Genomic DNA, 54008 nt, shown 5'->3' with positions numbered 1-54008 from the left:
GCGTTCCTGTCCGCGCTGGGCATCGCCATCGGCATCGGCGCGATGGTCTCCGTCGTGGGCATCTCGTCCTCCTCCCGCGCCGAACTCGACCGGGCCTTGGCGGCGCTGGGCACCAACCTGCTCACCGTCTCACCCGGCACGACCCTGACCGGCGACCAGGCCCGGCTGCCCGCCGAGGCCGAGGCGATGGTGGGCCGGATCGGGCCGGTGCGGTCGGTGTCGGCCGTCGGGCGCATCGCGGACGCGAAGGTCTACCGCACCGGCAAGATCCCGGCGGCGCAGACCAACGGGATCGCGGCCTACGCCGCCCGCACCGACCTGCGCACGGCGGTCGGCGCGCGGGTCCGCAGCGGCACCTGGCTCAACGCCGCCACCGGCGGCCACCCGGCGACGGTGCTCGGTGCGACCGCCGCACAGCGGCTCGGGATCGGCCGCGCCGGGCCCGGCGTCCAGGTGCTCGTCGGCGGCGAGTGGTTCACCGTGGTCGGCATCCTCGCCCCCGCGGAACTGGCCCCCGAACTGGACGGCGCGGCGCTGGTCGGCTGGCCGGTCGCCCAGGCCCGGCTGGGTTTCGACGGGCACCCGACCACCGTCTACACCCGTTCGGAGGACGCCCGCGTCGAGCAGGTCAGCGCCGTGCTGGGCGCCACCGCGAACCCGGAGGCACCCAACGAGGTCGAGGTCTCCCGCCCCTCCGACGCGCTGGCGGCCCGGCAGGCCGCGGGGGAGGCGTTCACCGGGCTGCTCCTCGGCCTGGGCGCGGTGGCGTTGCTGGTCGGCGGGGTCGGCGTGGCCAACACCATGGTCATCTCGGTGCTGGAGCGGCGCGCCGAGATCGGGCTGCGCCGCTCGCTGGGCGCCACCCGGCGGCAGATCCGCGGCCAGTTCCTGGCCGAGTCCCTGCTGCTGTCGGCGCTCGGCGGGGCGGGCGGGGCGCTGCTGGGCGCGGCGGTCACCTTCGGCTACGCCCTCTCCCAGGGATGGCCGGCCGTCGTACCGGCCTGGGCGGTGGCGGGCGGGATCGGCGCGACCCTCGTCATCGGCGCGCTGGCCGGGCTCTACCCGGCGATCCGCGCCGCCCGCCTTTCCCCCACCGAGGCGCTGGCCACGCCGTAGAACCTCCGGTGGGCCGGGCCGTCTGGCGGCCCGGCCCACCGGAGGCCGACCAGCACCTCCCGCAGCCGACCAGCACCTCCCGCAGCCGGGCGGCGGCGTCGCGGTCGAGCGCGTAGCCGGCGGCGTCCCCTCACCGGTGGGCGTGCCGAGGACGGAACCGGCCCGCGCCCGAACTAGCGACATCACGCTGAGTTGTCAAATTAGGACAGATAGTGGCCCGACCTGGCCATCCGCTTGCCCCCTCACGCATCGTCACCGAAGGTTCTCCATACGTACGCGCCGCCACCACGCCGGGTGGGCCTGGCGACGGCGTCCCCCCGGACCGGAGGTTGACCATGACCAGTCCTTTCGTCCGCCGCAGGCGGCTGGGAATCGAGCTGCGGACCATCCGTGAAGAGCGCGGCCTGACCGCCGACCAGCTCGCCAAGCTCATCCACTACTCGCGCATGCAGGTCAGCAGGCTGGAGAACGGCCTGGTCCGCCCGGACGTCGCCGAACTCATCAAGATCCTCAAGATTCTCGGTCTCCCCGACGAGGAACGGGCCCGGCTGGTCGACATCGCCTGCGACGGGGCCGAGCGCGGCTGGTGGGACAGGTACGGCAACGCCATGGGCGCCCGGCAACGGCTGTACGCCAACATCGAGTACGGCGCCGCCACGATCCGCGAGTACAACCAGACCGCCATGCCGGGCATCTTCCAGACCCGGGAGTTCACCGAGTCACTGATCGAGCTGACCGAAGCCGAGGACGCCCTGGACTTCCATCCGCAGAAGATGATCGACGCCAGGCTGGAGCGCCGGCACGCCATGCTGCGCCCCGACGGCCCCGCCTACGAGGTCGTCCTGGACGAGATCGTCATCCGGCGGCTCCCCGTGCCGCCCGAGATCATGGCCGCGCAGCTCCGTCAGATCGACGCCATGCTGGAGGAGCACCCGTCGCTCAGCGTCCGCGTCCTGCCCGTCGGCACCCGCCTCACCGGCACGCTGCTGCCGAGGGCCACGTTCACGCTCTACACCTTCCCCGACCCGGCGGACCCGCCCATGGCGGTGGTCGACACCATCAACACCGACAACGTCCACATCGAGCCACGCGAAGTGCAGCGCTATGCGCGAAGATATGAGCACCTGAGCCGGGCCGCGCTGCCTCCCGGGGACAGCAGGATCTTCCTGACCGAGGCCGCCGACCGGGCCATCGAGGAGACGGGACGCCCATGACCGCGCAGTACACCGGCTGGCGCAAATCCAGCCACAGCGAACCCAACGGCACCTGCGTCGAACTCGCCCGCGGCGACCAGGGCACCATCGGCGTCCGGGACTCCACGACCGGAGACGACGGCACCGTCCTGGAGTTCTCCCCCACCGAATGGGCCGCCTTCATCCACACCCTCCGCCGAACCTGACCCCCCAAAAACCCATGCACGACGCCATCGACCCGACGGCCGAGCTGCCGGTGGCGGTCCGGCGGCGGGCCGCGCATCTCGGCGAGCAGGGCGCGCGATGGCTGGCGGAACTACCGGACCGCGTCGCCGAACTCCGCCGGCAGTGGTCGATCGAGGTCGTCGGCGCGCCACTGCCGGGCGGGACCGCGGCCTACGTGGCCCGCGCCCGGACCCGCGACGGCCGGGACGCCATCCTCAAGATCGCCCTGCCCGCTCCGGAGAACGCCGGCCAGATCCGGGTGCTCGCCGCCGCCCGGGGCCGCGGATACGTCCGCCTCCTCGCCCACGACGCCGGGCGGCACGCCATGCTCCAGGAGGCGCTCGGCCCGTCGATGGAGGACCTCGCGCCTGCCCCCGAGCAGGCGATCACGGCGCTGTGCGCGACGCTCGCCCAGGCGTGGACGCTGCCGCCGGACCCGGCCGCCCCGCCGGCACAGGACACCGAGGGCGTGGAGGACAAGGCCGAGCAGCTCGCCCGGCTGGTCCACCGGCTCTGGCACGGGCTCGGCCGCCCGTGCCCGGAACGGGTCGTCGCCCGGGCCCTGCGGTTCGCCGAGCGGCGGGCCGCCGCCGCCGACCCGGCCCGGTGCGTCGTGGTCCACGGCGACCCCCACCCCGGCAACGCCCTGCGCGTGCCGGCCCCCCGGGCCGGGGCGGAGTCGGGATTCGTCTTCGTCGACCCCGACGGGTTCCGGGCCGACCCCGCCTACGACCTCGGCGTCGTCCTGCGTGACTGGTGCCCCGAACTGCTCGCCGCCACCGACCCGCCCGCCCTGGCCCGCCGCTACTGCCGCCTGCTGGCGGACTCCAGCGGCCTGCCCGAGGACGCGGTCTGGGAGTGGGGCTACCTCGAACGTGTCTCCTCCGGCCTGCACTGCCTGGACCTGGGGCTCACCGACCTGGCCCGCCCCTTCCTGGCCACCGCGGAACGCCTGGCCACGAGCTGACCGCGGCCCCACCACGCCGCGGCGGTGATACCGACGTCGGTGAACCCGGTCACGGCGAGGAGCCCGACTCGCACCGGGCGTTACGCTGCGGGGCCGATCACGGCAGCATGGCATGTGCTTCCATCATCAGCTGGAGGCCGGACCTGTAGTCGCCGTTGTCGGGACCGGTGACGATGCGGTCGGCGCCGGCGGCTTCGTAAGCGGCGAAGACCTCGGCGAGCTCTGCCGGCGTCGATGCGGTCATGGGGACCTTCGCCGCCGTCTCAGGCGGCATCGCGTGATCCTGGACAAGGCTGCGTACCAAAGCGTCCTTGGCGGAGCGCGCTGATTCATCGGCTCCTACGATGAGGTGCCCGCCCACGGTGACACCTGGGGCCGGAACGCCGCGCTCCTCCGCCAGGTTCCGGAGTGTCGCGACTGCCGGAGCGAGGTCGTCGGGGGAGATGAGGGAGGGGAACCAGCCGCCGAACTCCACCGCACGGAGCATCGCGGTGCGCGAGTTGCCCCCGACCAGAACCGGCGGCATCGGCGCTGCGGGGGCCAGGGTCACCGGTGATGTCCGCGGGGCCAGTTCGGTCGGCTCTCCAGCCAGTAGCTGGGGCAGCGCCCGGAGCGTGGCGTTCGTCCTGGCACCCCGTTCGCTGCTGGACGCGCCCACGGCCTGCCAGAACGGCGAGTCGGGAAACCCTCCTGAGCCGACCCCCAGCAGTACCCGATCATTCGACAGCTGCTGCAGCGTCGCGATCTGTACGGCGACCCAGGCGGCTGGGCGAAGGGGGAGGGTGAGAACGCTGAACCCGATGCGGATTCTTTCCGTGACCGCTGCGGCGGCCGCCAGCGTGAGGGCGGCCTCCAACGCGGGCGTCCCGTCCCCAATGATCAGGTCGGGGACCCAGAGAGACTCGAACCCCAGCTCTTCGATGTACCGCGCGGCGGTGGGAACCGACGGGCTGCCCGGGGCATTGAGCTCGTCCAGGGCCATGGGGACGACCGTGCCGACCTTGATAGGAGCCATCCGACCAGGCTGCAACCTCGACCAGGGTTGAGGTCAACCGCTTCGGTGCCGCGTGCAGGTCATCAGGAGGTCGGCAGGTGACGGCACCTCAACGCCCTGCCGCCGATTTCTGCACCCATCCTCCTCGCGGCCCGACCCGCCGGGTATGCGGACGAGAACGGTTTGCTGGTAGGCATGTGCGCGAGAGACGAAGTGTTCCCGTCAGTGAGGAAGGTCCCCATGACCTACGGTCCGCCGCCGGACGCGAACGCGCCGGGCTCTCGGCCCGGCGCGGCGGTCCCCGGCCCGGAGGCCGCGTACCCCGCGTCGGCCCCGCCGTACTCGCAGCCGCACCAGCCCTGGGGCAACCCCCACAGCCCCGGGCGGCCTGGCGGAGCACCTCCGCTGGACCACCCCAAAGGGTTCGGGCTGGCCGTGGCCGCAGTGGTTTTGGGTCTGGTCGGGTGCGCGCTGCCGCTGCTTCCGATCAACCTGGACCTCGTACGGGCCTACACCCCTTTCCCGTTCGGGCTGGCCGGGATCGCCCTCGGGGTCATCGGCTGCGTCGGGCCCCGCCGCGGCAAGCCACTGGCCGCGGCCGGCGCGATCCTGTCCGTCCTCGCGCTGGCCCTCGGCGTGATCATGATCGGTGGCCGCGCCCTCCAGGCGTTCTCGGGCTGAAGAGTGCCGCGGCCGGTTCCGGCAGTGCGCGCAGGCCGGGCGCCAGGACCCCGGTGACCGCGAGGGACGCCGCCGCCAGCACCGCCATTGCCGTTCCGGGCGCGGTGAGCTGGGCGACGCCGCCCGCGAGAGCCGCCCCCACCCCTTGCATGGCGAGCATGCCGGAGGAGTGCAGCCCGAGGGCGTGCCCGCTCAGCTCGTCCGGTGTCAGGCGCATCAACCGATCCTGGTACAGCAGACTCGCCCCGTACCCGACCGAGGCGAGCGCCACCACCACCAACGCCAGGGGCGGGGCCGGACGCAGCGCGAAGATCAGGTAGGGGGCAGCCAGCAGCAGGTGCAGCGGGGTGCCGAGCCGGTCCCGCCACCGCCGGGGGGCGAACCGTCCGGTCAGCGTGTCACCGGCCAGCATCCCGAACGCTGCACCGGCGAAGAGGAGCCCGGCGTGCCGGGGCGCGTAGGAGATGTAGAGGGACTCACAGCCGACGATCAGCCCGTTGGGCACCCACAGGGCGAGATAGACCCGGCGGCGGGACCGGGAGGACCACAGCCGGGCGTTGTCTCGCCAGGTCTCGGTGGCCGAGGGTCGCCCGGTGGCGCGCGGCGGCCGCCGCGCGAGCCCGCATCGGGCGACGGCCGCGGTGGCGAAGTACAGGGCGGCACCGGTGAGCAGCGCGCCCCGCGGCGACAGGACGACCAAGAGCACACCGCCGGCCGCGAACCCGCAGATCTGCATGGCACCCGCCAGCATGTTGAGCACCGAACGGCCCAGCAGGTACCCCTGCCGCGCGAGGATCTCGTTGAGCAGCCCGTAGCGCACCCCGCCGCCCAGCGAAGCGACCGTCCCCTGGACCAGGAGGACGGCGAAGGCGGCCCACACGGGCAACCCCGGAACGGCCTGGACGGCGGTGCCGAGCCCGAAGAGCACCGCCAGCCCGGTCAGCGCGGCGCGCGGCGGGATGCGGTCGGCCGCCGACAGCAGCGTCGCCGCCCCGATCAGCTGGGCCAGGGAGGGACCGAACATGGCCAGGGCCGACAGCAGCGGCGAGCCGGTCGCCGTGTAGACCAGCGTGCCCAGCGCCAGGCCGCTCACCGTCTGGGCCGCCACCTGCCCGGCGGACACCAGGAAGAGCGGGGTGAACTCCGGTGTCCGGAAAAGCTCGCGATAGGTGCGCATGAGGCCGGAGTCTCCGGAGGTCCGACCGCGCGGCGGTAATGTTTCGCGAGGGGGCGAAACCATGGGGTGGTGGCAGGTCAGCGCGGACACGCTCGCGGGAAGCCGGTTCGTCGTCTCCCCGCTGGCCGAGACCATCGCCGCCCTGCAGACCCTGGACGCCGGGACCGCCGCCCACCCGGGCGAACGCGCCTGGCTCGACGCCCACCTGCCCGCCTACCGCAGGCGGTGCGGGGACGACCCGGTCACCGCGCTGCTCGTCCGGATCGGGCTGGGCGGAAGCTGGAACGCCGACTTCCTCACCCCCACCCCGACGGGGGAGGAGCAGCGGTTCGCGACCGAGGTGGCGCGGATCCGCCGGACGCCGGCCGCGGCCGCCCGCGCGGACCTGGCCGTGTCGGCGGGCGGGCCGCTCCCCGCCGAGCTGCACCGGCCGGACCTGCCCGGCCGCGCCGCCGACCTGCTGGAGTGGGTGTGGGCGCGGACGGTACTGCCTTCCTGGCCGCGGCGCCGGCAGATCATCGAGGCCGACGTCGTCGCGCGGACCCGGCGGCTGGGCCAGGGCGGCTGGGCCGCGGCACTGGGCGACATGCGGCCGGGGATGCGCTGGCTCGGTGAGGGACGGTTGCAGATCAACACCCGCGACTACCCGCCCCGCGAGACCTCCGGCGCGCGGTTGCTGTTCGTGCCGGTCACCCCGCGCCGGGGCTGGGTCTCCTGGGAGGCCCGGCACCGGTACGCCGTGGTGTATCCGTGCTCGGGCGTGCTGGCCGAGGCCGGCCGGGCCCCGGTGCCCGAGGCGCTGGGCCGGCTGCTGGGACCCGCGCGGGCGGGCGTCCTCGTCCTCCTCGACGCACCCAAGAGCACGACCCAGCTGGTGGCCCTCACCGGGCAGGGTCTGGGCTCGGTGGGCCGGCACCTGCGGGTCCTGCTCGACGCCCGCCTGGTCCAGCGCCGGCGCACGGGGCGGTCGGTGCTCTACTACCGGACGGACGCGGGGGAGGTCCTGCTCCGGGCCCAGCACGACGGGTGAGGGCGGCAAATCCGGCGTTCTTCGGGCATGAAAGCCGGCAAGTGAGATTACAGTGCGGCATCTTCGCCGGTTTTTACCAGGATGGGATGTGATGGTGTGGCGACGTTCCGGATCAGTGAGGCCGCCGAGCTGCTGGGGGTGAGCCCGGACACGGTGCGGCGCTGGGTCGACGCCGGACGGCTGGCGGCGGACCGGGACACCCAGGGGCATCGGGTGATCTCCGGTACCGACCTGGCGGCCTTCGCCCGCGACCGGGTGGAGGCCGAGGACGGCACCGGGGTGTCGTCGGCGCGGAACCGCTTCCGGGGGATCGTGACCGAGGTGGTGCGTGACGCGGTGATGGCGCAGGTCGAGATCGCCGCGGGGCCGTTCCGGGTGGTGTCGCTGATGAGCCGGCAGGCGGCCGACGAGCTGGGCCTGGAGGTCGGGGTGGTCGCCTGGGCGGTGATCAAGTCGACCAACGTCGTCGTGGAGATCAAGGACCCCGTGTCCCGGTGAACCCGGGCTCAGCGGGTGGAGCGGCCGAACAGCTTCTCGATGCTCCGGCGCTCGCGCTTGCTGGGCCGGCCCGCACCGCGGTCGCGGACGGCGACCTGCACGGACTCCTCGCGCGGCGGGGGAGGCGGGCTGTTGTCGACATAGCACTCGGCGGCCACCGGTGCGCCGACGCGCTTGGTGATGATCCGGGACACCACCACGATGCGCTCGCGCCCGTCATGGCGGAGCCGCACCTGGTCACCCACGCGGACCGGCTGGGCGGGCTTGGCCCGCACCCCGTTCACCCGGACGTGCCCGGCCTTGCAGACGGCGGCGGCCAGGGAACGGGTCTTGACCAGCCGCACCGACCAGATCCAGCTGTCCACCCGCGCGCTCGCCTGATCACCGGCCATCCCCCCACTGTAGAGGGGTTCGGGTGCCGCCCGCGGGCGGCACCCGAACCCCTCTCATCCGGCGCGGCCGACGTACCGGCGCAGGTGCTCGGCGGTGAGGGACGTGCCGGTGTCGACGAGGTCGGTGGGGGTGCCGGTGAAGACGACCTGGCCGCCGTCGTGGCCGGCCCCCGGGCCGAGGTCGATAATCCAGTCGGCGTGGGCCATCACGGCCTGGTGGTGCTCGATGACGATGACCGTGTTGCCGTCGTCGACCAGGCGGTCGAGCAGCGCCAGCAGCTGGTCCACGTCGGCCAGGTGCAGGCCGGTGGTCGGCTCGTCCAGGACGTAGGTCGTGCCGTTCTTGGCCATGTGGATGGCGAGCTTGAGCCGCTGCCGCTCGCCGCCCGACAAGGTGGTGAGCGGCTGGCCGAGCGCGAGGTAGCCCAGCCCCACCGCCACCAGGCGATCGAGGATCGCCCGGGCCTGGCCGGTGGTGAAGAACTCGTGCGCCTCGGCCACCGACATGCCGAGCACCTCGCTGATGTTCTTGCCGCGCAGCTCGTAGGACAGCACCTCCGGGGTGAACCTCCTGCCCTCGCACTCCTCGCACACCGACGCCACCTCGGCCATCATGGCCAGGTCGGTGTAGATCAGGCCGATGCCCTTGCAGGCGGGGCAGGCGCCGGTGGAGTTGGCGCTGAACAGGCCGGGCTTGACGCCGTTGGCCTTGGCGAACGCCGACCGGATCGGGTCGAGCACCCCGGTGTAGGTGGCCGGGTTGCTGCGGCGGGAACCGCGGATCGGCGACTGGTCGGCGACGACCACGCCGTCCTGCCCGGCGACGTACCCGTGGATCAGGGAGCTCTTACCGGACCCGGCGACGCCGGTGACGACGGTGAGCACGCCGAGGGGGATGTCGACGTCCACGTCCCGCAGGTTGTGCAGGGAGGCGCCCTTGACCGTCAGCTGCCCGCGGGGCTGGCGTGCCTTCTCGCGCAGCTCCACGCGGTGGTCGAAGTAGCGGCCGGTCAGGGTGCCGGAGGCGCGCAGCCCGTCCAGGTCGCCGGCGAAGCAGAGCTGCCCGCCGGCCGCGCCGGCGCCGGGGCCGAGGTCCACCACGTGGTCGGCGATCGCGATCGTCTCCGGTTTGTGCTCCACGACGAGCACCGTGTTGCCCTTGTCGCGCAACCGCAGCAGCAGGTCGTTCATCCGCTGGATGTCATGCGGGTGCAGGCCGGCGGTGGGCTCGTCGAAGACGTAGGTGACGTCGGTCAGGCTCGACCCCAGATGCCGGACCATCTTCACCCGCTGCGACTCGCCGCCGGACAGGGTGCCGGACTCCCGGTCGAGGCTGAGGTAGCCCAGGCCGATCTCCACCAGCGAGTCCAGCGTGTCGCGGAGGGTCTCCAGGATCGGGCCGACCGCGGGGGCCCGAAGGTCGCGGACGAACCCGGCCAGATCGCTGATCTGCAGGGACGAGCACTCCGTGATGGTGCGGCCGTCGACCTTCGCGGACCGGGCGGCCTCGTTCAGCCGGGTGCCGCCGCAGGCCGGGCAGCCGGTGAGCTTGAGCGCCCGGTCGGCGAACGCGCGCGCCGGCGACTGCATCGACTCGCGGTCCTTGCCCAGGTACTGCCGCCGGACCTTGGTGACGAGCCCCTCGTAGGTGAAGTTGCTGGTGCCGACCTTCACCTTGACGCTGTCCTTGTAGAGGAAGTCCTCCCACTGCCGGGCGGTGTAGTCCTTCAGCTTGGCGTCGGGGTCGAAGAAACCGGAGCTCGCCATGATCTGCCAGTACCAGGTGCCCACCGCGAACCCGGGGGCCTTGATCGCGCCCTCGTTCAGCGACAGTTCGGTGTCGACCAGTTCGGCGAGGTCGATCTCGGAGACCCTGCCGAGCCCCTCGCACTCGGGGCACATGCCCTCGGCCGTGTTGAAGCTGAAGGCCGAGGCCGAACCGATGTGCGGGGTGCCGATCCGGCTGAAGATGATCCGCAGCATGGTGTGGGCGTCGGTGGCGGTGCCCACGGTGGAACGGGAGTTGGCGCCCATCCGCTCCTGGTCGACGATGATCGCGGCACTCAGGTTGCGCAGCGAGTCGACGTCCGGGCGGCCCATGCTCGGCATGAAACTCTGCAGGAACGCCGTGTAAGTCTCGTTGATCATCCGCCGCGATTCGGCGGCGATCGTGTCGAAGACGAGTGAGGACTTGCCGGAGCCGGAAACCCCGGTGAAGACGCTGAGCCGCCGCTTGGGGATGTCCACGGAGACACCGGCCAGGTTGTTCTCCCTGGCGCCACGGACCTGGATGAGGTCGTGGCTGTCCGCGGCGGTGTGATCCGATCTGCGAAGGCCGTCATGGGGTCGGGCGTCGTTTGCCTGGGGGCTGGAGGTCACGGAGTTCTTCCATCCTCAGCTGGTCGGTGGGTTGCGCGGGAAATCCTGGACGGGCGCACAGCGGTACCCCGGTACAGGAGCGTCGTCCTGCTGCCGCCGACATCCATGCCTTCAAGTGTTCCATTGATTAACTACTAGAGGGTTTGCCGGCTATTCGGCCGCCGATATTGGGGATCAGCACCCTCAACCCTCAACGTGCTGTTGAAACCCTTGACGGGAAGGCGGGGCGCTGCGCACCGCGCCGGCAGCCGTCCGCCCCGGTGCGGGACGCGGTGACCGCAGGCATTGCCGCGTTCCAGGCCGGACAAATCTCCCGCGACATTTTCGTTGATCAGATCACCTGTCACCGTGGCCGCACCCTGGCACCGTTGTACTGGAGCACACTCCGGCGGCATCGCCCGGCGGGGGCGTATCCGGGGATGAGAAGGGTCGTTGATGAAAGACGGGATGCAGGCGGGCGCCTCGGTCACCGGGCTCGGCGCCACCACGCCGCTGGGCGGGGACGCGGACACGACGTGGGCCGGCATGCTGGAGGGACGATCAGGCATCACCCTGATCGAGGAGGACTGGGCCGAGGGCCTGCCCGTGCGGATCGCCGGGCGGATGCAGGTGGACCCCGCCGAGGTGCTGGGCCGGGTGCCGGCCCGCCGGCTGGACCGCTGCCAGCAGGCCGCCCTCGTCGCGGCCCGGGAGGCGTGGGCGAACGCCGGAGCCCCCGAGGTCGAACCCGAGCGCCTGGCGGTGGTCATCGGCACCGGCGTCGGCGGGGCCCGGACCACACTCGCCCAGGACGACGTGCTGGAGCAGGCCGGGGCATGGAAGGTCTCGCCCTACACGGTCCCCATGCTGATGCCCAACGGGCCCGCGGCCACGGTCAGCATCGAGTTCGGCGCCCGGGGCGGCGCCCACACGCCGGTGAGCGCCTGCGCCTCCGGCTCCGAGGCGATCGCGATGGGCCTGGACCTCATCCGGCTCGGCCGCGCCGACGTGGTGATCGCCGGCGGTGCCGAAGCGTGCGTGCACCCCCTCACCCTCGCCGGGTTCGCCCAGGCCCGGGCCCTGTCCAAGCGCAACGACACCCCGCAGGAGGCGTCCCGGCCCTTCGACACCGGGCGCGACGGTTTCGTCCTCGGTGAGGGGGCCGCCCTGGTCGTCCTGGAACGCGAGGAGTTCGCCGCGGCCCGCGGCGCCCGGGTGCACGCCACGCTGGCCGGCGCGGGAACCACCTCCGACGCCCACCACATCACCTCCGCCGACTCGGCCGGTCAGGTGCGCGCGATGCGGATGGCCCTGTCCTCGGCCGGGCTCGACCCGCTGGACGTCGGGCACGTGAACGCGCACGCCACCGCCACCCCGACCGGCGACCTGACGGAGGCCCGCTCGATCGCCGAGGCGCTGGGGACGCACCCCGCGATCACCGCCGTCAAGTCGATGACCGGGCACCTGTGCGGGGCCGCCGGGGCGGTGGGCGCGCTGGCCACGATCCTCGCCCTGCGGGACGGGGCGATCCCCGCCGTCCGGAACCTGGAGGACCTGGACCCCGAGGTCAAGCTCGACATCGTCACCGGACGGCCCCGCCGGGGCCGGTGGGCGGCGGCGATGACCAACTCCTTCGGCTTCGGCGGCCACAACGCCTCCCTGGCCTTCACCGCCGCGCCCTGAACCGGGCCGGGATCGTCCATGCTGGGGGCATGCACTGGGTTGAGGTGGCCGTCCCCGCGGCCTTCGTACTGACAGGCGCATTGATGGTCGTCCTGGCGACCCGCACACTCATCCGGAACAACGCGTTCACGGCGCGCGCCGTCCGGGTGCCCGGTGTGGTCGTGGGAGGCCGCCGGGAACGGGGGCCGATCCGCGACTCCATGGGCACGTACCACTTCCCGACGGTGCGTTACCGGACCCTGGAAGGCGCCGAACTGGAGCGGACATCCCCGGCCGGGCGGGGCGGGTACCGGTTTCGGGAGGGCGCCGACGTCACCGTGATGTACGAGCCCGCCGACCCCGGCCGGTTCGTGGTGCGCGAGATGCACACCGCCGAGATGGTCACCGCGATCATCATGACCGTCTTCGGAATATTCCTGGGCCTGTTCGGTCTGCTGTTCACCGTGTCGGCCCTGCTCTGAGCGGCCCTCCTGGCAGCCGTCCCGCCCCGCCGGAGGTCAGCGCAGGGCGGCGCCCAGCCGGCGCCACTGCTCCCGGGGGAAGGTGTCCGCGTCGGCGGTGAGTACCTGCACGCAGACGTGGTCGGCGCCGGCGGCCCGGTGCTCGTCCACCCGGCGTTTGATCGCCTCCTCGTCGCCCCAGGCGATCAGGGCGTCGAACAGGCGGTCGCTCACCGACGTCAGCTCCTCCTGGGTGAAACCCAGCCGCAGCAGGTTGTTGGCGTAGTTGGGAAGGCTGAGATAGCCGCGCAACCAGCCGGTCCCGATCGCGCGGGCCTCGTCGGCCCCGGAGCACAGGATCACCGTCTGCTCCGGGAGGACGAGCGGGCCCGCGCCCAGCACCGCACGGGCCTGCCGGGTGTGCTCCGGCGTGACGAGGTAGGGGTGGACCCCTCGGGCCCGCTCCGCCGCCAGCGCCAGCATCTTCGGGCCCAGCGCGGCCAGCACGCGCTGCTTGGCGGGCACCGGCGGGTCCGCGGCGTCGAGGCCGTCCAGGAAACCCGTCATCGCCGCCAGCGGGCGCCGGTACCGGCCGGGCTCGGCGGCGTCGATCAGTGGGGCGTGGCTCACCCCGATGCCCATCAGGAACCGGTCGCCGTGCGCGGCCGTCAACGACGCGTACGAGGCCGCGGCGTCCGCCGGCTCGTGCATCCACAGGTTCAGGATTCCGGTCGCGACGACCGCCCGGCGGGTCGCGCCCAGCAGCCGGCCGACCGCGTCGAACACCGGCCCGCCGACGTCCGGCACCCACAGCGCGCTGAAGCCCAGCTCCTCGAGCTCCGCGGCCGCGTCGGCGGCTTCGCCCCGGTCCCCGTAGCGCAGCTGCTGGCTCCAGATCCCCACCCCAGAGAGCTCCATCAGTGTCCCCTTCCCTCCGGTTCGAATGCTCCTGTCAGCGGTGTCACCACGGAAAACCCTAGCCCCCGGGCGGTCGCCGCTCAGGCCAGGGCCGCCGCCCGCCTCATCTTCCGCCGAACCCCTGTTGAATCCCCGTATCAGTGGTGTCGGGAGTGGGTGCGGATGTAGGTCTCGATGCCGTCCAGGACGCGTTCCAGGCCGTAGGTGAAGTTGTCGGGCGTCTCCTCGGCGGTGGCGTCGGTAAAAGCGCCGGCAACACCGCCATGGGCGTCACCGAGGACATGACCGGCGGGCCCGGCGTCAGGAGACCGGGCGGAACAGGAACGGGAAGAGGATGATCCGTCCGGGCAGCGAGATGGCGAACACCACGAGGGCCAGCACCATGCCGAAGCCCCTGACGACCGGTGCGACCGGCCGCCCCTGGACCTGGGCCGAGCGGGGCTGCAGATCTCCCACCGCGGCCAGCCACCGCGATCCGATCTGCCAGTTCAGGCCCAGGAAGACCAGGGTGGCCAGGACCGGCAGCCACAGGGCCGTGCCGTCCGGCCAGGTCACGTGCCCGCGCTCGTAGGCCCAGGGGAGCACCGCGACGAACGTCATGATCTGGAACAGGTACGCCGCCCAGTACGACGGGTCCGCCGGGTCCATCCGGGCGACCGGCCTGGCCGTCAGCCGGCGCGGCCGCAACCCGTGGACCAGGGGGTTGCCCTCGGCCCTGATCGCCTTGAACAGCTTCTCGTCCTCCTCGGCGGTGGTGCCGCCCCAGGAGTGTTCCTGGAGGTGCCGCACGATGAAGAGGCCCTTGAACACGTGCATCAGGGAGATGACGGCGAGCAGCACCCAGGCGTGCCGGACGTTCAACTCGATCCCTGAGTAGCCGATCGTGTCCTTGCCGCCGAGCAGCTTGGCGGCCAGCACGGCGATCGCCGCGACCCAGCCGAGGACCAGGATCCGGGTGGTGTCGCGCACCGCATTGAAGATCAATCTCTGGTCGGCCGAGAGCTCCTCCATACCGGATCAGACGCGGCACCCCCGCGGACGGTTCGCCGCCCAGGCCGATGATCCGGGCGTTGGTGACGTCGAGCGGGACGGCTTCACCGAATAGTTAGGCCGAACCTGTCACAAATCCGGTGGCCGTCTGGTCGTAGCCAGGAGATGAATACCGATTCGGGGGGTGGCCGGTGAGCACCATCGCGTTCCTCAACATCGCCATGCGTGGGCACGTCAATCCGACGCTGCCGGTCGTCGCCGAGCTCGTGCGCCGTGGCCACTCCGTCACGTACCACACCTCGCCCGCGTTCGCGAAGGAGATCGAGGCCACCGGCGCGACCGTGCACCGCTACCCCGAGAGCGACCGGCCGCTCCCCGATCCGCCGACACCGGTCACGCTGCTGGACGCGCTCGCGCGCACCGCCCTCGACGTGCTGCCCGCCGTGCTCTCCGAGCTGCGCCGGGTCCGGCCCGACCTGATCGTGCACGGCTCCACCTGCCCCTGGGGCGCGGTCGCCGCCCGCGAACTCGGCGTGCCCGCGGCATCGTCGTTCACCACATTCGCCTTCAACCGGCACACGCCCAGCCCCACCCACGCCTCGCGGGAACTGCTGACCGCAGCGGCGACCAGCCCCCGCAACGTCCGGAGCTACACACGGTCACGGTGGGAGCTGTACCGTCGCTACGACACCCGTGGGTTGCCCCTGCACGACTGGGCGAACATACGCCAGCCGCTCAACCTGGTCTACACCTCGAGCGCGTTCCAGCCCGGCGCCGGCACCTTCGACGCGTCGTACCGGTTCGTCGGCCCGAGCATCGGCGCCCGTCCGCCCGACCCGTCGTTCCCGGCCGACCACCTGCGGGCCCCGGTGCTGTACGCCTCGCTGGGCACGCTCATCGACTCCGGCCGGTTGCTGCGCGACTTCGCCGTCGGGCTCGCACCCCTGGGCGGCACGGTGATCATCTCCACCGGGCACACCGATCCGGCCGCACTGGGGCCGCTGCCGGCCAACGTGCTCGCCCGCCGCTTCCTGCCGCAACTGGAGGTGCTGGAGCGTGCCGCGCTGTTCGTCACGCACGGCGGAATGAACAGCGTCAACGAGGCCATGTACGCCGGGGTTCCGATGCTGGTGGTCCCGCACGCCGCGGATCAGCCGCTGGTGGCCCGGCGGGTCGCCGAGCTCGGCGTGGGCCTGTCGATCCGACCCCAGGACGCCGCGGCGGAAGCCGTGCACGCCCTCGCCCGCCGCCTCCTCGACGAGCCGCGTTTCAAGGCCGCGGCGGCCACCCTGCAGGTCGCCCAGCGCGAGGCCGGCGGATACCTGCGCGCCGCCGACGAACTGGAGCGCCGCCTGCGCCGGTTCACCCGGGCCACCCGGCCGGGCCTGGCCGATTCGCCAAGGGAGCGCTGACCGATGTCACCAGCCGTCACCGTCCTGCTGCTGGTCGCCGGGCTGTCCGAGGCCGTCGGGCGGGCCCTGCCCGTGGCGGCCCGCCGGTCCGACGTGTCACCGCCGCTGATGGCCGGGTTGCTGTTCACCGGTGCCGTGGTCGAGGGCACCGTGTTCGCGCTGTGGCCGCTGACCGCATGGACCCTCGCCGAACTGATGCCGTTCGCCCCACCGCCGGACGGCAGGGTGCTGACCTGGACACCCGACCTGGTCGCTCCATTGGTCTTCGCCGCGATCCTCGCGTTCCCGCTGCTCGGGCCCCTGCTGCACCTGTTGCTCTTCGTAGCGGTCGGGAGCGGCCTCGTCGCCCCGCTCGCCACGGCGACGGGCCTGGGCTGGTGGGCCGCCGCGGGCTGCGTGGCCGCCGCCGGGGTCGGGCTCGGCGTCGCCGTCGAAGTCATCCGGCGCCTGGTCGTGCGGATCAGCGTCATCGAGATACGGAGGTCGCTCGCATGATCGAACTCCCGATCCTCGTCCTGGTGCTCGGCCCGGTCCTGCTCGCCGAAGCCCTGCTCGCCCGCTACGAGGTGATGGTCTACACCACCGGCTGGCGAACTCCTACCGCCGAGCTCCCGCAGAACATGCCCTACGCCCGGGGCGCGGACCCCGACCGCCCTCCGGGCGCCTACCTCGTCTATCTGGACGGCGTGGGAAAACGTCGTTTCCGCGACACCCGTGACGGGGGCAGGCTGGTCAAAGCCCTGATCGCCAGAGCCCCGGAACTGCGCGTGCTGGGCCAGGTGCAGCCCTACTCACCACTGGCCGACCCGCTCGTCGAGCGGCCCGTGTGGGAATGGCTCCGCGGCCACATCGGTCTCGTGCTGTTCCTGCACAACGTCATGCAGGTCTTCGTCGCCGCCGACCGCCGGTACCGTTCCCTGTACAACCACGCCGTGGGCGCCCAGATCGCCGACCAACTGCAACTCGCCGGTTACCGGCCCGACAGCGGCATACCCGTGGTGCTGCTCAGCTACAGCGGAGGCGCCCAGGTCGCCACCGGCGCCGTCGAAGATCTCCACACCCAGCTGCGCGCTCCGCTCCTGCTGATCACGATCGGCGGGTTCCACAACGGTGCCAACGATCTCGTCCACGCTCAGCATCTGCACCAGCTCACCAGCGGCGGTGACTGGGTCGAGCGGCTCTGCTCATGGATCTTCCCGCCGCGCTGGCGGCTGCTCTTCTTCAGTGGATGGAACCGGGCCGCCCGCGCCGGAAAGATCACCGTGCACCGGCTCGACCCGGCCACCCACTTCGGCGAGACCAGCTACATCAGCCCGAAGGCACACCTGCCCGACGGCCGCAGCCATCTCGACCGCACCGCCGACACCGTGATCACGCTCATCCGTGCCCACCGCGACGGGACCGCCTTGAGGGGCCCCATCCAGGAAGCGGGTGATGAGCCGCCAAACCTGGCCTGACCTGGGGAGCTTGCCGGGCGGTGGTCAGTCGTCCGGGGTCAGGCGCGCCCGCCGCGTCTCCAGGAAGGTTCGTTCCGTGTCGTTCGTGGCCAGGGTGATCGCCTCGTCGTAGGCGGCGACAGCCTCGGCGGTACGGCCGAGGCGGGCGAGCAGGTCCGCGCGGGTGGCCGGCAGCAGGTGATAGCCCGGCAGGTCCAGCTCGTCGATGGCGGCCAGCGCCGGCGCCGGTCCATGCACCTCGGCGACGGCGACCGCGCGGTTGAGCGCCACGATCGGGGTCGGGGTGTGTCGCATCAGCTGGTCGTAGAGCGCCAGCACCTGCGCCCAGTCGGTCGCCGGCCCGTCGGTGTGCACGGCGTTGATCGCGGCCTGCAACTGGTACGGCCCCGGTCGGGCACGGCGCAGGCACCACCGCACCAGCTCGTGCCCCTCGGCGATCAGCTCCCGGTTCCACAACGACCGGTCCTGCTCCGCGAGCACCACCAGCTCACCCGAAGGCCCCACCCGCGCGGGCCGCCGGGCTTCGGTGAGCAGGAGCAGCGCCAGCAGCCCGATCGCCTCCGGCTCGTCGGGCATCAGCTCGGCGAGCGCCCTCGCCAGGCGGACGGCCTCCAGGCACAGGTCCGTCCGCAGCAGCTCTCCCGACATGGAGGTGTACCCCTCGTTGAAGACCAGGTAGAGCACGGTGAGCACCGACGCCAGCCGATCGGGGAGCGCGGCGGCGTCGGGCACCCGGTAGGGGATGCCGGCGTCGCGTATTTTCTTCTTCGCACGGACGATGCGCTGGGAGACGGTCGCCTCCGGCACCAGGTAGGCCCGCGCGATCTCCGCCACCTCCAGCCCGCCGAGCAGGCGCAGGGTGAGCGCGGTCCGCGCGAGCGGAGACAGCGCCGGGTGGCAGCAGGTGAAGATCATGCGGAGCTGGTCGTCGCGCACCGGTCCCACCTCCTTCGGCTCGTCGGGCCGGTGCAGCAGCAGCGCCTGGGCGTGGCGGGCCTGGCGGGTGGATTCCCGGCGCAGGCGGTCGATCGCCCGGTTACGGGCGGTCGTCACGATCCACGCACCGGGATTGGGTGGCATCTCATCCCACTTGTGGACGGCCACCGCGAAGGCGTCCTGCACGGCCTCCTCGGCGAGCCCGATGTCACCGAGGAGGCGCGTCAGCGTGGCCACGCACCGGCCGTACTCCGCCCGGTAGATGCTGTCCAGATCCATCCGTGCTCAGTCCCGCTGCGCGTCTTCGAACGGGCGCACCTCGATCGGGCACCCGCAGGCCAGCGCGCACTTCTCGGCCCAGGACAGCGCCTGGTCAAGGTCGTCGCACCGGATCACCCAGAACCCGCCGAGCTGCTCCTTCGTCTCGGCGAACGGGCCGTCGGTCATCGTGGTCGTGCCGTCGCCGGGGCGGACGACCGTGGCGGCGTGCGAGGGCAGCAGGCCACCGACGAACACCCACGCACTGGCGGCCCGCATCTCGTCGGTGACCCTGGTCGTCCGGGCCATCTGCTCCTGCAGTTCCCCTTCGGACGGCGCCGGCGCACTTTCGTCGAACTGGACGGCGAGCAGGTACTTCTTCAAGGCGAACCCCTTCGAAGGGTCAGGCGGGCAGACGGCGGGTGACGGCCGGGATCACGTACATCAGCATCCCTAGCAGCTTCGTGGCCGCGGTCGGGGCGAGTACGTCTTCTGATTTTTTCTGCGGCGGTGTCGATCGGCGTCGAGTGCGTTCGTAGCCAAGGTGAGGGGCCGGCAACGGCCGGTCGTCGCCACATGAGATGACAAGGAGCGTCCACACCATGGACCAGGAGAACGTGAGCGCCACCCTGACCGTCGCCGCGCCCGCCACGAGGGTGTTCGCGGTGCTGGCGGACCCGACGACCCATGCTGCGATCGACGGCACCGGCTGGGTCCAGGAACCCGCCGACCGGGCGCCGCTGACCGAGGTGGGGCAGGTCTTCCGGATGGACATGCACCACGCCGGCCACCCGGACGGTGACTACCGGGTGGCCAACAAGGTTGCGGTGCTCGATTTGCCGCGCGCCATCGGCTGGCTGACCGGGACGGAGAAGAGCGACGGTCGCCTGGAGTTCGGCGGCTGGATCTGGCGCTACGACCTTGCGCCGCTCGGTCCGTCCGAGACCGAGGTCACGCTCACCTACGACTGGTCGGCGGTGCCGCAGTCCATCCGGGAGTATCTGCGGTTCCCGCCGTTCGGCCCCGGGCATCTCATCAACTCGCTGCACCATCTGGCCGAGCTCGCCGCACCGGCATCCCCGGTCCAGGCGCCCGGCGACCAGACATCCGGCGGACGACCATAGCGGTCCACTCGGCCGAACCGAACCACGACCGGCCCACCCTGCATGCCTGGGGTTCCCCCGTAGCGAGGCTGCTCAGGCGATGAGACGGCGCCGGTGGGCGCGCTGGCGGCAGGTCGGCCCGCAGTAGCGGGGTGGCCGTCCGGTGGCACGGACGCTCAGTTGCTCGCCGCATTCCACGCAGTACCTCAGGGCGGTGGTTTCGTGACCGGGGAGGGAGGGGGTGTCACGGAACGGTTGGGTTTTCGTGACGGCCGGGGCGCGCAACCCGTCCAGCAGCATCCGCACCAGCCGCGTGCCGCGTGCCCGGTCCCGGTGTGCCGAACGCAGCGCGGCGCCGCCGACGGCCAGCGCGGACAGATCGTCGGCCCGTACGTCGGCGCGTATCGCACCGGCCTGTTTCGCGTCGCACAGCAGGCGTTCCAGTGACTCGCCGAACCGCTGCGCCGCGGCGGCCAGCACGGCGCGCGGCCAGCCCCGGTCGGTGGTGAGCACGTCGCAGAGGTGCTGGCGGCCCGCCGACTTCTCGATCACTTCGAGCAGGAACCCGAACAGCGCGTCACCGGGTGCGGCGCGGGCGGCCCACCGATCGGCGGCGGCCACCAGCCCCTCGATGTGTTCGGCGAGCACCGCCTCGATCAGGATCTCTTTGCTCGGGAAGTGCCGGTAGACGGTTCCGGCGCCGACCCCGGCGCGCTGCGCGATCTGGCCGAGTGACACCTCCAGCCCCTCCTCGGCGAACACGCGCTTCGCCGTGCGCAGCACGATCTCCCGGTTGCGGCGGGCGTCGACGCGCCCGGCAGGCGCCGCACCCGGTGCCGGTGATGTCGTCATGTCACGTAATCCTTGTCCGCGGGTTGAAACGGGTGGAGCATTCCGGATCGTGCCAGCATCATCCACCATCTCCGGAAAGGGCACCATGACCACCGCGACACCGGCCGACCCCGACTCCCCGATCCTCGTCACCGGCGCCACCGGCAAGCAGGGCGGCGCCACCGCCCGGCGGCTGCTGGCCGGTGGGCGGCCGGTCCGGGCCCTGGTCCGCGACCTGACCACGCCGGCCGCCACCGCACTGGCCACCGCGGGCGCCCAGCTCGTGCGCGGCGACTTCGACGATCCGGCGAGCCTGCCGCCCGCGCTCGACGGCGTTGCCGCCGTGTTCGGCGTACCGCCCGTGGCCTACGGACAGGCCGGACCCGAAACGGAGCTCGAAGCGGCCCGCGGCCGAACGCTGATCGACGCCGCGGCCGCGGCGGGAGTCGAGCAGGTCGTGTTCAGCACCCTCGCCTCGACCTCGGCCGCGTCGCGGGGGGCGGAGGGGAAGACACTGATCGAGGAGTACCTGCGCGACCACATCGCGCTGCCCACCGTGCTGCGCCCGGTCCGGTTCATGACCAACTACCTCGTGGCCGGCGTGGTCGGCCTCGACGGCATTTCCCACGGCGTGCACCGGCACCTCTTCCCCCCGCACGAGCCCATGCAGATCATCGCGCTGGAGGACATCGCCGAGTTCGCCGCGCTCGCGTTCGCCGACCCGGCCCGGTTCGCCGGACGGACCCTGGAACTGGCCGGAGACGAACCGACCCCGGTCGAGGCCGCCGCCGCGATCACCGAGGCCACCGGCTTCCCGACCCGCTACGAGCAGCTCACCGACGACGAGGTCGCCGCGCTCGGCACGGACATCGCCGAGACCAAGAAGCGCTGGCAGGCCGGCTACCGCTGGCACGCCGACATCGAAGCGCTGCGCGTCATCCACCCCGGACTGCGCACCCTCGCCGACTGGCTCACCGAATCCGGCGCCGCCGCCATCCGCGCCAATCTCACCGGATCCTCGTCCCGAACGCCGTCGCGGTACTAGAAGGCCGATGGCGTCGGGTACGTCCCCGGCGAGCGCAGCCGGCCATCGGCTGGGGTCTGAGGTGTTCGTCCACCACCAGGATTCGGCTTCGTCGGCGTCGATGAACGAGTCCGGGGCCCCAGGACCGGCGCGTTCACCCGGCTCGCCCGCTCACGACGGGGGTGGGCCCACTTGGCCATCACCGCCAGGATCACCGGAGGCACTGGCCACCGAGGTCCCGGCCGGGGTGGAGGCGGCGGCCAGGTCCTGCTCGGCGCGGGCGGCGCGTTCGCGCTGGGCGGCGGCGTCGGCGCGGGCGGCGTTCAGATCAGCCTCCAGATGGGACCGCAGGGCCTGGGTGGAGGCGAGGGTCGCGCGAGCCTCGGCCAGGTCACGGCCGGCCCGGTCCAGGCCGGCTTGCAAGGCCGCGGCCTGCCCGCCGAGTTCCTGCACCCGGTCGGCCGCCGCGCTCTGGGCGCGCTGTGCGGTTGCGGCCGCGCGTTCGGCCGCCTCGGCGCGCATCTGCTGGGCCCGCGTTTCCCCGCCGGCGGCGGCGAGCGCTTCCCGGGCGGTGGTCAACGCGTCCTGAGCGCGGGTCAGGTCGGCGCGGAGCCGCTCGACCTGATCGGTCTGGGCGCGGGCGGCGTCGTGCAGGCGGCCCAACTCGTTCTCGTGCGCCTGGCGGGTCTGGCGCAGCTCGGCGGTGGTGGCGTCCCGGGCGCTCTCGGCGGTGGTCTGGGCCTGCCGGGCGGCTTCGCGGGCCTGCCGGTGCGCCTCGATCGCGGTGGTGGCATCGGCGCGGGCCTGCTCGGTGGCCGCCCGGGCCGCGGTGGCCGCCCGCTCGGCCTCCGTGCGGGCACGGCGGGCGTCGGCGGTGGCCTGTTCGGCCTCGGTGCGGGCGCGCTCGGCGGCCTCGGCACGCGCGTCGGCGTCGGCGGCGGCCTGCCGGGCGGTCCGGGCTTCGGCCTCAGCCCGGTTGACCCGGTTCAGCGCCCCGTCCTGCGCCTGGGCCAGCAGCACCTGCAACCGCTCCAAGTACTCCTGCAGCCCGGCGATCGCCGCGGGCACCGTCTGGGCCAACGCCTCGGCCTGCCGCAGTGGCTCCTCCACCGCGGCCACATCGGCGGCGCGCCGTTCCCGGCTGGCCTGGTCGGCGTGCGCCTTGCTGCAGTACTTGGCCGGGCGCCCCCGCCTGCCGGAGGGCACCGGCAGCTTGCAGCCGTCCAGCGCGCACGTCCCGGCCGGTTGCACTCCGGCCCGTGGCCTGTCCTGAGCGGCTGGACCGTCGGGCAGGTCCTCGGAGCCGGGCACCGAGGGAAGATCGTTGACCATGCCCGCAAGGCTATCCATCTTTCCGCGCATCCACACGCGTAATAACTAAAGCGTGTCGCGAAACGCGTAAATACAATTCGTGTGAGGCTCCGGGATAATGACGGTTATCCCGGTGTAGGGTCGGGGCGGACCCGGGTGTGAAGAACGAACCCGGGTCCGAGCGTCAAGCGGCTCCCAAGGAGAACGGCACGTGACCGAGGACCCGGTTCCCGCCCTGGCCGAACCACCGGCCACCCCGTCGCTCGCGGTACCGGCCCCGGCGGGGCTGCCCGCGGCCGACCCGGCCGACCCGCGGCGGTTGCGCGCCGCGCTCACCGCCGCGGTGGCCCTGCTGCCCGCGTTGCCGGCCGCGGATCCGGCCGACCGGTACGGGGTCGCGCCGCTGACCGTGCTGTGGCTGGAATCGCTGCCCAGCCACGCCACCCGCCGCGCCTACTACCGCGACCTGACGAACTGGCTGGACTGGTGCCGGCGCACCATGTTGGACCCGCTGGCCGCCCGCCGTGCCGACGTCGACGCCTGGAAGGCGCTGCAGACCGCCACCGGCCACGACCAGGTGGCGCGGCCGGCCAAACCCGCCACGGTGGCGCGCCGGCTGTCGGCGGTCTCCTCCTGGTACGCCTACCTGCTGACCAACGACGCCTGCGACCGCAACCCGGCCGCCGCCGTCAAGCCCCCCAAGGTGGCCGGCACCACCACCAAGGCCCCCGTGCTGAGCGAGGAGCAGACCGCCCGGCTGCTCGACCATGCCGAACACCGCGCCGCGACCCTGAACACCGAGGCCGCCTGGCGGGACGCCGCCGTGGTCGCGCTGCTGTTCTACACCGCGGTCCGCGTCTCGGCGATCACCGGCGCCACCACCGCCGACCTGGACACCGAGGCCGGCTACCGGGTGCTGCGGTTCGCCAAGAAGGGCGGCGGCCGTGACTACGTCCGCCTGGACGGCGAGGTGCTGCGCCCGCTGACCACCTACCTGCGCCTACGCGCCACCCGCCTGGGCGTCGCGGCCGAGGAACTGGACGGGCCGCTGCTGGCCACCACCCCGCACCCGCACGACCCGGCCAAACCCGGCGGCAAGCCCCTGCGCCAACGCGATGTCTCCACGACCCTGCGCACCCTGGCCAGCCAGGCCGGACTGCCCGTCGCCGCCCGCATCAGCCCGCACTCGGGTCGCGGCACCGTCATCACCACCCTGCTGGGACGCGGCGTTCCCCTGCCCCGGGTGCAGGACCTGGCCGGCCATGCCGACCCCCGCACCACCCGCGGCTACGATGCCGCCAACCACAAACTCGCCACCTCCGCGGTCGGTGACCTGACCATCATCCTCGCCGCCCACCGCGCCCCGCCCCCCGGCGCGGGAGAACATGCGCCCGATCCCGGCCGAGGCGACTGATCGGACCCTCTCCAGACCGAACACGCCTCGACCTGGTCCGGGTCGCCGTGGGGCACAACGCCGCTCTCGGCTGTATGTACCAAGCCCTGGCCCGGCGACATCGACCTCGGTGCATGACCGCCTCGCCTGGCCGCGCCGTGATCGAGACGGCCGGGTACCACCGGCCGAAGGCGCACTCCACGACCGTGATACTAATACCGGTATAAGTATTGGATTCGGTTGGGGCGGGGAGTCACGGCACATGGTGGAGATCAAGACCGATGCGGCGATGGACGCGATGCGGGAAGCCGGGCGTGTGGTGGCCCACGCCCTGGCCGCGGTCCAGAAAGCGGCCGGCGTCGGGGTGTCCTTGCAGGAACTCGACGAGGCGGCCCGCGCGGTTCTGGCCGAGGCGGGGGCCGGTTCCCCGTTCCTGGGGTACCGGCCGTCCTTCGCCCCGGTCCCCTTCCCCGCCGTGATCTGCGCCTCTGTCAACGACGCCGTGGTGCACGGCATCCCCACCGGCTACCGGCTGCGCGACGGAGACCTGGTGAGCATCGACTGCGGCGCCCAGCTCAACGGCTGGGCCGGCGACGCGGCCATCACCTTCACCGTGGGAACCCCACGCCCCACGGACCTCGACCTGATCGACGCCACCCGGCAGGCCCTCGACGCCGGCATCGCCGCCGCCCAGGTCGGCAGCCGCCTCGGTGACATCTCCCACGCCATCGACAGGGTCGCCCGCAAGGCGGGCTGCGGCATGCCCGCCGACTTCGGTGGCCACGGCATCGGCCGCAGCATGCATGAAGACCCCCATCTCCCCAACCGCGGCCGCCCCGGACGCGGTTTCCCCCTCCGCCACGGCCTGGTGCTCGCCATCGAACCCATGTTCATGGCCGGTGGGCAGAACACCTACCGCACCGACCCTGACGGCTGGACCCTGCGCACCACCGACGGCAGCCGGGCCGCCCACATCGAGCACACCGTCGCCATCACCGACCAGGGCCCCCGCATCCTGACCCTGCCGTGAGGGTTTCATTCGCCCGCCACCGGCGCCATGGAGATCTTCCAGTACTCGGCGTAGCGGCCACCGCGGCGCAGCAGCTCGCGCGGGCGCTCGCCACCTGACAGCAGCGCACCGCCCTCACCGACGCTCGCCGCCCAGCCGCTCGATCACGTCGTCCAGCCGTGCCGCGGTCGCCGCCGCCCGCACCTCGGCTTCGCCGGCGTCGGGACAGCCGAGACGCACGTTCTCCTCGATGGTGCCTAGGATCAGCCCTACTACATCGCAGGGAGTAGTGATTTATTACGACATGCTGCGGAAGACCCCCAGCGGAAAAGGCCCTAATCTGCGCAAATGAGGTTCATGGACCGGTGGCGGCCGCTCGCCCAGGACAGCCTGCTCGCCGTGGTGATGGCCGTCCTGCTGTCGGCCATCGTGTTCAACACGCCGCGCGCGGGTGCGCTGGACCTCGCGGCCGCGCTCGCCGGCTCGCTCGCGCTCATCGCCTGGCGGCGGGCACCCCTGGTGTCGTTGCTCGCCGGCACGGCCTGCATGCTCGTGGTCGAGGTGCACGTCCAGCCGGGCCCGGCGGCCGCCTTTCCCGTGCTGGTGTCGGTGTTCGCGGCGGTCAGGGCCGGTCACTGGCTGGCCGCGGCGCTGGTGGGCGCGGTTTTCCTGGGGGCCGTGAGCCTGTCCGGCTCCGGCGGGTCCGAGCAGGATTTCCAGAAGGCCACACTGCTGGTCGGCTGGTTCGTGGCGGCCGGTGTGGTGGCGACGGTGACCCGGCACCGGCAGGCGTACCTGGAGGAGGCCGAGCAGCGGGCCGCCGAGGCCGAGCGCACCCGTGAGGAGGCGGCCCGGCGCCGTGCGGGCGAGGAGCGGCTGCGCATCGCCAGGGAACTGCACGACTCGCTCACGCACAGCATCTCGATCATCAAGGTCCAGGCCGGGGTGGCCGTCCACCTGGCGCGCAGGCGCGGCGAGGACGTGCCCCCCGCGCTGCTGGCCATCCAGGAGGCCAGCCGCGACGCCATGCGCGAGCTGCGCGCCACCCTGGAGGTGCTACGCGACCCCGACCGCCCCGACGGCGAGGCCCCGGCCAGCGGCCTCGACCGGCTCGACGACCTGGTGGAGCGGGCCCGCTCGACCGGGCTACCGGCCACGGTGACGATCTCCGGCACGCGACGGGAGCTGCCGGCCGAGGTGGACCGGGCCGCGTACCGGATCGTCCAGGAGGCGCTCACCAACGTCTCCAGGCACGCCGGCGAGGCGGCCGCGGCGGTGCGCATCGACTACACGGCCGGGGAACTGGTCGTGCAGGTCGACGACGACGGCAAGGCCGACCCGGACGCGCCGCCCGTACCCGGCACGGGCCTGCTCGGCATGCGCGAGCGCGTCGCGGCGCTCGGCGGCCGGCTGCGGGCCGGGCCCCGCCCCGAGGGCGGCTTCACCGTGCGCGCCGAGCTTCCCCTTGGTGAGGCGCCGTGATCCGCGTGCTGCTCGTGGACGACCAGGCCCTCATTCGCGGCGGTTTCCGGGCCCTGCTGGAGATCGAGGACGACATCGAGGTGGTGGCCGAGGCGGCGAACGGCGAGGAAGGCGTCGCGCTCGCCCTCGAACACCGGCCCGACGTCGCTCTCGTCGACATCCAGATGCCGGTGATGGACGGTATCGAGGCGACCCGGCTGATCGCCGCCGATGAACGGCTGAGCGACGTCCACGTCGTGATCCTCACCAACTACGGCCTCGACGAGTACGTCTTCAACGCGCTCCGCGCCGGCGCCTGCGGCTTCATGGTCAAGGACACCGAGCCCGCCGACCTGCTGCAGGGCGTCCGGGTCGCGGCCCGCGGCGACGCGCTGCTGTCTCCCACGATCACCCGCCGCCTGATCGGCGAGTACGTCGCCCGCCGCCCCGAGCCCGCGCCGGAGGGGATCGAGGTGCTGACCAACCGCGAGCGCGAGGTCACCGCGCTGGTCGCCCGTGGCCTGTCCAACGACGAGATCGCCGCCCATATGGTGATCAGCCCGGCCACCGCGAAGACGCACGTCAGCAGGGCGATGAACAAGCTGCATGCCAGGGACCGCGCCCAACTCGTGGTGTTCGCCTACGAATCCGGCCTCGTCACTCCGCGGCGCGGGCTGGAAGGGCGGTGAAGCCGTCGAAGACCGGGCGGGCCCGATACCGCCCAGGGGTCAGGTGGGCCGGAAGCGGGCTTTGACATGGAAGCGTTCGCCCTGCGGGCCGACGATGCTCAGGAACTCCACCGGCCGGGCGTCGGCGTTGCCGAACCAGTGCGGAAGGTGGGTGTCGAATTCGGCAACCTCGCCGGCGGTGAGGACGAAGTCCTGGTCACCGAGGATGAGGCGGAGCCGTCCGTTGAGGACGTACAGCCAGTGGTAGCCCTCGTGGGAGCGGGGATCGGGTTCGCAGCGGTCCGGGCCGGCGGGGAGGATCTGTTTGAACGCCTGCAGCCCGCCGGGTTTGCGGGTCAGCGGGATGACGGTCATGCCGTTGTGGATGACCGGCCGGGGATACACCCGGGGGTCGGCGTCGGCCGGGGCGCCGACGAGTTCGTCGAGCGGCTTCTGGTAGGCCCTGGCCAGGGGCAGCAGCAGTTCCAGGCCCGGCTTGCGGTGCCCGGACTCCAGCCGGGACAGGGTGCTGACCGGAATACCGGTGGTCTCCGACAGGGCGCTCAGGGTGGCTCCGCTACGGCGCCGCAACTCGCGCAGCCGTGGTCCGATCCCGGCCAGCACGGCGTCGAACTCGTCGTTCATACATGCACAGTGCCTGATGTTTTGCACTTTCCGCAAAGAACTTTGCCAGCAGGTTGGGGTGGGGGCAGGTTGGTGCCGGAGGCGGTCACGACGGCTCAACGACGGTCCGTGACCCCCTCCACCGACCACCGAGGAGAGAACCATGGACGCCCAGTTCTGGGACGAGCGATACCTCAGCCGCGACCAGCTTTTCAGCGGCGCACCCAACGGGGTGCTCGTCACCGAGGCCACCGACCTGCCGCCGGGGCAGGCGCTCGACCTGGGCTGCGGTGAAGGCGCCGACGCGCTCTGGCTGGCCCGGCGCGGCTGGCAGGTCACCGGGGTCGACATCTCCCAGATCGCCCTGCAACGCGCCGCCGCCGCGGCCGCGGACCTCGCGGACCGGGTGGCGTGGACACGGGCCGACCTGACCGTCGCGCCACCCCCGGCCGGCGCGTTCGACCTGGTGTCCGCCCAGTACTTCCCGCTCGTGCACCAGCCGGACCACGCCGCGCTGCGCGGCCTGCTGGCCGCCGTCGCACCCGGTGGCACCCTGCTCTTCGTCGGCCATGATCCCGCCGATCTGCCCCCGGGTCAGGACCACGGCTTCGACCCCGGCGACTACTACCAGCCCGGCGAGGTCGCCGAGTTCCTCGGCCACGGCTGGACCGTCCTGATCGACGAAACCCGTCCGAGAACCGCCCCCGCCCCCGCCGGCACGCACCACGCCCACGACACCGTCCTGCGAGCGCGACGCCTGCGGTGACCGGTCACGAGGTCACCTTCTGGAAGAACTCGGTCACGTTGACCGCGGTCCTGCTGATCTTCTCTTCGAGGGTGAGCGACTCGTGTATCAGCCCGCCCAGCCCGGCGTCCTTCTTGCCGCGCAGATAGAGCGAGCAGGCCAGGTCGGTGCAGATGTAGGCGCCCACGGAGTTGCCGTCGCCCCTGGTCCGGCGGGCGGTCATCAGCGACACGCCGTCGCCGGTGTGCGTGGTCAGGCAGAGCGAGCACATGCTCCGCCGTGCGTGTCCGGCGTGCGGAGTGGCCCGGCGCAGTGCCACTCCGGCCAGGCGGCCTCCGTGCTCGGCGACCAGATAGGCGCGGTGCGGCGAGGCGGGGTCCTGCCAGCCGAGGAAGTCCAGGTCGTCCCATGGTCGGGTGGCCAGGTCCCTGGGCACGGCGAGGCGCTTGACCTCGCCTTTGGTGCAGTTGACGAAGGAGCCGCGAATCTCGCTCTCGGAAATCTTTCTCATAGCCAGGAGACTATGCCCCTCCCCTGGATACCACAAACGATTAAGTATTATCCTAGGAGCCCTAGGAAGGATGGTGATCCATGGCGCGTGCCGGAGTGACCGTCGGACGGCTGGCCGAGGCGGCCGCGGAGCTGGCCGACGAGGTGGGGCTGGAGAACATGACGGTTTCGGAGCTCGCCCGCCGGTTCGGCGTGAAGGACGCGAGCCTGTACTCCCACATCAGGAACGCGCACGAGCTGCGGGTCCGGGTGGCCGTGCTGGCGCTGGCCGAGCTCGCCGACCGGGCCGCGACGGCACTGGCGGGACGGGCCGGCAGGGACGCGCTGATCGCCTTCGCCGACACCTACCGTGACTACGCCGAAGAGCATCCGGGCAGGTATGCGGCCACCCGGGTCACGCTCGACCCGGAGACCGCCGAAGCGAGCGCGGCCCGCCGGCACTCGGAGATGATGCGGGCGATCCTGCGCGGCTACGCGCTGGCCGAGCCCGATCAGACCGACGCGGTACGCATGCTGGGCAGCGCCTTCCACGGGTTCGTGAGCCTGGAGCAGACCGGAGGGTTCCGCTACCACCCGCGCGGTGCGGACGACTCCTGGCGGCGGATGCTGGACGCCCTCGACATCGCGCTCCGCAACTGGCCGGCGCCGGCAGCCGATACATCTGACTGATGCTCCCCAGGGTCGGGAACATTCCGGGGGGCTGGTCAGTTGTACCGCCTGTGGCCGGTGTGCCTGGTGTCCCCGGGCCTCACCTATAGCCTTCGCGGACTACCGTTCGGCTGGAGCCGCGTTGTGCCTTTCGCCGAGAGGCGACCCGCACACCGGACACGGACGTCGGGCCCCGCCGGGATCATCCCGGCGGGGCCTTCGTCTTCCGGCAACCGCGACCGGTTCAGTCAATGACCTTGATCTTCTTCATGGTGGGCTGGGAGATCACGCGGGCGACGCCGGGAATTCCGATGATCTTGCTGGTCTGGAAGGCCTCGTAGGCGGCGTAGTCGGCGACGAGGACGCGCAGGTAGTAGTCGGGGGTGCCGAACACGCGGCGGAACTCGACCACCTCCTCGTAGGCCGCGATCGTGCTCTCCAGCCCTTCCAGGGTCTTCAGGTCGCTGACGGAGACCTCGATGGAGACCGTGACCTCCAGCCCCCGGCCGAACGCCTCGGGGTTGATGCGCGCCCGGTAGCCGGTGATGATCCCGGCCTCCTCCAGCCGCTTCACCCGGCGCAGGCAGGGCGGGGGAGTCAGCCCGACCCGCTTGGCCAGCTCCACGTTGGTCAGCCGGCCATCCTGCTGGAGATGGAACAAGATATCGCGATCAATCCGATCGAGTTCCCGTTCATTGCTCATATCGGGATTCTAGGGTTATATTTCGAAACCATATAAGGCGGGATTATTTCTAGAATTGCCGATATGGCAATGCCCTCGGCCGAACGCGCCGGCCCTCTCCCCGCCGCCCCCGTGCCCGACCGCGGGCTGGTGCCCGACCTGGTGCGGGCGCTGAAGGACTCCGGCTCCGTGGGCCTGGGCGCGTTCCCGATAGGCGTCGCCTTCGGCGTCCTGGTCGTCCACTCCGGCCTGGAATGGTGGTGGGCGAGCGTCTTCTCCAGCCTCATCTTCGCCGGTTCCCTGGAATTCCTCTTCCTCGGCCTGGTGCTGGCCGCCGCACCGCTCGCCTCGATCGCCGTGACGGCGTTCCTGGTCAACTGCCGGCATGTCTTCTACGCCCTGTCCTTCCCCCTGCATCGGGTGCGGGGACGCCTCCGCAAGGGGTACAGCACCTTCGCCCTGACCGACGAGGCGTACGCGGTCACCGCCGGCGAGGCCGCCCGTTCCTTCTCCAGCCGCCGCATCCTGTGGCTCCAGGGGTTCGTCCACCTCTACTGGGCCGGCGGGGCGACGACCGGGGCCCTGCTCGGCTCGGTCGTCCCCGCCCAGGTCACCGGTCTGGACTTCGCGGTGACGGCCCTGTTCACCGTCCTGGCCATCGACGCCTTCCGCGACCGCCGGGACATCCCCACCCCGCTGCTGGCACTGGCATGCGTCCTGGTCGGCCGGTTCGCCTTCCCCGACCAGATGCTGCCGGTGGCCTTCACCCTCTTCACCGCCGGCCTGCTGGCCCGCCACGCCTGGACGCGCAGGGGGAGCACCCATGCCTGACACCGGCTACCTGATCGCCGCGGTCGCCGTCGCCGTCGCGGTCACCTGGGCTCTGCGCGCCCTGCCCTTCGCCGCCCTGGCACCGCTGCGCTCCAGCCCGCTGATCGCCTACCTCGGCGCGGTGATGCCGGTCGGCGTGATGGTCATCCTCACCGGCTACACCCTGCGCGCCTTCGACCCACAGGCACCCGACCGGGCGGGGCCGACCGTGCTGGCGCTCGCCTGCACCGTGGCCCTGCACCTGTGGCGACGCAACGTCCTGCTGTCGATCTTCGGCGGCACCGCCGTCCACGTCGCCCTCGCCAGCACCCTCTTCGCCCACTGACGGGCAGGCCCGCCGATAAAGAAGGCGCCACACCAACTGTGATCATGTAAGTCTGTGGGGCATGCGTTCTGCGCGGGTCCATGTTCACGGGACGTCCCTGCCCGTTCTGCCGCTGGAGCGGCGTTACCGGTACGTCGGCCCGGCCGAACTCCGCGAGCAGGTACGGCCGGACGGGCTGGGACGTCCGATCTCCTCCCGCGACGATCTCGCCACCTGGCTGGCGGAACAGGACGAACCGGAGCGCGAGGAGCCGTTCACGTTTGTCGTCGACACGACCGCGACCCTTCGCCTCGCCCCGCGGCGGAGCGAACACATCGCCTGTGCCGGTGGCGATCCGGTGTTGGGCGCCGGAGAGATCACCTTCGCGCGGAGCCATGACGGATGGCGGGTGAGCGAGATCAGCAACCAGTCCACCGGCTACTGCCCCGACGTCACCTCGTGGACCGCCGTCCAGGCAGCGCTCGACAACGCCGGTCTCGATCACCCCGGATCCTTCACCCGGCCGATCGTCTTCCGCCGCTGCCTCCACTGCCGGCAGCTCAACATCGTGAAAGACGACCACTTCGTCTGCGCGATGTGCGAGGAACCGCTACCCGCCGTCTGGAACGCGGATCCGCCCGACGAGCCTGAACACTGAGCGGACAGCGCCGGAGGTGCCACCTTGGGTACGCCGGCCGCCAGCGAAACTCCATCCGTACCGAATGTCGTTCGGTATGGTGGTGGGATGGTGGATGTCTTCGACGACCTGACCGCCGAATACCGTCAGCTGGACGCGGTCCTGGCTGCTCTGACCCCGGACCAGTGGGCCCACCCCTCCGCGGCCGAAGGCTGGAGTGTCGCCGACGTCGTCCTGCATCTCGCCCAGACCGAGGAGGCGATCGACCACCGATCCAGCGTCGCGGGGAAGGTCTACCTCACCTCCGCCGAAGCCACCGTGGACGGCGTGGTCGAGGACATGGTCGCCGCCGAGCGCGGAATCTCGCCGGCCGACCTGCTGGCGCGCTGGCGCAAGGCCGCCTTCGCCACCCCTGACGCGCTGCGCGCCCACCCCGCGGGCACGCGCCTGTCCTGGGTGCGGGCCACGCTGTCCCCGCGCACCCTGGCCACGACCCGGATCGCCGAGCACTGGGCGCACGCCCAGGACATCACCGTCCCGCTGGGCATCCCCTATCCCGACACGGCCCGGCTGCGCCACATCGCCTGGCTGGCCCACCGCACACTGCCCTACGCCTTCGCCCTCGCCGGCCTCCCGGACACCCCCGTGCACTGCGACCTGACCGCACCGGACGGAGCCCGCTGGACCTTCGGTGACCCGGCCGCCCCAACGCGGATCACCGGCCCGGCCGCGGAGTTCTGCCGGGTCGGCGCCCGCCGCCTGGCCCCCGAGGAAACCGGCCTCGCCACCGAGGGGCCGCACGCCGCCGACGCGCTCCGGCTGGTACGCAACTACGCGGCCTGACCGGCTCAGGCCAGGCGTGGAGGCGGAACCGCGGGGGTCGGGGCGCGCGGCTAGTCAGTCGAGGCAGAATTCGTTGCCCTCGGGGTCGGCCATGATGATGTGACCGGCGTCGAGTGGGGGAGCGGGCTCGTGACGCCGGAGCCGGGTGGCGCCGTGGGAGGCGAGCCGTTCGGCCTCCGCCTCCAGGGCCGTCATCCGCGCGTCGCCCTCGAGGCCGGGGGCGGCCCGCACATCGAGGTGCACGCGGTTCTTGGCCTGCTTGCCCTCCGGCACCCGCTGGAAGAACAGCCGCGGTCCGGAGCCTCCGGGATCGACCACCGCCGAGGCGTCGTTACGGTGCTCGGGCGGCACGCCCAGCGCCTCCAGGGCCTGCTCCCACGACTCGAAGGCCCCGGGCGGGTCCTGCAGCCGGTAGCCGAGGGCCTCGGCCCAGAACGCCGCCAGGGCGGCCGGGTCGGCGCAGTCGAAGGTGATCTGAACGTCGCGGGCCATCTCAGCTCGCCTCCTGTCGGGTGTGCAGGTAAAGGTCGCGGAGCAGGCACACCTCGGCCAGATGGTGGATCATCTCGCGGTTGATGTGCAGCACCAGCGTGGCCAGCGGATGCTCGGCGTACGGCCCCTCCGCCTCCCCGCACGGGCGGGCGAGACCGGCCTCGCCGAGGGACTCGACCCCGGCCAGCCAGGTGGCGTACTCCGCGTCGAGCTGGGCCAGCGCCGCGGTCGCGGTCGGGGCGTACTCGAACGACTGGTAGTCGGTGGGCGCGCGGTCGAAGTGCGCGGCGTTGCGCGTCGCGAGCACACCGACGATCACGTGCCCGAGCCGCCAGGCGATCGTGGTGAACGGTGGCGGGTCGGGTTCCGGCATCGCGAAGTCGATGGTCAACGCGCCGGACCCGGCCTGCACGGGTGCGGTGCCGGTGCCGCGCGGGCGCGCGCTCCAGCAGCCGGGCGCCGGCTCCCAGAAGTACTCCTCGTCGGTGAGCCCGTCGAGGCGATCGCGCAGCCGCCCGGTCCAGAGCCAGGCGAGCTGGTCTCGGAGCAGGGGGTTCCAGATCTGTTCGGTCATGGCCCCAGCCTCCCGCCTATAGCGGACAGGGTCGTTCCTAGATGTGTGGAACGATGGGCGCGTGACCGTCGAGGCGACGACCGAGCGGGTGCTGCGGTTGCTGGCACTGCTACAGCGCCGGCCGTCCTGGACCGCCGCCGAGCTCGCTGCCGAGCTGGAGGTCACCGACCGCTCGGTGCGCCGCGACGTGGAGCGGTTGCGCACGCTCGGCTACCCCGTGCACGCGACGGCGGGCGTCGGTGGCGGCTACCGGCTCGGTGCGGGCACCCGGCTGCCGCCGTTGCTCCTCGACGACGAGGAGGCGATCGCGACGGCGGTGTCCCTGCGGCTGGCGTCGGGGGGCACGGTCGCCGGGGCGGGCGAGGCGGCGCTGCGGGCGCTCGCGAAGCTCGACCAGGTGATGCCGCCCCGGCTGCGCGCCGAGGTGCGGGCGGTCCACGGCGCCACCGAGACCCTGGTCGGCCCCGGGGTCGAGATCGACCCGGAGTTGCTGGTGACGCTCGCGCGATCCTGCCGCGACGCCGTGCGGGTACGGTTCCGGTACGCCGGCCGCGACGGCGGGGAGCGCGAGCGCACGGTCGAGCCGGTGCGGATGGTCGCCACCGGCCGCCGCTGGTACCTGATGGCCTGGGACGTCGACCGCGACGACTGGCGCACCTTCCGGCTGGACCGGATGCGCGAGGTGGCGGCGACGACCTGGCGCTTCCGGGCGCGGGAGCACCCGGACCCGGTCGACTACGTGCAGCGGTCCGTGACCGAGGCGCCGTACCGGTATCTCGCCCGGGTGCGCCTGCACGCCCGGCCCGACCAGGTACGGGAGCTGGTGCCGCCCCAGGTGGGGCGCGTCGAGGACGATCGCGACGGGTGGTGCGTGCTCGTCGTCGGCGGGGAGGACCTGGAGTGGCTCGCCGTGCGCGTGACCCGGCTGGGCTTCGAGGCGGAGGTGCTGGAACCTGCGGAACTGCGGGAGACCGCCGCCCTGCTCGCCCGCCGCCTCACGGCGATGACCGGGACCGGCTGACGGTCCCGGCAGGCCGGGACTCACCGGCGCCGCGACCACGGCCTGGTTCGAGCGACGAAGACCCGGCGCGACCTGGGCCGCCGCTTCAGATCGGGGCCCGGTGCAGGCGGCGCAGGACGAGGGCCAGGTGCAGGCGGAGGCGGCCCGGGGCGTCGTTGACGGGCCAGCCGAGCAGCCGTTCGGCGTGGGCGGCGCGCTCCTGCAAGGTCGAGTGGTGCACCCGCAGGGCCGTGGCCGCCGCCCGCAGGCTCGTGGCGTTCGCGAGGGCGTCGAGGGCGGCGAGCATCCAGGGGGCGGCCTGGGCGGCCCGTTCGAGGGCCACGACATCCTGGATCCTGGGGGTGTCGGGGCCGACGGTCTGCGCCAGCAGCATCAGGCCGCCCGCCGTGTCCGCGTGGACCACGCGGGGGCCGGGGTCGCCCGGGGTGCCCTCGGCGGTCAGGCGCAGGGCGAGCCGGGCCGCGGTCCAGGACGCCGGCAGGTCCTCGACGGGCACCGCGGGGCCGATCCCGGCACGCGCCCCCTCGGGCAGGGCGTCCGCCGCCCCGTCGGGATCGCCGTGGACGAGTGCGTCCCCGCCGTGCAGTGCGACGGCCCTGAGCTGGCCGGACTCCGGCAGTTTGAGCCGGCGGGCCGCCGTCGCCCGGGCCTCCGGTCCGGTCGCCGGGTCGAGGAGGGTTTCCACCGAGGCCGGGCCCTGCGGGGGGTTCGCCCGCCGGCCGCGGGTGCGGTCCAGGACCGCGGCGGCGGCCGCCGCCGCCCGTTCCAGCACCATGGCGTCGACGGGGCGGGTCGGGCCGGAGTACTCCAGCCACAGCACCGCGTCGCCCGATCCCAGCCGGACGCTCGGCCAGGCGGGATCGGGGGCGTCGGAGGGCTTCCCGGCGTGCCCGTCCCCGTCGACCCGGATGCGGACCCGCCGGGCGTCGTCGACGAGCGCGGCGGGACCGGCGGTCAGCACCGCGGCGGCCCGGACGATCGCCTGGAGTCCCGCCCCGTGGGCGACCAGGTCGTCGAAGTAGGCGATGACCCGCAGTGCCGCCCCGGCCTGCGGGTCCAACGCGTCGAGGCGGACCGTCAGGTCCTTCATCGGCCGGTCCCCTTCCCTTAGGCCGCGAGTAGCCTGCGCAGCCACCGCGTGCGGGCCGCCCGGGCGTCCTGGGAGATCACCGCCTGCGGCACCATCAGGTCGAACCCGTGGAAACCGCCGGGCCAGACGTGGAGTTCGGCCTGCCCGCCGGCCTGCCAGATGCGGCCGGCGTAGGCGGTGTCCTCGTCCCGGAAGGTCTCGGCCGAGCCCACGTCGATGTACGCCGGCGGCAACCCGGACAGGTCCGCGGCCCGCGCCGGCGCCGCGTACGGGGAGACGCCGTCAGTGCCGCGCGCGTCGCCGAGCAGGGCACTCCACCCGCCCGCGTTGGAGGAGCGGTCCCAGACGCCGAGCCCGGCCATCTGGCGGGCCGACGGGGTGTCGTTGCGGTCGTCGAGCATGGGGCACATCAGCAACTGCCCGAACAGGGCGGGACCACCGCGGTCCCGGGCCAGCAGCGCTAGCGCCGCGGCCAGCCCGCCACCGGCGCTGGCACCGCCCACGATGATCCGCTCGGGGTCGATGCCCAGTTCCGCGGCGTGCTCGGCCGTCCACACCAGCCCGGCGTAGCAGTCCTCCACCGGGCCGGGGTGCGGGGTCTCCGGCGCCAGCCGGTACTCGACCGACACCACGGCCGTCTCCAGTTCCTTGACCAGGTCGAGGATCTCGGACAGGCCCGTCCGGTTGTCCCCGACGACCATGCCGCCGCCGTGCATGTGGTAGATCGCCGGCGTCGGGTCCAGTGCCGCCGCCGGACGGCAGATCAGCAGGGAGATGTCCGGAGCGCCCGCGGGGCCCGGCACCGTCCGTTCCTCGACCTCGAACGCGCCGCCCCGGGCGAACGTCTCGTTCGCGGGCTGTCCGGCGTTCGGAACGGCCTGGCGCATCATCGCGACGGCCCCGGCGTCACCGAAGGCGCCGGGCGCCAGGAACTCGTTGATGACCCGCAGGGCCGGGGCCAGCTCCGGGTCGAAAGGCGGGGGAGGGCCGGGGCGGGGGTCGGTGGCGGTCATCATCGGCTCCAGGGGTTGGCGTGACTGCAGTCACGATCATCGGTGAGTCCGCCCCCGGATTCGACCGCCGCACGGCGGATTCTACCCGCCACCTGGCGGGGCGGCACTGCCTCGCCCAGGCGGGGGGAAGTTCCGGAACCGCACGAGAAGGAGTAGCGGCCCTGGACCCTGCAGCCCCCGGACGGGCGTCACCCCGTTCCGCCTCCCGGGGCCCGGCGGGTGCCGGGAGCCACCAGGGCGCAGTCGCCGCACTTGCCGCCGCCCGGCAGGCGGTAGTACAGGCAGCAGCTGCGCCGGAGGAAGAAGGGGCCACCGGGGGAGGGCTCGACGAGATCACCGGTACCGGTGCCGGCCAGGACACCCTGGCCGAGCAGGGCGCGGCCGAGGGAGACGGCGGGGCCGGCGAGCGCGGGACGTTCCCGGCCGATCGAGCCGACCGTTCCGGCCAGCGCGGACGCGGCGTTACCCCACAGCAGGCCGGGCGCGAGCCCGACGATCTGCCGGACGGCCCGCACCAGCGGTTCGAGCAGGCCCTCCACCACGTTCTCGTACAGGAACGCGGCGGCACGGTCCGGATCGTCGGTGATCCACCCCGCCGGGTGCGGGGTGCGCAGCGGGAGCGGCCCGGAGTCGACCGGCCGCCAGTACAGGCGGGCGGGGTCGAGGTCGGGGAGCAGGCCGTGGGCGACGGCCGGCCCGAGCGCCGGTGACCACAGCCGGGCGGCCAGCCCCTGGAACAGGATCGAGGCCGCCACCCTGGTCTCGGCCGTCCCCAGGCGTTCCGCGACGACGGCGACGCGATCACCCAGCGCACCGGCGAACAGGTCGGTGAACGGCCGCCAGCCGGGCCCGGCGGGTCCATGGCCGATCTCGAAGTAGGCGCTGATAGCCGTGACGTCGGCCAGAGCGGCAACGACCTGGTCAGGTCCGGCCGGACGCAGCCCCGCGCCCTCACCGGCCGCCAAGTCACACGGTTCCGGGTTCATCTCACACCGCCGGCCCGACCTGGGGCCGGGCAAACACGCCGTACCCGCACACCCATGATGCAAGCGTAGTTCTCATCCAGCGGCAACGTGTTGAGCGGTGCTGCGTACCGGCACAGGTTCAGCGGGTGTTGAGTTCTTCGTTGCACTGGACGAACGCGAACCTGAACCGCTGCGGTTGTGGACGATCTCGGAGTGGACGACTCGCTGGCTCTGATCACCCAACTGGCGAAGTCCATATAAAATTGCCAGAATAAGATCAAATGGGCACAATCTCCTTTCGGTGGACATGGCGTAAGAGCTCGCGCTCAGCCCAAGGAGCGAACTGCGTAGAAGCGGCGAGGGCCGGGACACTGTGCGCGGTCCGGGATTCGAAGAGCCCGGAGAGCGGCATCCTGGTTGTGGGCATCCCGGTATGGCATGACCTCCTCAGGCAGGTGAAGGCCGGCGTTTACGACCTGTGATGGCGTCCCTCTCTCGCGTGGGAAGACGCAGTTGCACACTGAGAGGCGCCACCGGACTCCGTTCCAGATCATGGTGAGGAGCCTCGGCCCGGTCTCCGGCCCCGGCAGGTGGTGCCGGGGCCGGAACACCTACGGCAGATGCTGCTTCCAGCCTTCTGGTGGTCAGTTACTACGGGCCATTCCGATCCGCACGGGCTTTTCGGTTGCTCGGGCGGGATTAGTTGGTGGGTTTGCCGAACCAGCGGGAGAGGTGGTCGTTCAGGTCCTGCTGATCGTGGCCGATCCAGGCGACGTGGCCGTCGGGGCGTAGCAGGAGGCACGGAACGTCCAGTGCCGCGGTGGGGTCCGCGAGGTGATCGACCCGGTCTGACCAGCCGCTGACGGTCAGGCGTTCGGTGCGGTCCAGCAGCAGGCCGCGGCCGTGATGCAGCAGACCGTAGAGGTGGCCCTGTTTCACGTCGATGTCGCGCAGGCGGCGGCCGAGCAGGTCGGGGCCGGCGCCGAAGTCGTAGCGGATGCCGATCCCGGTGATCTTCTCGATCAGATGGCGGTGCACCTCGTCGAAGTCCATCAGTTCGGTGAGCAGCCTGCGCACGGCCTGCGGGCCCGGGTCGGGGGACAGCAGTTCCGTCTGGGCGCGGGTGTTGTCCAGCACGTCCTCAGCGACCGGATGACGTTCGGCCTGGTAGGTGTCCAGCAGTGTTTCCGGGGCCCAGCCGCGGATCTGTGCGGCCAGTTTCCAGCCGAGGTTGAACGCGTCCTGGACGCCCAGGTTGAGGCCCTGCCCGCCGATGGGCGGATGGATGTGCGCCGCGTCGCCGGCCAGCAGCACCCGCCCGACCCGATAACGTTCGGCCAGCCGGGTGGCATCCCCGAAGCGGGACAACCAGCGCGGGGAGTGCACGCCGAAATCGGTTCCGGCGATGGCGCGCAACTGCTGTTTGAAATTCTCGAGGGTGGGCGGTTCTGCGCGGTCGCTGACTTCCCCGGCGGGGACCACGACGCTGTAGGCCCCTTCGCCGAAAGGCCTGAGCCAGAATGGCCGATGGAGCTCGCTGACTTCTGCCACCTTGGCGGCGATCTCCTCCTGCGGCACGCCCACTTCCATCTCGCCCATCAGCGTCTCGGTCCGCGAGGGCTCGCCGGGGAAGCCGACGCCCAGCAGTTTGCGCACCGTACTGCGCCCACCGTCACAGCCGACGAGGTAACGCGAACGCAGCCGTTCCCCGTCGTCCAGCTCAACGGTCACACCCTCGTCGTCCTGCTCGAAACCGGCCACCGCACGACCGCGCCGGACCTGCGCACCCAGTTGGACCGCATGCTCTTCGAGCAGATGAACGATGACCGGCTGCGGGATGCCCAGCAGATAGGCGTACGCGGAATCCAGGCCCTCGGGCGCGGGTTTGGGGATGGCGGCGAAGAAGCCGCCGGCCGGACGCCGCCTTCCATGCGGGAGGATGCGCTCCAGCAGTCCGCGCATCGCCATCAGCTCGAGACTGCGAATATGCAGACCGACGATGCGGACGAACGACACGGGCTCGGTTTCCTTTTCCAGGACGAGTACCCGCACATCGTGCAGCCGTAGTTCGGCGGCCAGCATCGCACCGGTCGGCCCGCACCCGGCAATGATCACATCGAACATGAGGGGTGCGCGATCGGCGCCGGAGGCCGACGACCGGAGCCCGGGGACGTCGCCCACCGTGGGGCCGCGCTCGACCCTGTCGCTCGACGGCGGTTCGGCGGTGAACTGCGAAGAGTTCATAGGTGTTGCCTTTCGGGAGTGCCTTGTTGTCGAGGCGCTCCCGGCGACACCTACGTCAATCGCCCGGCCGTGACGGGAAGGGGGAGCACCCACAGCGATACAGCGTTCATGGGTCTCACCTCCTCGGGCGGCGTCACGGTTCGCCGCAAGCTACAAGCCTGGTCATCGGCCCGTCCAATCCTTTTCCCGCCGGACCGCGTCGGCCGAGCGTGGGTCAGTCGTTGGTGACCCAGTCCATGTGTTCGATCCAGTGGTCGAACAACGCCCGATCCCCCAGCACTTCCAGTGTGGGAGCCGCTTCCAGCGGGCGACGCCTGCTGATCACGAGCAGGAGCTCGATGGCCGGGCCGCGCACCGCGACGTCCGCCTTGGTGTGCGTGCGCTCCAGCACGACCATGTCCGGTTCCCGGCGTGCCACCCACTCCCCAGGCGCGTCGGTCGCGTGGAAATGCAGGGTCTGACCATCCCCGCGCATCGCATCGGCGAAGCCCGGCTTGTTCTCCCAGTAGCCACGGGAGGTCATCGTGTCCAGCCAGTCCTCGAGGGCCGCGACGGCGAGCTCCGGCGCCAACTCGTACGGCATGCCGAGCGCCACGGCCGCGTCCGCGCGATGCACGCAAGCCTCGCCGAACAGCCGACGTGACCAGAACGGCACGCCCGCGGCGGCGCCCGACGGATCCCACACCGGCGTGTCATCGGCGACCGACGCGAACGCCTGTCCCGCCTTGGCCGCGCCGTCGCTCAGCCAGGCGCGCCACTGGCCCGAATCGGTCGGCCCCGGAACGTAGCCGGCGAACGCCCGGCTCGGCTCGGTCATCTGCTCACCCACGAGCATCGCCACCATGCGCTGTGTTCCGCCGACATGGTCGACGAGATCGGCCAGCGTCCACTTCGGACATGTCGGCACCGGGGTCGCCGCATCCCTGCCGTGCACCCAATCGGCAAGCGTGCTCGTCTGCTCGACAACGGCCTTCACATACGCGGATGTGTCCATCGCTGCGCCTCCAAGTGCTTTGTGGTCCATCCGAAGTTTGCGGGCCAGGTCACTCTGCCGACCGCCAGCCGGTGTCGATAATCGCATGATGGTCAGGTTTGGTCAGCTGTGCGATAAACGCGTTCAAGGGGCCGGGCGGCTGTCACGCCTGCCTGCCGTGGGCGGCGAGAGTGCAGGACGAGAGCCTGAGATCGGCGCGGGTCAACGCCGCTCCCTGTCGCCGGCCGCAAGAATGACGATGTCGAGGTCACGGAGCCGGTCGGAGTCGGTGTCGATGACGATGTTGGTGATCTTGCCGTCGTTGACGGTGAACGTGAAGACGGCCTTCGGCCGGCCGAGGTGCGACCAGACGGCCGCCGGCACGCCGTCGACCAGAGCGAGCCGGGCGGCCTGAGCCCGTCGCTCGGCGAAGAAGGCCGCCACCGCGTGGCCGCCGTGGACCTCGCCGACCACGGCGTCCGGATCGAGCAGTTCGAGCAGGGCGGTGAAATCCCCGCTCCGGGCGGCGGCGAGGAAGGCCTCGACGATGTCCCGCTTCGCCGATCGCGCGGCATCGGACGCGCCGGCCGCGCCCTGCACCCGGCGCCGGGCCCGGCTGGCGAGTTGCCGGGCCGCCGCCGGAGAGCGGTCGATGATGGCGCCGATCTCGCCGAACGGCACGGCGAAGACGTCGTGCAGGACGAACGCGAGCCGCTCGGCGGGAGTCAGCGTGTCCAGCACCACCATCAGCGCGGCACCGACCGAATCGGCCAGCAGTGCCTCGTCCTCGGGGCCGCCCTGGCCGGTCGGGTGGATGCCCGGGTGCGGCGTGCCCGGCTCGGGCGGCAGTGCCCCGGCCGACTCCTCGCGCCGGTTGCGGCGTGCCTCGAGCATGTTCAGGCAGACCCGGGAGACGACCGTGGTCAGCCACCCTCCCGGATTCTCCACCTGGCCGGTGTCGGCGCGGCTGACCCGCAGCCACGCCTCCTGCACCGCGTCCTCGGCCTCGCCGGGTGAGCCGAGCATCCGGTAGGCCACCGCGTGCAAGCGGTCATGGTGCTCGGCGAACCGCTCGCTCACCCAGTCTTGCTCGGCCATCTGTCACATTCCTTTGCCTCGGCGGTCATATCGGTTGACCGGCAAACCCAGGCCGATGTGACATCCGGGCGCGGCCCGGCTGTCCGGCCTGCCGGCGCAGGCGGCATATGCCCCGAAACCACAAGGAGAGAACCGTGTCACTGCAGGTGAGCGCCATCATGCTCGGTGTCAAGGACCTGGCCCGCGCCAAGAAGTTCTATGCGGGCCTGGGCTGCGAGATCGACAAGGACACCCGTCATTTCGTCTCGTTCAGCCTGGGCGAGGGATCTCCGCAGCTGGCCCTCTACGAATGGGAGGCGGCGGCAGGGGACGCCGGCGTCCCTGCGGAGGGGTCCGGATTCCGCGGCGCCTCGTTCCACTTCAACCCCGACTCCAGGGAGGTCGTGGACGAGATGATGCGCAACGCGGTCGCTGCCGGCGGCAGCGTGGTCAAGGAGGCGGCCCCCGCCCAGTGGGGCGGGTACTTCGGCTACTTCAGCGACCCGGACGGCCATCTGTGGAAGGTCACCACCTACGCCTCCTGACCCGCAGACCGCGGGCTGGGGCCCGGCCTCGCCACCACCCGGCGAGGCCGGTCCCCGGCCCGCGTTCCCCGTCCTACCGGAACCGGGAAATGCGGCTGCACGCTGGGAAGTACCAGGGGAGCATCGGTCCGGTCTCCGGCCTCGCCGGGCGGTGGCGAGGCCGGAGCCGGGTGCGTCCTTTCGGGTCGCGACCGCGCGTTCAGCCGGTGGGTTCACCGAACCACCTGGGTAGCCGGCCGAGCAGGTCGGTCTGGTCGTCGCCGATCCACGCCACGTGGCCGTCCGGTCGCAGCAGTACCGCGGGGACGTCCAGTTCCTCGCTGCCGTCGACGACGTGGTCGACCCGGTCCGCCCAGCCCGCCGCCGAGAGCCGGCCGGTCGGGTCGAGCAGCAGTCCGCGGCCGCCGCGCATTAGCTCGTAGAGGCGTCCCCGCTTCAGCCCGGTGTCCCGCAGCCGCCGGCCGAGCAGTTCGTGCCCGGCGCCGAAGTCGTAGCGGACCCCGATCGCCGTGATCTTCTCGATCAGGTGCCGGTTCACCTCCTCGAAGTCCATCAGTTCCGACAGCAGCCGGCGCACCGACTGCGGGCCGGGCTCGGGGGACAGCAGCTGCATCTGGGCGCGGGTGCTGTTCAGCACGTCGGCGGCCACCGGGTGGCGTTCGGTGTGGTAGCTGTCCAGCAGCCCCTCCGGGGCCCAGCCGGTGACCGCGGCGGCCAGTTTCCAGCCGAGGTTGAACGCGTCCTGGATGCCGAGGTTGAGGCCCTGCCCGCCGACCGGCGGGTGGATGTGCGCCGCGTCGCCGGCCAGCAGTACCCGGCCGACCCGGTAGCGCTCGGCCAGCCGGGTGGCGTCGCCGAAGCGGGAGAGCCAGCGCGGTGAGTGCACGCCGAAGTCGGTGCCGGCGAACACCCGCAGCTGCCGCTTGAACTCCTCGAGGGTCGGCGGGACCGAGCGGTCCTCGGCCACCCCCTCGGCGGGCACGACGACGCGGTGCACCCCCTCCTCCTCGCCGAAGGGTCCGATGCCGAAGTGCTTGTGGGTCTTGCGGACTTCGGCCATCACGGCGGCCAGTTCCTCCGGGGGCATGGTCACTTCCATCTCGCCCAGTAGCGTCTCGACGCCGGCGGGCTCGCCGGGGAAGCCGACGCCGAGCAGCTTGCGCACCGTGCTGCGGCCGCCGTCGCAGCCGACGAGGTAGCGCGCGCGCAGTTGCGTGCCGTCGGCCAGCTCGGCGGTCACCCCGTCCTCGTCCTGGCTCAGCCCGACCAGCTCGTGGCCGCGCCGGATCTCGGTGCCGAGTTCGGCGGCGCGCTCGGCCAGCAGGCGGTCGGTGGTGGGCTGCGGGATGCCGAGGACGTAGGGATACGTGGTGTCCAGCCGGTCGGGCGAGGGCTTGTCGATGCCGGCGAAGAAACCGCCGACCGGGTACTGCCGGCCGTGTTCGAGGAACCGTTCCAGCAGGCCGCGCTGGTCCATCACCTCGATGCTGCGCACATGCAGGCCGAGCGCGCGGACGACCTTGGTCGGCTCCGCCTCCTTCTCCAGCACGAGCACGTGCACGCCGTGCAGCCGCAGCTCGCCGGCCAGCATCAGGCCGGTCGGTCCGCCACCGGCGATGATCACGTCGATCACGAAAACCCCCTGTTTTCGCAGGTTCTGGCTTCGGCCGGCGATTCTGCAGCATGACCCGGGTCTTGCCGCAAGCCCCCCGGTGCGCTATACGTTGAGAGTGGCAGGGAGCGGTGAACCTCCTTGCCTTGACTTTTGTTGCGCGCCGGTGCCGCAATCTCCCGGTTTCGCTCTCCTTCTCCGTTGCCCTCGCCGCCTACGCCGGTGCTTTGCGCAGGTGGGCGAGGGCCGTTCTCGCTGGCCCAGCACGGAGCCGGACGCCCGGTGAACGCTTCGAGATCCTCCTGGGCGAGCCGGTACGGATAGCTCTGAGCTTGCCCTCGCACACGTGATCGCCGGCCGTGCAGGCCGGTGATCTTCACCCGTGGACGCATGGCGCATTGTTCTAGTACAATACGAACATGTTCTTCCGTGTCGATCCCAGCAGCCCCACACCACTGGCCGAGCAGATCGCCGGTTGCGTGCGCAGGGGACTGGCCGAGGGGCTGCTCCAGCCCGGGGACCGGCTGCCCACAGGCCGGGAACTGGCCGGGTCGCTGGGCGTGAACATGCACACCGTGCTGCGCGCCTACGCCGCGCTGCGCGACGAGGGCCTGGTCGAACTGCGGCGGGGCCGCGGAGCGACCATCACCGGCACCCGGCCCGGTGACCGGGCGCGCCTGACCGAGGCCCTGCGTGACCTGGTCGCCGCCGCGCGGCAAGCCGGTCTGAACGCCGACGAGCTGGTGCAGCTCGTCCGAAAGGAGTACGTGTGAACAACAGAGCCCGTTGGTCGGTCGGCATGCTGATCATCCCCGGCGGAGCGCTCGCGGGCGCGCTCGCCGCCGCCCTGGCGTGGCGGTCACGCCTCCCCGACCGGCTCCCCGGGGTCGGCGGCGACGGCCCGGACGCCACCATGGCGGTCGCGCCCTTCGTGGCGACGACGCTCGGCCTGCCGGCCGGGCTGTGGGTGCTGGGCCTGGTCGGCTTCGCCGTCACCACGCGGCTGCCGGCGTCACAGGCCCACGCCATCCGCACCGGCATCCAGCTCGCGGTCACCACGGTCACCCTGGCGCTGACCAGCGCCGTGATCGTGGTGCTGCACTCCGCCCTGGACGCCCCGTCCACCGAACAGGCGTCGTCACCCGCACCGGCGGTGGCGGTCACGGCCATCAGCGCGGCCGCGCTGGCGGGCGCGCTGGTGGCCCTGGCCCTGGCCGGCGGCCGCGTCACCATGCCCCCGGCCGCCCGGGCGCCGGACCGGTCGGCCGTGCGGCTGCCGCTGGGCGCCGCGGAACGCGGCACCTGGCAGGAGACCCGCGCCATCCGGCCGCTGCGGTGGGCCGCGGCGCTTCTCGTGCTGGCCGGCGCCGCTCTCACCGCCGTGTTCGTTCCGCTCGTCGGCGACGTCGGCTGGGCCATGCTGGCCGTCGCCGTCACCGGGCTGCTGCTCGTCCCCATGCACGCCTACCGGCTGGTCATCGACCAGCGGACGGTACGCGCCTCCTACGGTCCGATCCGGCGGACGGTGGCGATCAGCGACATCGTCCAGGCCGAGGCCGTCACCGTCGAACCGAACGAATGGGCACTGGCCGGCATGAAGGGCGCGGGCAGCTCCATGCTCCTGGCACCGGGCCCGGCGCTGTCCCTCGAACTCGCCGACGGCACCACGTTCCTGACCTCCTGCCGCGACACCGCCACGGCCGCGGGGTTCATCAACAGCATCCGCGACCGGTCGGCCTGACCGTCCCCGGTCAGGCGCCGACGTAGGCCGCGAGGTGCTCGCCGGTGAGGGTGGAGCGGGCGGCGACGAGGTCGGCGGGCGTGCCCTCGAAGACGATCCGGCCGCCGTCGTGGCCGGCGCCGGGACCGAGGTCGACGATCCAGTCGGCGTGCGCCATGACCGCCTGGTGATGCTCGATGACGATGACCGACTTGCCGGAGTCGACGAGCCGGTCGAGCAGGCCGAGCAACTGCTCGACGTCGGCGAGGTGCAGGCCGGTGGTCGGCTCGTCGAGGACGTAGACACCGCCCTTCTCGGCCATGTGGGTGGCCAGCTTGAGCCGCTGCCGCTCGCCACCGGACAGCGTGGTGAGCGGCTGGCCGAGCCTGAGGTAACCGAGCCCGACGTCGGCGAGCCGGCGGAGGGCGGCGTGCGCGGCCGGGGTGCGCGCCTCGCCGGCGCCGAAGAACTCCTCGGCCTCGGCCACCGACATCGCGAGCACCTCGCTGATGTCGCGGCCGCCGAGGCGGTACTCCAGCACCGACGCGTGGAACCGCTTCCCCTCGCACTCCTCGCAGGGGGTGGCGACACCCGCCATCATCGCCAGGTCGGTGTAGATGACGCCGGCGCCGTTGCAGTCGGGGCAGGCGCCCTCGGAGTTGGCGCTGAACAGCGCCGGCTTCACGCCGTTGGCCTTCGCGAACGCCTTGCGGATCGGGTCGAGCAGCCCGGTGTAGGTCGCCGGGTTGCTCCGGCGCGAGCCGCGGATCGCGCCCTGGTCGATCGACACCACACCCGCGCCGGCGGGGACCGAGCCGTGCATGAGCGAGCTCTTGCCGGAGCCGGCGACACCGGTGACGACGGCCAGCACCCCGAGCGGGATGTCGACGTCCACGTCACGCAGGTTGTTCGCAGCCGCGCCGCGGATCTCCAGCGTGCCGGTGGGCGTCCGCACCTTTTCCTTGAGGGCCGCCCGGTCGTCGAGATGGCGGCCGGTGACGGTGCCGCTGGCCCGCAGCTCTTCGACGGTGCCCTCGAAGCAGACGGCGCCGCCCGCCGTACCGGCGCCGGGGCCGAGGTCCACGACGTGGTCGGCGATCGCGATCGTCTCCGGTTTGTGCTCCACGACGAGCACCGTGTTGCCCTTGTCGCGCAACCGCAGCAGCAGGTCGTTCATCCGCTGGATGTCATGCGGGTGCAGGCCGATGGTGGGCTCGTCGAAGACGTAGGTGACGTCGGTGAGCGAGGAGCCGAGGTGGCGGATCAGCTTGGTGCGCTGCGCCTCGCCGCCCGACAGCGTGCCCGACGACCGGTCGAGCGAGAGGTAGCCCAGCCCGATCTCCACGAACGAGTCGAGCGTGTGCCGCAGCTTCGCGAGCAGCGGCGCCACCGACGGCTCGTCGAGGCCGCGGACCCATGCGGCCAGGTCGCTGATCTGCATCGCGCACGCGTCGCCGATGTTGATCCCCGCGATCCGCGACGACCGGGCCGCCTCGCTGAGCCGGGTGCCGCCGCACTCGGGGCAGGCGGTGAAGGCGACCGCCCGGTCCACGAACGCCCGGATGTGCGGCTGCATCGCCTCCTTGTCCTTGGACAGGAACGACTTCTGGATCTTGGGGATCAGTCCCTCGTAGGTGAGGTTCACGCCCTCGACCTTCACCTTGACCGGCTCGTGGTGGAGGAAGTCCCGCATCTCCTTCTCGGTGAACTCGCGGATCGGCTTGTCCGGGTCGAGGAAGCCCGACTCCGCGTAGAGCCGCACGGTCCAGAAGCTGTCCGACTTCCAGCCGGGAATGGTGAACGCGCCCCCGGCGATCGACTTGGAGTCGTCGTAGAGCTGGGTGAGGTCGATGTCGGAGACCGTGCCCATGCCCTCGCAACGCGGGCACATGCCGCCGGTGCGGTTGAAGGTCGCCTTCACGGTCTTGCTGCCACCGCGTTCGACCGTGATCGCACCGCTCGCCCGGACCGAGGCGACGTTGAAGGAGTACGCGTTGGGCGAGCCGATGTGCGGCTGCCCGAGCCGGCTGAAGAGGATGCGCAGCATCGCGTTGGTGTCGGTGACGGTGCCGACGGTGGAGCGGGCGTTGGCGCCTATCCGCTCCTGGTCGACGATGATCGCCGTGGTCAGCCCTTCGAGCACGTCGACCTCGGGCCGCGCCAGCGTCGGCATGAAGCCCTGCACGAAGGCGCTGTAGGTCTCGTTGATCATCCGCTGCGACTCCGCGGCGATCGTGCCGAACACCAGCGAGCTCTTGCCCGAGCCGGAAACACCGGTGAACACCGTCAGCCGGCGCTTCGGGATCTCGATGCTGACGTCCTTGAGGTTGTTCACGCGCGCGCCGTGCACGCGGATCAGATCGTGGCTGTCGGCGGCGTGCCGCGCGGGCGCCTGCGTGTCCGTCCTCGTGGCCATGCTCATCGTGTCTCCATCATCATCTGTCTGTCGGGTGGGGCCGCCTTCGCGGTCTCCGTCACCTGGCTCGATCCAACCGGCTTCGAGCAGCACGTCCAAGTTCTCTTCACTTCGGTTCGGCCACGGGGCCGAGAGGTCAGACCAGCCAGCGACCGTCGCGCATCAGCTCGCGGCCGGGCATCTCGTTCACCTCACGCCAGGCCTGGATACGGCGCGGGAAGACGCGGAACCAGCGATACGGCGTGGCCGGCGCGCGCGGGTCGAAGCCCGTGCGCGCGGCGAACCGGTCACCCCGCTCCCGTGGCAGCGCGTCGATCTCGAGAACATCGACTTCGCCCTCGATCATGGACACGTCGCGGGTGCCGCCCAACCCCACCCGGACGGTCCGGGTGGCGGCCAGGTTCCTGCCGGTCGGGCTGTCGGCGGGCGTGGCGATCAGCAGTGACTCGCCGTCCCAGTCGAAGGACAGCGGCACCATGTACGGCGCACCGTCCGCCGAGGCACTGGCCACCCAGACGTCGATGTCGTGGGCGAGCCGGTGCTCGGTGTCGCGGCGGCGCTGCGCGCGGGAGCGGGGGGCGGCGCTCATCTCAGCGGAGCTCCTGGATGCGGACCATGTTGCCCGCGGGGTCACGGAAGGCGCAGTCGCGCACCCCGTAGGGCTGCTCGGTCGGCTCCTGGACGACCTCGGTGCTGCCGGACTGCACCTTCTCGAAGGTGCCGTCGAGGTCGGGGGTGGCCAGGATGATGCTGGCGTAGGTGCCCTTGGCCATCATCTCGGCGATGGTGCGGCGCTCCTCATCGGTGACGCCCGGGTCGGCGGTCGGCGGGTGCAGGACGACGGACGTGCCGGGCTGGCCGGTGGGGCCGACCGTGATCCAGCGCATCCCGCCGTGCCCGACGTCGTTGCGGACCTCGAAGCCGAGGGTGTCGCGGTAGAAGGCCAGGGAGGCCTCCGGGTCGTCGTGCGGGAGGAAGGTCGAGTGAATGGTGATGTCCATGACGGTCACGTTATGTGCGGCCCGCCACCCGGTGCTTCTCGATTCCTGACCGGTCGGGTCACCTGCTTGGCCACACACGACGGTATCCCCGCCTGGGCGTCGGCCACCTGCTGCCGGTAGACGCTGGGCGGCACGCCGACCAGTTCGGTGAAGCGGGTGCTGAAGGTGCCCAGCGACGAGCAGCCGACCGCGAAACAGACCTCGGTGACGCTGAGATCACCCCGGCGCAGCAGCGCCATCGCCCGCTCGATCCGCCGCGTCATCAGGTAGCTGTACGGCGACTCGCCATAGGCCAGCCGGAACTGGCGACTGAGATGCCCCGCCGACATGTGCACGCCACGGGCCAGCGCCTCCACGTCCAGCGGCTGCGCGTACTCCCGATCGATCCGGTCCCGCACACGCCGCAACCGCGCCAGGTCACTCAGCCGCTGCGCCGGGTCAGGTCTGCTGGTCACCTGCGAAATCGTGCCACATCACAAGGACTCGACCATCCCTGGTGCCCGGCCGGTACCTACCCGCCGGTGGTGCTCAGGGCGAGAGTGGCGACGGCCAGGGCGAGGTACGCGCAGGGAAAGGCCAGGTTGTAGAAGACGCGGGCACGCAGATGCACGACGACCGCGCCGATGAAGAACAGGACGAGGCCAGCGACCGGCTCGACGACGTCACCATCGAGGCTCCGGCTCCGGCCCGGCGGTAGAGAGGCGATGGAAAACGCGCCGTGCTCGTCCTGATCGCGGTCCCTGGCGCCGTGACGGGCCAGGTCGACCTGGCCCGTGTGTGACGGCTGGTGACGATGGTGCGATGCGGAACGGTGTTCTTCCATTTTGGCACCGTCCTGCGCTGCGGGTTCTCCGACCGGCTGACGGCGCCGGCGAGAACAAGACTGTTTCTTCGACGATTCTCCCGCGATCCTGGCGCGGCCGAACCGGACGACGGGAGAGAACAGCAGATGACGACCGCGCGGAACGCCGACGTGCCCCTCCACCTGGCGGGGAACAACGCACCGGTCACCGAGGAGGTGACGCTGGAACCGGCCGAGGTGGTCGGTGCCGTTCCCGAGGAGCTGAACGGCGTGTACCTCCGCAACGGGCCCAACCCGCGCACCGGCTGGTCACCGCACTACTTCGCGGGCGACGGCATGGTCCACGCGGTGGCCCTGAAGGGCGGCCGGGCCCGCTGGTACCGCAACCGGTACGTGCGGACGCCGCTGTACGAGCACCCGGGCCGGTCGCGCTTCGAGCTGGCCTTCGACCAGGCCACCGGGCGGGTGGACTACCGGGTCTCCACCGCCAACACCCACCTGATCGCGCATGCGGGCCGGCTGCTCGCCCTGGAGGAGGGCGGCTTCCCCTACCGGCTCACACCGGAGCTGGAAACGGTCGGCCCGTTCACCTTCGACGGCGCGCTGCGCACCCCCATGACCGCCCACCCCAAGATCTGCCCGGGGACCGGCGAGCTGCTGTTCTTCGGCTCCCGGCTGCGCCCGCCGTACCTGACCTACTACCGCGCCGCGCCGACCGGCGAACTGCTCCAGGCGCAGGTGGTGCAGGTCCCGCGGGCGACGATGATGCATGACTTCGCCATCACCGAGAACCACGCGATCTTCCTGGACCTGCCCGTCGTCTTCGACCCGGCGGCGGTCGCCGCCGGCGGGATGCCGTGGCGGTGGGACGACGGGCACGGCGCCCGGTTCGGGGTGATGCGCCGGGACGGCGGTCCGGTGCGCTGGTTCGACGTCGAGCCCTGCTACGTGTGGCACACCATGAACGCGGCGGAGGCGGACGGCGCGATCACGGTCACCGGCTGCCGGGTGCCGACACTGTGGCGCGACGGCCCCGGTGACTTCGACGGCGGCCTGCCCGCCCTCCACGAGTGGCGGCTGGACCTTGCCGCGGGCACGGTCACCGAACGCCCCCTGGACGACACCGCAGTCGAGTATCCGCGGGTCGCCGACACCGAGGTCGGGCGGCGCAACCGCTTCGGCTACGGCACCAGCTTCTCGCTGGAGGCCATGCCGGAACGCTCGGAGATCTACAAGTACGACTTCGCCGATGGTGCGGCCCGGCAGGCGCACCGGCTGCCCGCCGGGCACACCTGCGGCGAAGCGGTTTTCGTCCCCCGGCGAGGAGCGTCAGGAGACGACGACGGGTACCTGATGACCTTCGCTCACGACCGTTCCCGCGGCACCGGCTACCTGGCGATCCTGGACGCCGCCGACCTGGCGGCCCGCCCGGTGGCGGAGGTGCACCTGCCGGTCCGCGTCCCCACCGGCTTCCACGGCACCTGGCTTCCCGGACACTGACCCGCCCACACCGTAATGTCCCTTTGCGGCGTCTCTCCCGAAATCGCCCTAGGTTGGCTCCGACACCGTGCCGACCCCGCACCCGGAAAGGCCGGGCGGGCAGGGGGCGGCCGAGTTTCGGATCGAGGTGACCGAGTTCCGGTGACGGATGACGGAGAGCGTGATCGGGACCTCGAGCGGCATCGGGGTGAGCTGACCGGCTACTGCTACCGGATGCTCGGCTCGGGGTTCGAGGCCGAGGACGCGGTGCAGGAGGCGTTCGTGCGGGCGTGGCGGACCCACGACCCCTCGCGTGGGCCGCTGCGCCCGTGGCTGTTCCGCCTGGCCACGAACGTCTGCCTGGACATGCTCCGGGGCCCGCAGCGCCGCGCCCGGGCCATGGACCTCGGCCCCGCCGCCGTCCCCGGCGCCCCGCTGGGCGATCCGCTTCCGCCGGACCGGTGGGTCTACCCCATTCCGGACTCCCGCCTCGACCCGGCGGAGCTGGCGGTGGCGAGGGACACCGTCCGTCTGGCCTTCGTGGCGGCGCTCCAGCACCTGCCGCCCCGGCAGCGAGCCGTCCTCATCCTCCGCGACGTCCTGAAGTGGAGTGCCGCCGAGACGGCCGGCCTCCTGTCCACCAGCGTCGCGTCGGTCAACAGCGCCCTGCAGCGGGCACGGGCCCGGTTCCCCCTGGTCGAGCCGCCGGCCGGTGAGGTGGACGAGGACCTGCTGGCCCGTTACATATCGGCCTTCGAGCGCTCCGACATGGCGGCCCTGGTGTCGTTGCTGCATGAGGACGCGACGTCGTCGATGCCGCCGTTCACGTGGTGGCTGCGCGGGCGCGAGAGCATCCGGACGGTCCTGCTCGCGTCCGGCGCACCGTGCGCGGGATCCCGGCTGCTGCCGACGCGGGCCAATGGCTGCCCGGCCTTCGGCCAGTACCGGGACGGGAAACCGTTCGCCCTGGTCGTCATCGAGGGCGGGGACCTCATCACCGGCGAGACCACCTACCTGGACCCCGGCCTGTTCCCGTTCTTCGGCCTGCCGATGAGTTCGGCGTCCCCATCCCGTATTGACGGATAAAGGAGGACATGACATGCCACAGATCGTTGACTTGCCCGAACGTCCCTACATCGGGATCCGCAAGACCATCACCATGACCAGCTTCGGCCTGGTCGGGGACCGTATCGCCGGAATGATCGGCTGGCTCGCCGAGCGCGGTGTCACCCCCGCCGGGGCCCCGTTCTTCAGGTACGACAGCATCGACATGGCCGCGGACCGGCTGGTGGTGCAGGCGGGCGTGCCGGTCACCGCGCCGGTGGCGGGGGAGGGCGACATCTTCGCCGGCGTCCTGCCCGCGGGCCGTTACGTCACCGCCTCCCACCACGGCCACCCCGACCGGCTCGCCGGCGTCGTCGAGTCCGTGCTGGAGTGGGCCGGCGAGCAGGGGCTGACCTGGGACATGACGGAAAAGGACGGGTCGGAGCACTGGGGCTGCCGGCTGGAGCTCTACAACACCAACCCGGTCGTCGAACCCGACCCCGCCAAGTGGGACATGGACCTGCAGTTCCGCCTCGCCTGACCCGGCGGCCGGCCCCCGCCCGGGCGGGGGCCGGTTCACCCGGACGCGTC

General features: G+C 72.0%; 59 protein-coding genes (1 of these 59 running past the window's edge). 32 read left to right on the top strand and 27 right to left on the bottom strand.

Features of this window, described 5'->3' with window-relative positions:
• From DPM19_RS17835 to DPM19_RS17820, 4 genes are all read left to right on the top strand, one after another.
• A protein-coding gene (locus DPM19_RS17835) for an ABC transporter permease (protein ID WP_111869042.1) crosses the window boundary here: on the top strand, positions 1–1116 show its 3' portion. The gene continues 90 nt to the left of window position 1, outside the view; only the last 1116 of its 1206 coding nucleotides appear in the window; its start codon lies off the left edge, out of view; its stop codon occupies positions 1114–1116.
• A gap of 335 nt (positions 1117–1451) precedes the next feature.
• Positions 1452–2330 carry a helix-turn-helix domain-containing protein gene (locus tag DPM19_RS17830; protein WP_111869041.1) on the top strand — a complete coding sequence of 293 codons (879 nt, stop codon included), beginning with the start codon at positions 1452–1454 and terminating at the stop codon, positions 2328–2330.
• Positions 2327–2515, top strand: a complete 189-nt coding sequence (locus DPM19_RS17825; protein WP_111869040.1) for a DUF397 domain-containing protein — start codon at positions 2327–2329, stop codon at positions 2513–2515. Before DPM19_RS17830 ends, DPM19_RS17825 begins: the two co-directional genes overlap by 4 nt.
• A 14-nt stretch (positions 2516–2529) precedes the next feature.
• Positions 2530–3501 (top strand): aminoglycoside phosphotransferase family protein, encoded by a 972-nt coding sequence (locus DPM19_RS17820; RefSeq protein ID WP_111869039.1) that lies wholly within the window; start codon positions 2530–2532, stop codon positions 3499–3501.
• Between the two features lie 97 nt (positions 3502–3598).
• Here the strand turns inward: DPM19_RS17820 and DPM19_RS17815 are convergent, their stop codons facing one another.
• Positions 3599–4516 (bottom strand): LLM class flavin-dependent oxidoreductase, encoded by a 918-nt coding sequence (locus DPM19_RS17815; protein WP_111869038.1) that lies wholly within the window; start codon positions 4514–4516, stop codon positions 3599–3601.
• A 219-nt stretch (positions 4517–4735) separates the two neighbouring features.
• Between DPM19_RS17815 and DPM19_RS35765 the strand changes: the two genes are divergently transcribed.
• Positions 4736–5176: a DUF4190 domain-containing protein gene (locus DPM19_RS35765; RefSeq protein ID WP_199485142.1), complete on the top strand. Its 441-nt coding sequence runs from the start codon at positions 4736–4738 to the stop codon at positions 5174–5176.
• Here DPM19_RS35765 and DPM19_RS17805 read toward each other — a convergent pair.
• Positions 5136–6353, bottom strand: coding sequence for an MFS transporter (locus DPM19_RS17805; protein WP_111869037.1), 1218 nt, complete (start codon positions 6351–6353; stop codon positions 5136–5138). The two genes, DPM19_RS35765 and DPM19_RS17805, sit on opposite strands and share 41 nt — an antisense overlap.
• A 61-nt stretch (positions 6354–6414) precedes the next feature.
• Here DPM19_RS17805 and DPM19_RS17800 point away from each other — a divergent pair, with 61 nt between their 5' ends.
• On the top strand, positions 6415–7383 hold the full coding sequence (locus tag DPM19_RS17800; RefSeq protein ID WP_111869036.1) for an ArsR/SmtB family transcription factor: 969 nt from the start codon (positions 6415–6417) through the stop codon (positions 7381–7383).
• 96 nt (positions 7384–7479) lie between these two features.
• Positions 7480–7881, top strand: coding sequence for a TOBE domain-containing protein (locus tag DPM19_RS17795; RefSeq protein WP_111869035.1), 402 nt, complete (start codon positions 7480–7482; stop codon positions 7879–7881).
• An 8-nt stretch (positions 7882–7889) separates the two neighbouring features.
• On the opposite strand, the gene DPM19_RS17790 is transcribed toward DPM19_RS17795, so the two are convergent.
• The gene (locus DPM19_RS17790) at positions 7890–8273 is read right to left on the bottom strand and encodes an RNA-binding S4 domain-containing protein (RefSeq protein WP_111869034.1); all 384 of its coding nucleotides are present in this window, start codon (positions 8271–8273) and stop codon (positions 7890–7892) included.
• A gap of 54 nt (positions 8274–8327) precedes the next feature.
• Positions 8328–10565: an ATP-binding cassette domain-containing protein gene (locus DPM19_RS17785; RefSeq protein WP_233510309.1), complete on the bottom strand. Its 2238-nt coding sequence runs from the start codon at positions 10563–10565 to the stop codon at positions 8328–8330.
• A gap of 522 nt (positions 10566–11087) precedes the next feature.
• Here DPM19_RS17785 and DPM19_RS17780 point away from each other — a divergent pair.
• Together DPM19_RS17780 and DPM19_RS17775 are read left to right on the top strand one after the other, a co-directional pair.
• Positions 11088–12314 (top strand): beta-ketoacyl-[acyl-carrier-protein] synthase family protein, encoded by a 1227-nt coding sequence (locus tag DPM19_RS17780; RefSeq protein ID WP_111869032.1) that lies wholly within the window; start codon positions 11088–11090, stop codon positions 12312–12314.
• Positions 12315–12343: 29 nt separating this feature from the next.
• Positions 12344–12775, top strand: a complete 432-nt coding sequence (locus DPM19_RS17775) for a DUF3592 domain-containing protein (protein WP_111869031.1) — start codon at positions 12344–12346, stop codon at positions 12773–12775.
• A 36-nt stretch (positions 12776–12811) separates the two neighbouring features.
• On the opposite strand, the gene DPM19_RS17770 is transcribed toward DPM19_RS17775, so the two are convergent.
• Both DPM19_RS17770 and DPM19_RS17765 read right to left on the bottom strand, forming a co-directional pair.
• Positions 12812–13672: an LLM class F420-dependent oxidoreductase gene (locus DPM19_RS17770; RefSeq protein ID WP_111869030.1), complete on the bottom strand. Its 861-nt coding sequence runs from the start codon at positions 13670–13672 to the stop codon at positions 12812–12814.
• A 300-nt stretch (positions 13673–13972) separates the two neighbouring features.
• Positions 13973–14641 carry a hypothetical protein gene (locus DPM19_RS17765; protein ID WP_146778901.1) on the bottom strand — a complete coding sequence of 223 codons (669 nt, stop codon included), beginning with the start codon at positions 14639–14641 and terminating at the stop codon, positions 13973–13975.
• A gap of 212 nt (positions 14642–14853) precedes the next feature.
• Here DPM19_RS17765 and DPM19_RS17760 point away from each other — a divergent pair, with 212 nt between their 5' ends.
• Genes DPM19_RS17760 through DPM19_RS17750 form a run of 3 tightly spaced genes read left to right on the top strand, consistent with a single transcriptional unit; the run spans position 14854 to position 17531 of the window.
• Positions 14854–16074 carry a macrolide family glycosyltransferase gene (locus DPM19_RS17760; RefSeq protein WP_111869028.1) on the top strand — a complete coding sequence of 407 codons (1221 nt, stop codon included), beginning with the start codon at positions 14854–14856 and terminating at the stop codon, positions 16072–16074.
• Between the two features lie 3 nt (positions 16075–16077).
• Entirely contained in the window at positions 16078–16569 is a 492-nt protein-coding gene (locus DPM19_RS17755) for a hypothetical protein (RefSeq protein ID WP_111869027.1), read from the top strand.
• Entirely contained in the window at positions 16566–17531 is a 966-nt protein-coding gene (locus tag DPM19_RS17750; RefSeq protein WP_111869026.1) for a hypothetical protein, read from the top strand. The genes DPM19_RS17755 and DPM19_RS17750 overlap by 4 nt, the downstream gene beginning before the upstream one ends.
• 24 nt (positions 17532–17555) lie before the next feature.
• Here the strand turns inward: DPM19_RS17750 and DPM19_RS17745 are convergent, their stop codons facing one another.
• Both DPM19_RS17745 and DPM19_RS17740 read right to left on the bottom strand, forming a co-directional pair.
• Positions 17556–18746 carry an RNA polymerase sigma factor gene (locus DPM19_RS17745; protein ID WP_111869025.1) on the bottom strand — a complete coding sequence of 397 codons (1191 nt, stop codon included), beginning with the start codon at positions 18744–18746 and terminating at the stop codon, positions 17556–17558.
• 6 nt (positions 18747–18752) lie between these two features.
• Entirely contained in the window at positions 18753–19109 is a 357-nt protein-coding gene (locus DPM19_RS17740) for a YciI family protein (protein WP_111869024.1), read from the bottom strand.
• A gap of 218 nt (positions 19110–19327) precedes the next feature.
• Here DPM19_RS17740 and DPM19_RS17735 point away from each other — a divergent pair, with 218 nt between their 5' ends.
• Positions 19328–19849, top strand: coding sequence for an SRPBCC family protein (locus DPM19_RS17735; protein ID WP_199485141.1), 522 nt, complete (start codon positions 19328–19330; stop codon positions 19847–19849).
• 72 nt (positions 19850–19921) lie between these two features.
• Here DPM19_RS17735 and DPM19_RS17730 read toward each other — a convergent pair whose 3' ends face one another.
• A complete protein-coding gene (locus DPM19_RS17730) occupies positions 19922–20680 on the bottom strand; it encodes a TetR/AcrR family transcriptional regulator (protein ID WP_111869022.1) in 759 nt (252 codons plus the stop codon).
• 85 nt (positions 20681–20765) lie between these two features.
• Here DPM19_RS17730 and DPM19_RS17725 point away from each other — a divergent pair, with 85 nt between their 5' ends.
• Positions 20766–21704 (top strand): NmrA family NAD(P)-binding protein, encoded by a 939-nt coding sequence (locus DPM19_RS17725; RefSeq protein WP_111869021.1) that lies wholly within the window; start codon positions 20766–20768, stop codon positions 21702–21704.
• A gap of 150 nt (positions 21705–21854) precedes the next feature.
• On the opposite strand, the gene DPM19_RS17720 is transcribed toward DPM19_RS17725, so the two are convergent.
• Complete coding sequence (locus tag DPM19_RS17720) at positions 21855–23015, bottom strand: coiled-coil domain-containing protein (RefSeq protein ID WP_111869020.1); 1161 nt, start codon at positions 23013–23015, stop codon at positions 21855–21857.
• A 190-nt stretch (positions 23016–23205) separates the two neighbouring features.
• On the opposite strand from DPM19_RS17720, the gene DPM19_RS17715 reads away from it, so the two are divergent.
• The 4 genes from DPM19_RS17715 (at position 23206) to DPM19_RS17695 (ending at position 27546) form a co-directional block, all read left to right on the top strand.
• Positions 23206–24408 (top strand): tyrosine-type recombinase/integrase, encoded by a 1203-nt coding sequence (locus DPM19_RS17715; protein WP_111869019.1) that lies wholly within the window; start codon positions 23206–23208, stop codon positions 24406–24408.
• A gap of 241 nt (positions 24409–24649) precedes the next feature.
• Complete coding sequence (gene map, locus DPM19_RS17710; RefSeq protein WP_111869018.1) at positions 24650–25417, top strand: type I methionyl aminopeptidase; 768 nt, start codon at positions 24650–24652, stop codon at positions 25415–25417.
• Between the two features lie 327 nt (positions 25418–25744).
• Positions 25745–26878, top strand: coding sequence for a sensor histidine kinase (locus tag DPM19_RS17700; protein WP_111869017.1), 1134 nt, complete (start codon positions 25745–25747; stop codon positions 26876–26878).
• Entirely contained in the window at positions 26875–27546 is a 672-nt protein-coding gene (locus tag DPM19_RS17695; RefSeq protein ID WP_111869016.1) for a response regulator, read from the top strand. The genes DPM19_RS17700 and DPM19_RS17695 overlap by 4 nt, the downstream gene beginning before the upstream one ends.
• A 39-nt stretch (positions 27547–27585) precedes the next feature.
• On the opposite strand, the gene DPM19_RS17690 is transcribed toward DPM19_RS17695, so the two are convergent.
• On the bottom strand, positions 27586–28170 hold the full coding sequence (locus DPM19_RS17690; RefSeq protein WP_111869015.1) for a helix-turn-helix domain-containing protein: 585 nt from the start codon (positions 28168–28170) through the stop codon (positions 27586–27588).
• A gap of 142 nt (positions 28171–28312) precedes the next feature.
• Here DPM19_RS17690 and DPM19_RS17685 point away from each other — a divergent pair, with 142 nt between their 5' ends.
• A complete protein-coding gene (locus tag DPM19_RS17685; protein WP_111869014.1) occupies positions 28313–28915 on the top strand; it encodes a class I SAM-dependent methyltransferase in 603 nt (200 codons plus the stop codon).
• A 4-nt stretch (positions 28916–28919) separates the two neighbouring features.
• Here DPM19_RS17685 and DPM19_RS17680 read toward each other — a convergent pair whose 3' ends face one another.
• Positions 28920–29405 (bottom strand): FBP domain-containing protein, encoded by a 486-nt coding sequence (locus DPM19_RS17680; RefSeq protein WP_111869013.1) that lies wholly within the window; start codon positions 29403–29405, stop codon positions 28920–28922.
• An 80-nt stretch (positions 29406–29485) separates the two neighbouring features.
• Between DPM19_RS17680 and DPM19_RS17675 the strand changes: the two genes are divergently transcribed.
• Positions 29486–30073 (top strand): TetR/AcrR family transcriptional regulator, encoded by a 588-nt coding sequence (locus DPM19_RS17675; protein WP_111869012.1) that lies wholly within the window; start codon positions 29486–29488, stop codon positions 30071–30073.
• Positions 30074–30296: 223 nt separating this feature from the next.
• Here the strand turns inward: DPM19_RS17675 and DPM19_RS17670 are convergent, their stop codons facing one another.
• Positions 30297–30755: an Lrp/AsnC family transcriptional regulator gene (locus DPM19_RS17670; protein WP_111869011.1), complete on the bottom strand. Its 459-nt coding sequence runs from the start codon at positions 30753–30755 to the stop codon at positions 30297–30299.
• Between the two features lie 63 nt (positions 30756–30818).
• Here DPM19_RS17670 and DPM19_RS17665 point away from each other — a divergent pair, with 63 nt between their 5' ends.
• From DPM19_RS17665 to DPM19_RS17650, 4 genes are all read left to right on the top strand, one after another.
• Positions 30819–31565 (top strand): AzlC family ABC transporter permease, encoded by a 747-nt coding sequence (locus DPM19_RS17665; RefSeq protein WP_233510236.1) that lies wholly within the window; start codon positions 30819–30821, stop codon positions 31563–31565.
• Complete coding sequence (locus DPM19_RS17660) at positions 31558–31890, top strand: branched-chain amino acid transporter permease (RefSeq protein ID WP_111869009.1); 333 nt, start codon at positions 31558–31560, stop codon at positions 31888–31890. Before DPM19_RS17665 ends, DPM19_RS17660 begins: the two co-directional genes overlap by 8 nt.
• A 61-nt stretch (positions 31891–31951) precedes the next feature.
• The gene (locus DPM19_RS17655; RefSeq protein WP_111869008.1) at positions 31952–32527 is read left to right on the top strand and encodes a hypothetical protein; all 576 of its coding nucleotides are present in this window, start codon (positions 31952–31954) and stop codon (positions 32525–32527) included.
• Positions 32528–32614: 87 nt separating this feature from the next.
• Positions 32615–33349, top strand: a complete 735-nt coding sequence (locus DPM19_RS17650; protein ID WP_233510235.1) for a maleylpyruvate isomerase family mycothiol-dependent enzyme — start codon at positions 32615–32617, stop codon at positions 33347–33349.
• A 54-nt stretch (positions 33350–33403) separates the two neighbouring features.
• On the opposite strand, the gene DPM19_RS17645 is transcribed toward DPM19_RS17650, so the two are convergent.
• Both DPM19_RS17645 and DPM19_RS17640 read right to left on the bottom strand, forming a co-directional pair.
• A complete protein-coding gene (locus DPM19_RS17645) occupies positions 33404–33841 on the bottom strand; it encodes a VOC family protein (protein WP_111869007.1) in 438 nt (145 codons plus the stop codon).
• A 1-nt stretch (position 33842) separates the two neighbouring features.
• Positions 33843–34415: a DinB family protein gene (locus tag DPM19_RS17640; protein WP_111869006.1), complete on the bottom strand. Its 573-nt coding sequence runs from the start codon at positions 34413–34415 to the stop codon at positions 33843–33845.
• Between the two features lie 61 nt (positions 34416–34476).
• Between DPM19_RS17640 and DPM19_RS17635 the strand changes: the two genes are divergently transcribed.
• On the top strand, positions 34477–35436 hold the full coding sequence (locus tag DPM19_RS17635) for a helix-turn-helix transcriptional regulator (RefSeq protein WP_111869005.1): 960 nt from the start codon (positions 34477–34479) through the stop codon (positions 35434–35436).
• Between the two features lie 85 nt (positions 35437–35521).
• On the opposite strand, the gene DPM19_RS17630 is transcribed toward DPM19_RS17635, so the two are convergent.
• The 3 genes from DPM19_RS17630 to DPM19_RS17620 all read right to left on the bottom strand — a co-directional run bounded on the left by DPM19_RS17630 (position 35522) and on the right by DPM19_RS17620 (position 38525).
• Entirely contained in the window at positions 35522–36526 is a 1005-nt protein-coding gene (locus DPM19_RS17630; RefSeq protein ID WP_111869004.1) for a helix-turn-helix domain-containing protein, read from the bottom strand.
• A 17-nt stretch (positions 36527–36543) separates the two neighbouring features.
• Positions 36544–37539, bottom strand: a complete 996-nt coding sequence (locus DPM19_RS17625; RefSeq protein ID WP_111869098.1) for an alpha/beta hydrolase — start codon at positions 37537–37539, stop codon at positions 36544–36546.
• Positions 37540–37727: 188 nt separating this feature from the next.
• Entirely contained in the window at positions 37728–38525 is a 798-nt protein-coding gene (locus tag DPM19_RS17620) for a (2Fe-2S)-binding protein (protein WP_111869003.1), read from the bottom strand.
• 260 nt (positions 38526–38785) lie between these two features.
• Between DPM19_RS17620 and DPM19_RS17615 the strand changes: the two genes are divergently transcribed.
• Entirely contained in the window at positions 38786–38986 is a 201-nt protein-coding gene (locus DPM19_RS17615; protein ID WP_111869002.1) for a DUF397 domain-containing protein, read from the top strand.
• Between the two features lie 217 nt (positions 38987–39203).
• Here the strand turns inward: DPM19_RS17615 and rox (DPM19_RS17610) are convergent, their stop codons facing one another.
• From rox (DPM19_RS17610) to DPM19_RS17600, 3 genes are all read right to left on the bottom strand, one after another.
• Positions 39204–40628 carry a rifampin monooxygenase gene (gene rox, locus DPM19_RS17610; protein ID WP_199485155.1) on the bottom strand — a complete coding sequence of 475 codons (1425 nt, stop codon included), beginning with the start codon at positions 40626–40628 and terminating at the stop codon, positions 39204–39206.
• Positions 40629–40962: 334 nt separating this feature from the next.
• Positions 40963–41742 (bottom strand): maleylpyruvate isomerase family mycothiol-dependent enzyme, encoded by a 780-nt coding sequence (locus DPM19_RS17605; protein WP_158566810.1) that lies wholly within the window; start codon positions 41740–41742, stop codon positions 40963–40965.
• Positions 41743–41943: 201 nt separating this feature from the next.
• Positions 41944–42819, bottom strand: a complete 876-nt coding sequence (locus DPM19_RS17600; RefSeq protein ID WP_111868999.1) for a sigma-70 family RNA polymerase sigma factor — start codon at positions 42817–42819, stop codon at positions 41944–41946.
• 134 nt (positions 42820–42953) lie between these two features.
• On the opposite strand from DPM19_RS17600, the gene DPM19_RS17595 reads away from it, so the two are divergent.
• A complete protein-coding gene (locus DPM19_RS17595; RefSeq protein WP_111868998.1) occupies positions 42954–43343 on the top strand; it encodes a VOC family protein in 390 nt (129 codons plus the stop codon).
• 199 nt (positions 43344–43542) lie between these two features.
• Here DPM19_RS17595 and rox (DPM19_RS17590) read toward each other — a convergent pair whose 3' ends face one another.
• Entirely contained in the window at positions 43543–44976 is a 1434-nt protein-coding gene (gene rox / locus DPM19_RS17590) for a rifampin monooxygenase (RefSeq protein ID WP_111868997.1), read from the bottom strand.
• 398 nt (positions 44977–45374) lie between these two features.
• Between rox (DPM19_RS17590) and DPM19_RS17585 the strand changes: the two genes are divergently transcribed.
• Both DPM19_RS17585 and DPM19_RS17580 read left to right on the top strand, forming a co-directional pair.
• Positions 45375–45728 (top strand): GntR family transcriptional regulator, encoded by a 354-nt coding sequence (locus DPM19_RS17585; protein WP_111868996.1) that lies wholly within the window; start codon positions 45375–45377, stop codon positions 45726–45728.
• The gene (locus tag DPM19_RS17580; protein ID WP_111868995.1) at positions 45725–46696 is read left to right on the top strand and encodes a hypothetical protein; all 972 of its coding nucleotides are present in this window, start codon (positions 45725–45727) and stop codon (positions 46694–46696) included. Before DPM19_RS17585 ends, DPM19_RS17580 begins: the two co-directional genes overlap by 4 nt.
• A 10-nt stretch (positions 46697–46706) precedes the next feature.
• Here the strand turns inward: DPM19_RS17580 and DPM19_RS17575 are convergent, their stop codons facing one another.
• From DPM19_RS17575 to DPM19_RS36335, 5 genes are all read right to left on the bottom strand, one after another.
• Positions 46707–49097 carry an ATP-binding cassette domain-containing protein gene (locus DPM19_RS17575; protein WP_111868994.1) on the bottom strand — a complete coding sequence of 797 codons (2391 nt, stop codon included), beginning with the start codon at positions 49095–49097 and terminating at the stop codon, positions 46707–46709.
• Between the two features lie 130 nt (positions 49098–49227).
• On the bottom strand, positions 49228–49680 hold the full coding sequence (locus DPM19_RS17570) for a pyridoxamine 5'-phosphate oxidase family protein (protein ID WP_111868993.1): 453 nt from the start codon (positions 49678–49680) through the stop codon (positions 49228–49230).
• Between the two features lies 1 nt (position 49681).
• Positions 49682–50092 (bottom strand): VOC family protein, encoded by a 411-nt coding sequence (locus DPM19_RS17565; RefSeq protein ID WP_111869097.1) that lies wholly within the window; start codon positions 50090–50092, stop codon positions 49682–49684.
• Positions 50093–50097: 5 nt separating this feature from the next.
• The gene (locus tag DPM19_RS17560; RefSeq protein ID WP_111868992.1) at positions 50098–50547 is read right to left on the bottom strand and encodes a helix-turn-helix transcriptional regulator; all 450 of its coding nucleotides are present in this window, start codon (positions 50545–50547) and stop codon (positions 50098–50100) included.
• A 56-nt stretch (positions 50548–50603) separates the two neighbouring features.
• On the bottom strand, positions 50604–50915 hold the full coding sequence (locus tag DPM19_RS36335; protein ID WP_233510234.1) for a DoxX family protein: 312 nt from the start codon (positions 50913–50915) through the stop codon (positions 50604–50606).
• Between the two features lie 126 nt (positions 50916–51041).
• On the opposite strand from DPM19_RS36335, the gene DPM19_RS17550 reads away from it, so the two are divergent.
• The 3 genes from DPM19_RS17550 to DPM19_RS17540 all read left to right on the top strand — a co-directional run bounded on the left by DPM19_RS17550 (position 51042) and on the right by DPM19_RS17540 (position 53958).
• Positions 51042–52394: a carotenoid oxygenase family protein gene (locus tag DPM19_RS17550; protein WP_111868991.1), complete on the top strand. Its 1353-nt coding sequence runs from the start codon at positions 51042–51044 to the stop codon at positions 52392–52394.
• A 141-nt stretch (positions 52395–52535) separates the two neighbouring features.
• Complete coding sequence (locus tag DPM19_RS17545) at positions 52536–53459, top strand: sigma-70 family RNA polymerase sigma factor (protein WP_233510233.1); 924 nt, start codon at positions 52536–52538, stop codon at positions 53457–53459.
• A 13-nt stretch (positions 53460–53472) separates the two neighbouring features.
• Positions 53473–53958: a GyrI-like domain-containing protein gene (locus DPM19_RS17540; RefSeq protein WP_111868989.1), complete on the top strand. Its 486-nt coding sequence runs from the start codon at positions 53473–53475 to the stop codon at positions 53956–53958.
• Positions 53959–54008: the final 50 nt, after the last annotated feature.

The organism is Actinomadura craniellae, assembly GCF_003289645.1.
Classification (GTDB): domain Bacteria; phylum Actinomycetota; class Actinomycetes; order Streptosporangiales; family Streptosporangiaceae; genus Actinomadura_D; species Actinomadura_D craniellae.
Note: the sequence above shows the minus strand (reverse complement) of the source record. Positions and strands in the feature narration are given on the sequence as shown.

Coding starts and splice junctions, on each gene's coding strand:
- DPM19_RS17615 (WP_111869002.1), top strand. CDS start 38,786: ATGGGCACAATCTCCTTTCGGTGGACATGGCGTAAGAGCTCGCGCTCA.
- DPM19_RS17655 (WP_111869008.1), top strand. CDS start 31,952: ATGCGTTCTGCGCGGGTCCATGTTCACGGGACGTCCCTGCCCGTTCTG.
- DPM19_RS17830 (WP_111869041.1), top strand. CDS start 1,452: ATGACCAGTCCTTTCGTCCGCCGCAGGCGGCTGGGAATCGAGCTGCGG.
- DPM19_RS17750 (WP_111869026.1), top strand. CDS start 16,566: ATGATCGAACTCCCGATCCTCGTCCTGGTGCTCGGCCCGGTCCTGCTC.
- DPM19_RS17770 (WP_111869030.1), bottom strand. CDS start 13,672: ATGGAGCTCTCTGGGGTGGGGATCTGGAGCCAGCAGCTGCGCTACGGG.
- DPM19_RS17620 (WP_111869003.1), bottom strand. CDS start 38,525: ATGAACCCGGAACCGTGTGACTTGGCGGCCGGTGAGGGCGCGGGGCTG.
- DPM19_RS17660 (WP_111869009.1), top strand. CDS start 31,558: ATGCCTGACACCGGCTACCTGATCGCCGCGGTCGCCGTCGCCGTCGCG.
- DPM19_RS17805 (WP_111869037.1), bottom strand. CDS start 6,353: ATGCGCACCTATCGCGAGCTTTTCCGGACACCGGAGTTCACCCCGCTC.
- DPM19_RS17790 (WP_111869034.1), bottom strand. CDS start 8,273: ATGGCCGGTGATCAGGCGAGCGCGCGGGTGGACAGCTGGATCTGGTCG.
- DPM19_RS17730 (WP_111869022.1), bottom strand. CDS start 20,680: ATGACGACATCACCGGCACCGGGTGCGGCGCCTGCCGGGCGCGTCGAC.
- DPM19_RS17650 (WP_233510235.1), top strand. CDS start 32,615: ATGGTGGATGTCTTCGACGACCTGACCGCCGAATACCGTCAGCTGGAC.
- DPM19_RS17565 (WP_111869097.1), bottom strand. CDS start 50,092: ATGGACATCACCATTCACTCGACCTTCCTCCCGCACGACGACCCGGAG.
- DPM19_RS17630 (WP_111869004.1), bottom strand. CDS start 36,526: ATGAAGGACCTGACGGTCCGCCTCGACGCGTTGGACCCGCAGGCCGGG.
- DPM19_RS17780 (WP_111869032.1), top strand. CDS start 11,088: ATGAAAGACGGGATGCAGGCGGGCGCCTCGGTCACCGGGCTCGGCGCC.
- DPM19_RS17815 (WP_111869038.1), bottom strand. CDS start 4,516: ATGGCTCCTATCAAGGTCGGCACGGTCGTCCCCATGGCCCTGGACGAG.
- DPM19_RS17700 (WP_111869017.1), top strand. CDS start 25,745: ATGAGGTTCATGGACCGGTGGCGGCCGCTCGCCCAGGACAGCCTGCTC.
- DPM19_RS17665 (WP_233510236.1), top strand. CDS start 30,819: ATGGCAATGCCCTCGGCCGAACGCGCCGGCCCTCTCCCCGCCGCCCCC.
- DPM19_RS17775 (WP_111869031.1), top strand. CDS start 12,344: ATGCACTGGGTTGAGGTGGCCGTCCCCGCGGCCTTCGTACTGACAGGC.
- DPM19_RS17745 (WP_111869025.1), bottom strand. CDS start 18,746: ATGGATCTGGACAGCATCTACCGGGCGGAGTACGGCCGGTGCGTGGCC.
- DPM19_RS17675 (WP_111869012.1), top strand. CDS start 29,486: ATGGCGCGTGCCGGAGTGACCGTCGGACGGCTGGCCGAGGCGGCCGCG.
- DPM19_RS17685 (WP_111869014.1), top strand. CDS start 28,313: ATGGACGCCCAGTTCTGGGACGAGCGATACCTCAGCCGCGACCAGCTT.
- DPM19_RS17550 (WP_111868991.1), top strand. CDS start 51,042: ATGACGACCGCGCGGAACGCCGACGTGCCCCTCCACCTGGCGGGGAAC.
- DPM19_RS17640 (WP_111869006.1), bottom strand. CDS start 34,415: ATGACCGAACAGATCTGGAACCCCCTGCTCCGAGACCAGCTCGCCTGG.
- DPM19_RS17720 (WP_111869020.1), bottom strand. CDS start 23,015: ATGGTCAACGATCTTCCCTCGGTGCCCGGCTCCGAGGACCTGCCCGAC.
- DPM19_RS17735 (WP_199485141.1), top strand. CDS start 19,328: ATGGACCAGGAGAACGTGAGCGCCACCCTGACCGTCGCCGCGCCCGCC.
- DPM19_RS17645 (WP_111869007.1), bottom strand. CDS start 33,841: ATGGCCCGCGACGTTCAGATCACCTTCGACTGCGCCGACCCGGCCGCC.
- DPM19_RS17575 (WP_111868994.1), bottom strand. CDS start 49,097: ATGAGCATGGCCACGAGGACGGACACGCAGGCGCCCGCGCGGCACGCC.
- DPM19_RS17540 (WP_111868989.1), top strand. CDS start 53,473: ATGCCACAGATCGTTGACTTGCCCGAACGTCCCTACATCGGGATCCGC.
- DPM19_RS17670 (WP_111869011.1), bottom strand. CDS start 30,755: ATGAGCAATGAACGGGAACTCGATCGGATTGATCGCGATATCTTGTTC.
- DPM19_RS17800 (WP_111869036.1), top strand. CDS start 6,415: ATGGGGTGGTGGCAGGTCAGCGCGGACACGCTCGCGGGAAGCCGGTTC.
- DPM19_RS17585 (WP_111868996.1), top strand. CDS start 45,375: ATGTTCTTCCGTGTCGATCCCAGCAGCCCCACACCACTGGCCGAGCAG.
- DPM19_RS17625 (WP_111869098.1), bottom strand. CDS start 37,539: ATGACCGCCACCGACCCCCGCCCCGGCCCTCCCCCGCCTTTCGACCCG.
- DPM19_RS17600 (WP_111868999.1), bottom strand. CDS start 42,819: ATGGCCGAGCAAGACTGGGTGAGCGAGCGGTTCGCCGAGCACCATGAC.
- DPM19_RS17680 (WP_111869013.1), bottom strand. CDS start 29,405: ATGAGAAAGATTTCCGAGAGCGAGATTCGCGGCTCCTTCGTCAACTGC.
- rox (WP_199485155.1), bottom strand. CDS start 40,628: ATGTTCGATGTGATCATTGCCGGGTGCGGGCCGACCGGTGCGATGCTG.
- DPM19_RS35765 (WP_199485142.1), top strand. CDS start 4,736: ATGACCTACGGTCCGCCGCCGGACGCGAACGCGCCGGGCTCTCGGCCC.
- DPM19_RS36335 (WP_233510234.1), bottom strand. CDS start 50,915: ATGGAAGAACACCGTTCCGCATCGCACCATCGTCACCAGCCGTCACAC.
- DPM19_RS17820 (WP_111869039.1), top strand. CDS start 2,530: ATGCACGACGCCATCGACCCGACGGCCGAGCTGCCGGTGGCGGTCCGG.
- DPM19_RS17725 (WP_111869021.1), top strand. CDS start 20,766: ATGACCACCGCGACACCGGCCGACCCCGACTCCCCGATCCTCGTCACC.
- map (WP_111869018.1), top strand. CDS start 24,650: ATGGTGGAGATCAAGACCGATGCGGCGATGGACGCGATGCGGGAAGCC.
- DPM19_RS17605 (WP_158566810.1), bottom strand. CDS start 41,742: ATGGACACATCCGCGTATGTGAAGGCCGTTGTCGAGCAGACGAGCACG.
- DPM19_RS17755 (WP_111869027.1), top strand. CDS start 16,078: ATGTCACCAGCCGTCACCGTCCTGCTGCTGGTCGCCGGGCTGTCCGAG.
- DPM19_RS17570 (WP_111868993.1), bottom strand. CDS start 49,680: ATGAGCGCCGCCCCCCGCTCCCGCGCGCAGCGCCGCCGCGACACCGAG.
- DPM19_RS17690 (WP_111869015.1), bottom strand. CDS start 28,170: ATGAACGACGAGTTCGACGCCGTGCTGGCCGGGATCGGACCACGGCTG.
- DPM19_RS17825 (WP_111869040.1), top strand. CDS start 2,327: ATGACCGCGCAGTACACCGGCTGGCGCAAATCCAGCCACAGCGAACCC.